The organism is Nostoc sp. NMS7, from assembly GCF_017115085.1.
Lineage (GTDB): Bacteria > Cyanobacteriota > Cyanobacteriia > Cyanobacteriales > Nostocaceae > Nostoc.
Genome location: NZ_JABXKJ010000246.1, coordinates 1 through 57,671 on the forward strand (window position 1 = coordinate 1; position 57,671 = coordinate 57,671).

The 57,671-nt window shown below is 42.5% G+C and carries 53 protein-coding genes and 2 pseudogenes (1 of these 55 running past the window's edge); 29 read left to right on the forward strand and 26 right to left on the reverse strand.

What is annotated here, in order from left to right; all coding sequences use genetic code 11:
- The 8 genes and pseudogenes from cas8a1 to HWQ38_RS33540 form a co-directional block, all read right to left on the reverse strand.
- Positions 1–486 (reverse strand): type I-MYXAN CRISPR-associated Cas8a1/Cmx1 (cas8a1, locus tag HWQ38_RS33505; RefSeq protein ID WP_292802554.1); only part of this gene is annotated, 486 nt, incomplete at its 3' end.
- A 2-nt stretch (positions 487–488) separates the two neighbouring features.
- Complete coding sequence (gene cas6 / locus HWQ38_RS33510; protein WP_292802557.1) at positions 489–1,160, reverse strand: type I-MYXAN CRISPR-associated protein Cas6/Cmx6; 672 nt, start codon at positions 1,158–1,160, stop codon at positions 489–491.
- A gap of 493 nt (positions 1,161–1,653) precedes the next feature.
- Positions 1,654–2,604 (reverse strand): D-2-hydroxyacid dehydrogenase, encoded by a 951-nt coding sequence (locus HWQ38_RS33515; RefSeq protein ID WP_292802812.1) that lies wholly within the window; start codon positions 2,602–2,604, stop codon positions 1,654–1,656.
- A 196-nt stretch (positions 2,605–2,800) separates the two neighbouring features.
- A pseudogene (bcsA, locus tag HWQ38_RS33520) lies at positions 2,801–5,456 on the reverse strand (UDP-forming cellulose synthase catalytic subunit).
- 57 nt (positions 5,457–5,513) lie between these two features.
- Positions 5,514–7,835 (reverse strand): cellulose biosynthesis cyclic di-GMP-binding regulatory protein BcsB, encoded by a 2,322-nt coding sequence (locus HWQ38_RS33525; protein WP_292802560.1) that lies wholly within the window; start codon positions 7,833–7,835, stop codon positions 5,514–5,516.
- Positions 7,836–8,281: 446 nt separating this feature from the next.
- Positions 8,282–9,547 carry a glycosyl hydrolase family 8 gene (locus tag HWQ38_RS33530; protein ID WP_292802563.1) on the reverse strand — a complete coding sequence of 422 codons (1,266 nt, stop codon included), beginning with the start codon at positions 9,545–9,547 and terminating at the stop codon, positions 8,282–8,284.
- A 117-nt stretch (positions 9,548–9,664) separates the two neighbouring features.
- Positions 9,665–12,022 carry a tetratricopeptide repeat protein gene (locus HWQ38_RS33535; RefSeq protein WP_292802565.1) on the reverse strand — a complete coding sequence of 786 codons (2,358 nt, stop codon included), beginning with the start codon at positions 12,020–12,022 and terminating at the stop codon, positions 9,665–9,667.
- Positions 12,019–13,674, reverse strand: coding sequence for a porin (locus HWQ38_RS33540; protein WP_292802568.1), 1,656 nt, complete (start codon positions 13,672–13,674; stop codon positions 12,019–12,021). Before HWQ38_RS33540 ends, HWQ38_RS33535 begins: the two co-directional genes overlap by 4 nt.
- 171 nt (positions 13,675–13,845) lie before the next feature.
- Between HWQ38_RS33540 and HWQ38_RS33545 the strand changes: the two genes are divergently transcribed.
- Positions 13,846–14,682, forward strand: coding sequence for a hypothetical protein (locus HWQ38_RS33545; protein ID WP_292802571.1), 837 nt, complete (start codon positions 13,846–13,848; stop codon positions 14,680–14,682).
- 441 nt (positions 14,683–15,123) lie between these two features.
- On the opposite strand, the gene HWQ38_RS33550 is transcribed toward HWQ38_RS33545, so the two are convergent.
- Positions 15,124–15,930, reverse strand: a complete 807-nt coding sequence (locus HWQ38_RS33550; RefSeq protein ID WP_292802574.1) for a hypothetical protein — start codon at positions 15,928–15,930, stop codon at positions 15,124–15,126.
- A gap of 577 nt (positions 15,931–16,507) precedes the next feature.
- On the opposite strand from HWQ38_RS33550, the gene HWQ38_RS33555 reads away from it, so the two are divergent.
- Both HWQ38_RS33555 and HWQ38_RS33560 read left to right on the forward strand, forming a co-directional pair.
- Positions 16,508–18,103, forward strand: a complete 1,596-nt coding sequence (locus tag HWQ38_RS33555) for a cellulase family glycosylhydrolase (RefSeq protein ID WP_292802577.1) — start codon at positions 16,508–16,510, stop codon at positions 18,101–18,103.
- Between the two features lie 58 nt (positions 18,104–18,161).
- The gene (locus HWQ38_RS33560; protein WP_292802580.1) at positions 18,162–19,943 is read left to right on the forward strand and encodes a M61 family metallopeptidase; all 1,782 of its coding nucleotides are present in this window, start codon (positions 18,162–18,164) and stop codon (positions 19,941–19,943) included.
- A 110-nt stretch (positions 19,944–20,053) separates the two neighbouring features.
- Here HWQ38_RS33560 and pyk read toward each other — a convergent pair whose 3' ends face one another.
- Positions 20,054–21,823 carry a pyruvate kinase gene (gene pyk / locus HWQ38_RS33565; protein ID WP_292802583.1) on the reverse strand — a complete coding sequence of 590 codons (1,770 nt, stop codon included), beginning with the start codon at positions 21,821–21,823 and terminating at the stop codon, positions 20,054–20,056.
- 377 nt (positions 21,824–22,200) lie between these two features.
- Between pyk and crtR the strand changes: the two genes are divergently transcribed.
- Complete coding sequence (gene crtR, locus HWQ38_RS33570) at positions 22,201–23,091, forward strand: beta-carotene hydroxylase (protein WP_292802815.1); 891 nt, start codon at positions 22,201–22,203, stop codon at positions 23,089–23,091.
- On the opposite strand, the gene HWQ38_RS33575 is transcribed toward crtR, so the two are convergent.
- Together HWQ38_RS33575 and HWQ38_RS33580 are read right to left on the reverse strand one after the other, a co-directional pair.
- Entirely contained in the window at positions 23,059–23,274 is a 216-nt protein-coding gene (locus tag HWQ38_RS33575) for a DUF433 domain-containing protein (protein ID WP_292802586.1), read from the reverse strand. The two genes, crtR and HWQ38_RS33575, sit on opposite strands and share 33 nt — an antisense overlap.
- 683 nt (positions 23,275–23,957) lie before the next feature.
- Positions 23,958–24,482, reverse strand: coding sequence for an opioid growth factor receptor-related protein (locus tag HWQ38_RS33580; protein WP_292802589.1), 525 nt, complete (start codon positions 24,480–24,482; stop codon positions 23,958–23,960).
- Between HWQ38_RS33580 and HWQ38_RS33585 the strand changes: the two genes are divergently transcribed.
- Positions 24,482–24,622 (forward strand): hypothetical protein, encoded by a 141-nt coding sequence (locus HWQ38_RS33585; protein WP_292802592.1) that lies wholly within the window; start codon positions 24,482–24,484, stop codon positions 24,620–24,622. The two genes, HWQ38_RS33580 and HWQ38_RS33585, sit on opposite strands and share 1 nt — an antisense overlap.
- A 64-nt stretch (positions 24,623–24,686) precedes the next feature.
- Here the strand turns inward: HWQ38_RS33585 and aroH are convergent, their stop codons facing one another.
- The 3 genes from aroH to HWQ38_RS33600 all read right to left on the reverse strand — a co-directional run bounded on the left by aroH (position 24,687) and on the right by HWQ38_RS33600 (position 26,855).
- Positions 24,687–25,100: a chorismate mutase gene (gene aroH / locus HWQ38_RS33590; protein ID WP_292802594.1), complete on the reverse strand. Its 414-nt coding sequence runs from the start codon at positions 25,098–25,100 to the stop codon at positions 24,687–24,689.
- 101 nt (positions 25,101–25,201) lie between these two features.
- Positions 25,202–26,023 carry a signal peptide peptidase SppA gene (gene sppA, locus HWQ38_RS33595; protein WP_292802596.1) on the reverse strand — a complete coding sequence of 274 codons (822 nt, stop codon included), beginning with the start codon at positions 26,021–26,023 and terminating at the stop codon, positions 25,202–25,204.
- A gap of 535 nt (positions 26,024–26,558) precedes the next feature.
- Positions 26,559–26,855 carry a hypothetical protein gene (locus HWQ38_RS33600; protein WP_292802599.1) on the reverse strand — a complete coding sequence of 99 codons (297 nt, stop codon included), beginning with the start codon at positions 26,853–26,855 and terminating at the stop codon, positions 26,559–26,561.
- A 448-nt stretch (positions 26,856–27,303) separates the two neighbouring features.
- On the opposite strand from HWQ38_RS33600, the gene HWQ38_RS33605 reads away from it, so the two are divergent.
- The 4 genes from HWQ38_RS33605 (at position 27,304) to plsY (ending at position 30,883) form a co-directional block, all read left to right on the forward strand.
- Entirely contained in the window at positions 27,304–28,101 is a 798-nt protein-coding gene (locus HWQ38_RS33605; RefSeq protein ID WP_292802602.1) for an MlaE family lipid ABC transporter permease subunit, read from the forward strand.
- A gap of 122 nt (positions 28,102–28,223) precedes the next feature.
- Positions 28,224–28,640, forward strand: coding sequence for a DUF3119 family protein (locus HWQ38_RS33610; RefSeq protein ID WP_292802818.1), 417 nt, complete (start codon positions 28,224–28,226; stop codon positions 28,638–28,640).
- A 130-nt stretch (positions 28,641–28,770) separates the two neighbouring features.
- A complete protein-coding gene (locus HWQ38_RS33615; RefSeq protein WP_292802605.1) occupies positions 28,771–30,045 on the forward strand; it encodes a DUF3086 domain-containing protein in 1,275 nt (424 codons plus the stop codon).
- A 157-nt stretch (positions 30,046–30,202) separates the two neighbouring features.
- On the forward strand, positions 30,203–30,883 hold the full coding sequence (gene plsY / locus HWQ38_RS33620) for a glycerol-3-phosphate 1-O-acyltransferase PlsY (protein ID WP_292802608.1): 681 nt from the start codon (positions 30,203–30,205) through the stop codon (positions 30,881–30,883).
- Between the two features lie 57 nt (positions 30,884–30,940).
- Here the strand turns inward: plsY and HWQ38_RS33625 are convergent.
- Positions 30,941–31,199 (reverse strand): annotated as a pseudogene (locus tag HWQ38_RS33625) (hypothetical protein).
- 159 nt (positions 31,200–31,358) lie between these two features.
- Between HWQ38_RS33625 and HWQ38_RS33630 the strand changes: the two are divergent.
- The gene (locus HWQ38_RS33630) at positions 31,359–31,535 is read left to right on the forward strand and encodes a type II toxin-antitoxin system RelE/ParE family toxin (RefSeq protein WP_292802821.1); all 177 of its coding nucleotides are present in this window, start codon (positions 31,359–31,361) and stop codon (positions 31,533–31,535) included.
- 160 nt (positions 31,536–31,695) lie between these two features.
- On the opposite strand, the gene HWQ38_RS33635 is transcribed toward HWQ38_RS33630, so the two are convergent.
- Positions 31,696–31,995: a type II toxin-antitoxin system RelE/ParE family toxin gene (locus HWQ38_RS33635; protein ID WP_292802611.1), complete on the reverse strand. Its 300-nt coding sequence runs from the start codon at positions 31,993–31,995 to the stop codon at positions 31,696–31,698.
- Entirely contained in the window at positions 31,992–32,246 is a 255-nt protein-coding gene (locus HWQ38_RS33640) for a type II toxin-antitoxin system ParD family antitoxin (protein WP_292802615.1), read from the reverse strand. Before HWQ38_RS33640 ends, HWQ38_RS33635 begins: the two co-directional genes overlap by 4 nt.
- Positions 32,247–32,596: 350 nt before the next feature.
- On the opposite strand from HWQ38_RS33640, the gene HWQ38_RS33645 reads away from it, so the two are divergent.
- Genes HWQ38_RS33645 through HWQ38_RS33655 form a run of 3 tightly spaced genes read left to right on the forward strand, consistent with a single transcriptional unit; the run spans position 32,597 to position 33,592 of the window.
- Positions 32,597–32,857: a hypothetical protein gene (locus HWQ38_RS33645; protein WP_292802618.1), complete on the forward strand. Its 261-nt coding sequence runs from the start codon at positions 32,597–32,599 to the stop codon at positions 32,855–32,857.
- 10 nt (positions 32,858–32,867) lie between these two features.
- Positions 32,868–33,146: a hypothetical protein gene (locus HWQ38_RS33650; RefSeq protein WP_292802620.1), complete on the forward strand. Its 279-nt coding sequence runs from the start codon at positions 32,868–32,870 to the stop codon at positions 33,144–33,146.
- Positions 33,143–33,592 (forward strand): PIN domain-containing protein, encoded by a 450-nt coding sequence (locus tag HWQ38_RS33655; RefSeq protein ID WP_292802623.1) that lies wholly within the window; start codon positions 33,143–33,145, stop codon positions 33,590–33,592. Before HWQ38_RS33650 ends, HWQ38_RS33655 begins: the two co-directional genes overlap by 4 nt.
- On the opposite strand, the gene HWQ38_RS33660 is transcribed toward HWQ38_RS33655, so the two are convergent.
- The gene (locus HWQ38_RS33660; protein WP_292802626.1) at positions 33,593–33,724 is read right to left on the reverse strand and encodes a hypothetical protein; all 132 of its coding nucleotides are present in this window, start codon (positions 33,722–33,724) and stop codon (positions 33,593–33,595) included.
- Entirely contained in the window at positions 33,705–34,544 is an 840-nt protein-coding gene (locus HWQ38_RS33665; RefSeq protein ID WP_292802629.1) for a hypothetical protein, read from the reverse strand. Before HWQ38_RS33665 ends, HWQ38_RS33660 begins: the two co-directional genes overlap by 20 nt.
- 339 nt (positions 34,545–34,883) lie before the next feature.
- Between HWQ38_RS33665 and HWQ38_RS33670 the strand changes: the two genes are divergently transcribed.
- Positions 34,884–35,516, forward strand: coding sequence for an alpha-ketoglutarate-dependent dioxygenase AlkB (locus HWQ38_RS33670; RefSeq protein WP_292802632.1), 633 nt, complete (start codon positions 34,884–34,886; stop codon positions 35,514–35,516).
- A gap of 140 nt (positions 35,517–35,656) precedes the next feature.
- On the opposite strand, the gene HWQ38_RS33675 is transcribed toward HWQ38_RS33670, so the two are convergent.
- Together HWQ38_RS33675 and HWQ38_RS33680 are read right to left on the reverse strand one after the other, a co-directional pair.
- The gene (locus HWQ38_RS33675; protein ID WP_292802635.1) at positions 35,657–37,063 is read right to left on the reverse strand and encodes an NAD(P)(+) transhydrogenase (Re/Si-specific) subunit beta; all 1,407 of its coding nucleotides are present in this window, start codon (positions 37,061–37,063) and stop codon (positions 35,657–35,659) included.
- A complete protein-coding gene (locus HWQ38_RS33680; protein ID WP_229547018.1) occupies positions 37,060–37,353 on the reverse strand; it encodes an NAD(P) transhydrogenase subunit alpha in 294 nt (97 codons plus the stop codon). The genes HWQ38_RS33675 and HWQ38_RS33680 overlap by 4 nt, the downstream gene beginning before the upstream one ends.
- Before the next feature lie 84 nt (positions 37,354–37,437).
- Between HWQ38_RS33680 and HWQ38_RS33685 the strand changes: the two genes are divergently transcribed.
- Positions 37,438–37,611: a hypothetical protein gene (locus HWQ38_RS33685; protein ID WP_292802638.1), complete on the forward strand. Its 174-nt coding sequence runs from the start codon at positions 37,438–37,440 to the stop codon at positions 37,609–37,611.
- Here the strand turns inward: HWQ38_RS33685 and HWQ38_RS33690 are convergent.
- On the reverse strand, positions 37,608–38,780 hold the full coding sequence (locus HWQ38_RS33690; protein ID WP_292802641.1) for a Re/Si-specific NAD(P)(+) transhydrogenase subunit alpha: 1,173 nt from the start codon (positions 38,778–38,780) through the stop codon (positions 37,608–37,610). The two genes, HWQ38_RS33685 and HWQ38_RS33690, sit on opposite strands and share 4 nt — an antisense overlap.
- 760 nt (positions 38,781–39,540) lie before the next feature.
- Between HWQ38_RS33690 and HWQ38_RS33695 the strand changes: the two genes are divergently transcribed.
- The 11 genes from HWQ38_RS33695 (at position 39,541) to HWQ38_RS33745 (ending at position 48,594) form a co-directional block, all read left to right on the forward strand.
- Positions 39,541–40,053: a DUF2808 domain-containing protein gene (locus HWQ38_RS33695; RefSeq protein WP_292802644.1), complete on the forward strand. Its 513-nt coding sequence runs from the start codon at positions 39,541–39,543 to the stop codon at positions 40,051–40,053.
- A gap of 360 nt (positions 40,054–40,413) precedes the next feature.
- Positions 40,414–40,548, forward strand: a complete 135-nt coding sequence (rpmH, locus tag HWQ38_RS33700) for a 50S ribosomal protein L34 (RefSeq protein WP_094327629.1) — start codon at positions 40,414–40,416, stop codon at positions 40,546–40,548.
- Between the two features lie 25 nt (positions 40,549–40,573).
- Positions 40,574–40,996, forward strand: coding sequence for a ribonuclease P protein component (rnpA, locus tag HWQ38_RS33705; protein ID WP_292802646.1), 423 nt, complete (start codon positions 40,574–40,576; stop codon positions 40,994–40,996).
- A complete protein-coding gene (locus HWQ38_RS33710; RefSeq protein WP_292802649.1) occupies positions 40,983–41,375 on the forward strand; it encodes a PH domain-containing protein in 393 nt (130 codons plus the stop codon). The genes rnpA and HWQ38_RS33710 overlap by 14 nt, the downstream gene beginning before the upstream one ends.
- Positions 41,376–41,444: 69 nt before the next feature.
- Positions 41,445–41,642 carry a hypothetical protein gene (locus tag HWQ38_RS33715; protein WP_292802651.1) on the forward strand — a complete coding sequence of 66 codons (198 nt, stop codon included), beginning with the start codon at positions 41,445–41,447 and terminating at the stop codon, positions 41,640–41,642.
- Positions 41,643–41,687: 45 nt separating this feature from the next.
- Positions 41,688–42,839 (forward strand): membrane protein insertase YidC, encoded by a 1,152-nt coding sequence (yidC, locus tag HWQ38_RS33720; protein WP_292802653.1) that lies wholly within the window; start codon positions 41,688–41,690, stop codon positions 42,837–42,839.
- Positions 42,836–43,363 (forward strand): R3H domain-containing nucleic acid-binding protein, encoded by a 528-nt coding sequence (locus HWQ38_RS33725; protein ID WP_292802656.1) that lies wholly within the window; start codon positions 42,836–42,838, stop codon positions 43,361–43,363. The genes yidC and HWQ38_RS33725 overlap by 4 nt, the downstream gene beginning before the upstream one ends.
- Positions 43,364–43,624: 261 nt before the next feature.
- A complete protein-coding gene (locus HWQ38_RS33730) occupies positions 43,625–44,143 on the forward strand; it encodes a DUF177 domain-containing protein (protein ID WP_292802659.1) in 519 nt (172 codons plus the stop codon).
- A gap of 188 nt (positions 44,144–44,331) precedes the next feature.
- Positions 44,332–46,290, forward strand: a complete 1,959-nt coding sequence (locus HWQ38_RS33735; RefSeq protein WP_292802662.1) for an AAA family ATPase — start codon at positions 44,332–44,334, stop codon at positions 46,288–46,290.
- Between the two features lie 184 nt (positions 46,291–46,474).
- Positions 46,475–47,986 carry an AAA family ATPase gene (locus HWQ38_RS33740; RefSeq protein ID WP_292802665.1) on the forward strand — a complete coding sequence of 504 codons (1,512 nt, stop codon included), beginning with the start codon at positions 46,475–46,477 and terminating at the stop codon, positions 47,984–47,986.
- 113 nt (positions 47,987–48,099) lie between these two features.
- Positions 48,100–48,594, forward strand: a complete 495-nt coding sequence (locus HWQ38_RS33745) for an SH3 domain-containing protein (RefSeq protein ID WP_292802824.1) — start codon at positions 48,100–48,102, stop codon at positions 48,592–48,594.
- 67 nt (positions 48,595–48,661) lie between these two features.
- Here HWQ38_RS33745 and HWQ38_RS33750 read toward each other — a convergent pair whose 3' ends face one another.
- Complete coding sequence (locus HWQ38_RS33750) at positions 48,662–50,428, reverse strand: MHYT domain-containing protein (RefSeq protein ID WP_292802668.1); 1,767 nt, start codon at positions 50,426–50,428, stop codon at positions 48,662–48,664.
- Positions 50,429–50,855: 427 nt separating this feature from the next.
- Here HWQ38_RS33750 and HWQ38_RS33755 point away from each other — a divergent pair, with 427 nt between their 5' ends.
- Positions 50,856–51,923 carry a peptidoglycan-binding protein gene (locus HWQ38_RS33755; protein WP_292802671.1) on the forward strand — a complete coding sequence of 356 codons (1,068 nt, stop codon included), beginning with the start codon at positions 50,856–50,858 and terminating at the stop codon, positions 51,921–51,923.
- Between the two features lie 18 nt (positions 51,924–51,941).
- On the opposite strand, the gene HWQ38_RS33760 is transcribed toward HWQ38_RS33755, so the two are convergent.
- Positions 51,942–54,968, reverse strand: coding sequence for an SMC family ATPase (locus tag HWQ38_RS33760; RefSeq protein ID WP_292802674.1), 3,027 nt, complete (start codon positions 54,966–54,968; stop codon positions 51,942–51,944).
- 548 nt (positions 54,969–55,516) lie between these two features.
- Complete coding sequence (locus HWQ38_RS33765) at positions 55,517–55,882, reverse strand: hypothetical protein (RefSeq protein WP_292802677.1); 366 nt, start codon at positions 55,880–55,882, stop codon at positions 55,517–55,519.
- A gap of 6 nt (positions 55,883–55,888) precedes the next feature.
- On the opposite strand from HWQ38_RS33765, the gene HWQ38_RS33770 reads away from it, so the two are divergent.
- Together HWQ38_RS33770 and HWQ38_RS33775 are read left to right on the forward strand one after the other, a co-directional pair.
- Complete coding sequence (locus HWQ38_RS33770; RefSeq protein WP_292802680.1) at positions 55,889–56,323, forward strand: hypothetical protein; 435 nt, start codon at positions 55,889–55,891, stop codon at positions 56,321–56,323.
- A gap of 38 nt (positions 56,324–56,361) precedes the next feature.
- Positions 56,362–57,671, forward strand: partial view of a tetratricopeptide repeat protein gene (locus HWQ38_RS33775; protein WP_292802683.1) — the beginning only. Its footprint extends 1,441 nt past the window's final position; the window shows 1,310 of its 2,751 coding nt (coding positions 1–1,310); it begins with the start codon at positions 56,362–56,364; its stop codon lies off the right edge, out of view.

Sequence of the window (57,671 nt, forward strand, 5' to 3'; positions counted from 1 at the left end):
TTCATTGGTTTGAGGAGATGATGTCATGTTGACTATTTTAGGCTTTTTAGAGTTACTGTAATTAAATATGTAAAGTTTTGTATTAGGATTCAACATTTCTGGTTCAGTGTTAATTATCTTTCCTGCTTGATAAAACTTATTCAGTCGCAGAAAAACAGCGCATATTCCCTCATGAATATGGATTTTCTGCCTTAAATCTATTCCATCATTGTCTAATCCTGTTAAATGAATTAAACCTGTATCATCTAATTGAAAAGATTCCTTAATTAACCAAGATAATGCGACGAAATCACTTCCTTGCCAGAATAATTCAATAGTATCAGCAGTCAAAGACCATGATATATGTCCTCCGCGTTGACGAGATGAGGGATATTGCTTTTCTAATCGCTTTAAAGTCATGTAAAGTCCCGTCATACCGACGCAGTGCATTATTGTCGTATCCGCAGCATCGAGAGATAGGGAAATTTTGGTTTGGGTAGCAACCATGTTCAGGTTTCCTCGGTTTCCTCTTCTTCCTTGCTGCGAGTCGCGGGGACAAATATTCCACACATCATCTTTCGTTTCCCACCAATGCCCTGTTCTTGCAAGGTTAGGGAATCTTCAGGATTGAGTTCACTGATTTTTACGCCAAATCCTCTAACTTTAAACTGTTTCCCTTCTTTATTGATGGTTAATTGTCTTCGTTGAGGTGTTCCATCTTGTCGAGTGAGAAGTTCAATTTTTCCTTGTATTCCTAAATTATCCAGTTGCCGTTGCACAGCTTCAATAAAATTATTAGAGTCTTGAAACCCTTTAATTATCACTAATCTGGAATAGACACTTTCTGAAGAAATTAACGGTTTGTAATCAGGAATATCTAGTTGATAAAAGTTTTGACCTATATGAAAGAATTGACCCGCTAAATAAGGATAAATTAAAGGAATTTGTTGATAATAAATCCGAATTTTTAGACGAGATTGAGCAGTGAGTTCAAGCAAATTGTTCCTGGTCGGTATTCCAGCAATCGGATGAATCCCAATAGACTTTAGTTCGTGAAGGCTAGGACAAATACTGGACAAAGCACTATAGATAACATAACCATTATCAAGAGGAATCGGTGCGCCTCTGAGCTTAAACGTTAAGTCTACATATTCCTCACTGTGAATTAATATGACTGCCATAGATGGAAATTTTGAGATGTCAGAGTTTGTTTAATACATCAACATCCTCTTATGCAAAATTGTCCTCATTGTCATCGCCGACTACTTTGGTTAGAGTGGCAATCCAGTTTAGGCTATTGTTCGCAATATTCTTACTGGTTAGGAGGATCTTCTAATACTCCAGTAGTTACTCAAAACAGATGGATAGCCAAAAGTTTCTATCCCATACCAGCATAAACCGCTTCTGCTCCATTCTAAAAAAATCCGGCGCTTTCCTGCTTTCTATGCTTGATTGGACTCACGGCAAGCTTATCCTTCCAATTCGGACTAGCGGCAAAGTTATGGTTCCAAACTGTCAATTTCATCCAAAATTAGCTGACGCAAGAATGAGGGTTATAGTGTTGTTGACGGCAAAGTTATGGTTCCATTCGCGGCAAAGTTATGGGTAAAGTCACAGAATCATTGAATAAGTTTCTTCCTTGTCTCTTCCTAATGCTCAATATTATTTAATTGCTCAGTATCCAGCTTGTTTGTCTACGACATTCCGCAAGGGCTGACCAGTTTGGTAGCGTTTGAGATTGTCGATAAATAGTTGTGCTATGCGCTCTCTCAACGGTGGCGAAAGGGCTGAACAATGGGGTGTGATAAAGGCGTTTGGCAACGACCATAAGGGACTTTCCTGTGGCAGAGGTTCTGTAGCCACTGTATCTAATCCAGCACCCGCAATCCATCCCTCACGTAGTGCGGTGAGCAATGCAACTTCATCTACTATTGCACCACGAGCAATATTAATTAGGTAAGCAGATTGACGCATAGAGCGCAATGCAGCTTCATCGATCAAGCCTTTAGTTTCTATAGTTAATGGTGTAGCAATAACTACATAGTCGGCTGTCGGGAGGAGCGATCGCCACTCATCGGCACCCACAACTTTGTCAAAATTCGGTAGGGGTTCAGGATGGCGGCGACTACCCCAAACTGTAACTCCAAAGGCTTTGGCACGAGATGCGATCGCTTGACCGATATTTCCTGTGCCAAGAATTAATAAAGTCGCGTCTGCCAACTCTTCGAGAAACACTCCTCTTACCCAAGTGTGTTCATCCTGCAAAGTTTGCAATTTCCGCAGATTCTTGGCGTGATAGAGCATGAATGCCAGTACAAATTCTGAAATCGGAATTGCGTGAACTCCTGCGGCATTAGTGAGGATAATGTCCTTTTGCAAAAAAGCTGGCGTGAGGATGTGATTCACGCCAGCACTCGGCGACTGTTGCCAACGCAGCGCGGGTGCTGCCGTCAATACTTTGTCAAGGGTAGAAGTTTTCAGGTAAAATCCGTTGAGATAAACTTCTGCATCACTAGCATCACCATCAAGATTACCTTCACTATCCACCCCCACAACATCTATATCAGATGGTAGGTGTGGCTCAATATTAGCAATCAGATGATCGGCTAAAATTAGTTTCACGATTTGCTACTCCCCCATTCGATTTTGGATTTTAAGGTGAAAAACATCTAATTTGCATAACCTAATTAAACATAATTCTTGTGGGGCGGGCAAGATGCCATTGGTTTCGCTAAACGCTCAGAAGATAGAACCCCGACTTCTGGTGAGAAGTCGGGGTTCTGGGTACTATATTTGAGCATTTCCAGGTTCTATCTGGAAACTAGATTTTCAAAGTGTTTTGGCTTAAATTGATAGCAATGTTGCTACAGAACTTGCAACAGTTGTTTAATTTTACTGTCTTGGCGTTCCTTGAATTTTTCTGGAAAAATTAACTCGATCGCAATCTTGCCATTTGCCTGTTCTTCGACTGCATAAATTTCGGCAACAAATCGGTTAGATGAGGAATTTTCGACATCCTGATTTAACAGTAAACCAACCAGTGGTTTCACAGTTCGCATCGTATGCAAATCCTGTTGTCCAATCATTTTGTGAGAAGACATGGCTTTTTTATCCTCTATTTCCAAGCGCAAACCCGTTGTTCCTAGTTCTGTGGCTACTCCAAAGAAGAAGTTACCATCCCAGTAGAGTTGACTATTCGTGTTTACCTGCTTGCGTACCTTTTTACGACTAGTTTGGTTGAGGTCATGCAAGGCCCTAGTCAAACTCGTGGCTAGAAATCCCAGGGAAGCTAGGGGCTTGTCTACGTACTGGGCTTTCTGAGAATACCACTCCCGGACATCAGAATATAAAACTAGAGTTAAAGCATCGCGTTGGGCACTGTTGAGCTTCACAAAATCAACACCCAAAAGCGTTTGTGTGTCATTTATAGGGGAGACTCGGACAATCTGCGCCGTTAAAGAGGCGCTAGCAGTATAATCTCCCATCACCTCAACTTCTACTTCATCCAGTAAATTGGGCCAGGTTTCCAAAGAAATTAAGGCGCCAGTTTCGGAAATATTCACCGTTTTGCCCATGATTGTCTGACCGTTACTGGTAATTAAAATGGGCAGACGACGCTGTAAACGGTGGGCAGTACGTATTTGCGGTTGTTCAAAGCCAACCAGCAAAGCAGCTGAGAGTAAAACCAGATTAAAAATAGACCACATGGTGTTGACTAAGACCGCCTGCCAATCTTCAGGACGTAGCAGCAGCCAATAGGGAACAGCCAGTAAGGAAGAGACTACAAATCCTGTCACCACCAAAAGACCACGCATTGATTCCCAATCAAAGATGCGTTTACTAATAGATGTTCCCTTGTCGGTAACGTTAAATGAACCCAGCTTGGGGTTAAACAATGCCAACATCGTCACCCATCCAGCCTGGAAAGCCATCGCAAATTCAAAAATTTCATTCCAGAAGGAGAACCGGACGTTTTTGTAAATGATGTAGTTAGTAAAAAGGGAGAGGAGAATATGGGGTAGGGCATAAGCTAGCGTTTCTAAACCCAAACCTTGAACAGAGTTAACGCCAAATAATAAAAATAGCGGCGGTGCGATCGCATATGTTAGTCGAGGATAGCCATACAGAAAGTGGGAAGTCGCGCTAAAATAACAAATCCTCTGGGCAAATGTCAGGTTCAGCTTCCGATTAAAAACGGGATTTTCCAATCGCAGAATCTGCGCCATCCCCCTTGCCCAACGCACTTGTTGCCCCACATAAGAAGAAAACGTTTCTGGTGCTAAACCAGCCACCATAATTTTGTCGTAGTAGACAGACTTGTAACCCAGCGAATGCAATCGCAAGGCAGTGTGACAATCTTCTGTCACTGTTTCTACCGCAATTCCCCCAACTTCTAAAGCGTGGGATTTACGGATCAATGCTGCCGAACCGCAGAAAAAGGCGGCATTCCAAAAATCGTTACCTTTTTGCAGTACCTTGTAAAACAGTTCATTGCCTGCGGGGATTCTACCTTTTGTGACTAAATTACGCTCGAAGGGATCGGGGTTATAGAACCAGTGGGGAGTTTGGACAAAGGATACTTTGGGATCGAAGAAAAAACCCATTGTATGCAGGAGAATTTGCCGCGATGGGATGTGGTCACAGTCCAAAATCAACACTAAATCGCCGTCGGTTTTTTCAAAGGCGGTATTGATATTACCAGCTTTAGCGTGGTCATTACTGTCCCGCGTCATGTGTATACAGCCGAGTTCTTCGCACATTTGCCGTAGCAGTTCCCGTCTGGCGCTAAACTGTTCTCGGCGTGGGTCGTTTTCTTTATACTTTTCTGGACGACCATCATCAAGAACATAAACGATTTTTTTATCGGCAGCATAATCACAAGCCAAGGCTGCGACGGCAGTCTTACGCACAATCTCCACGTCTTCGTTGTAAGTGGGGATGTAGATATCGACTTTGAACCATTCCTGTTCAGGAATGTTTGTGAGATTAACTGGTTGGCGTTCTTGAATTTTCAGAGTTTGAAAGTATGCCAATACTAAGGTGAGGATGGCATAGAGTTCGGCGAGAAACAACAACGTACAAGCGATGCTGTTGAGCCAACCATCAAAGTTGAGGGTATAACTGGTGCGGTAGAATAAGTAACGCAACGTTGTTACAATACTCAGCCAGACCAAAAACAAGTGGTAATACTGGCTGATTTCTGGAGAGTCCTCTTGAAACTCTGCGTGGATCACCAGTTGACCGAGTAGCACCATAAATACTGCGACCAATCCTTGCTGCCAAACTTCTATCGGAGTAATAATCAGTGGCACTGATAGCACTAATAGGAGCAGGATTAACCACTTAAACTGTTTCACACCTACCTTTTGGAGAGTGTGGTCAAAAAATCGGGGAGTAATATCAATCAGCCAATTGCTCAATTTTAAGCGCTGGCGATCGCGTGATTTCCGGGGCAATGTGTCGGGGGAAGAAGACATTTTGGATCTCAATTTGGAAATTTAAATTTAAGATTGGCGATACCTGACGGAAAGTGTCTACTTTTTGTCAGCAGTTAGCCGCTTCAGATACAACTGAACAATCCCGTAAAGAATTAGGGAAACACTCAAAATGCCTACAGGTACCAATAGCCAATTTTCTTGTAAAAAGCGTGATGCTTTACTGAGGGGAGTGGTATTTTCCCAGCGACGAGTGTTCGGGGCGCTTTCAAAAAACTGTAGTTGATAGGCATCAGCATCGTAAGTAAGTGAGTCTTTTTGATCACTACTAATTAGCACCGTATCCTTTTTAAGTTGAAAGAACCACGGATCTTGATTAAGGACTTGTCGCACTCGCTCTAAACCAGTTTCGGTTTGAGATGTTAAAGCTAAAAGGACGCGATCGCTATTCCAAGGAGAGATAATTTGTTTAATCATCCCTTGTGTATCCTGTGGAGTCTGAACCACAGCATAGGCAGAGGAGCGAGAAAATGCTTGATTCAAGTTAAAGCCACTGGAATTAAACACTTCCGGGAAAGGAAACTCTTCTCGCGTTCCAATTCCTACCAAATGGTCATTTTTGCGGACTTTTGTTGGCAAACCATCTGGTGTATAAACTTCTAGTTTGACGGTATCTGCTTGACTGAGCCTGCCTAAGCGTTCGCTAAAAGCTAACAAGGTCAAAATATCTGTCCTCGAGGGTATTTGGGGCAAGACAATCGCCGTCTGAGACAAATCCTGTGGTGCGGCAAAGGGAAAACCGAATTTCAGCAGGTTCAAGTCTGGTAGTTGTGTAGATATCTCCCGCTTCAGATCGAAGTTAGTATCAGAATGCACCGTACCTGTAAGTTGTTGATCTGGTGGCTGAAGACAGTTCTGTTTATCAAACGGTTCTCTGGGACTCATCCGAAAGAAAACTTGCAGTTTTGAGTTAGGTTTGATTAAGTTTTCCGGCAAATTGACTTTGAGGTTTTTGCGACTTTCTCCCGACTCAGAATCAAGACGTGCCCCACCAATGAAAACTCCATCCAGTAAAACTTCCAGCGCAGAAGTTCGGGGATTAACCTGAGGTCCATAGCTGTATATCAGATTCATCGAACTACCCCGGAGAAATCGATCATCCGGTAAAGCGCGAAAATCAACTTCAATTGGTGGTGCCCCCATCCCACGTACAGTGACATCATTAAACGGCTCACCATTTACCTGAGTTTTGATGTCGCTGAGTTTAAAAGAATTTTGCTCTGGCAAATAACGAGGCCACTGGCGCAGTCCTGGTGTCGAACCTTCCTTGAGGGTATTGACAAAAACTACCTGACCAGTTGCCATTTTGCGTAAGTCTGGCTGTGATAAAAATTCGGTGGCCTTTTCCACAGCTTTTGTGCTGTTGCCAGTGGCAATTAAAACCGGAACCCCAGTCTTTTCAGTTTTTGTGATCATCAATACCCCTGTTTCATCTGGTACGGGGTTGTTATCACGATCCAGAATTTGATTGCTGACGACTTTCAGGGGTAAATTTTTCCAAGTATTTAGGGCTGGTTGCTCGGTGGGAGTGCCAATGATCACCAAGCGATCGCTTGCTTTCACATTTGCCACATTAGACACCAAGCTCGTCTGAATCGGGCGAAAATCCGCGATTCTTCCCAATCCTGCTTGTAAGCGAGCTGCTGCTGTCAGCCAGGATTGATCAATTTGACTCGGTTGCAAGTAAGCAATTTGGTTAGTTTCTAAGCCGAGTTCGTCAAACAAAGGATAAGGATAGCGGCTGAAATTCAGGGGAATCGACTGCTGTTCATAGTTCAAGATTAATTTGGAATCTGGCAGAATCTCTGTCCACAAGTCGGGACTACTGGGGTCGCTACATTCGAGAGTGTTATTCTGCTGTGCCACCAATACGAGTTCGTTGTAGTCTTGAAGCAGCTTTGGTGGGATATTGAATAGTACTTGACCTACTTGGGACTCTTTGCGATTGAGTGGTACGCTACCAACACTGGTGCCATTGAGTAGCACGGTCAGGTTGGAGCGATTGGCATACAGTGATGGTGAGTGTTGAAAGCGGATTAAGGCTTGTACTTTACCCCGATCTAATTTCCACCCACGGGGACGGGTAAAAGCAAGACGACCTTCTGAATAAACCCCACGTAAGCGCATCCGGTTGCCCACAATCGGACTACGATTAAATTCTAGGATGTAAGTTGCCAATTTTTTGGCGTTAGCAGTTTCTAAGTCTGCTTTACTACTACTTTCTGATGTCGTTGCTTGAGCTAATGAAGTTACTTTGGTTTGAGCTTGAGCGCTCAATAATGAACTAGGGAACAAAAAAAAGCAGGAAGTAACAATAATTGCTTTTTTACTAATTTGGGAAAGATGAAACAACTGCTTCATGGTAGAGCGTGATTTTAGTGTTAATTTACTCAAGCTTTTTACGTAAAAACCAGAACGAATTCGGTGCTTTTAGAACTTAAAAATCAATCCAGTTTAGTTAAGGCTTAACTCTTTGTCAAAATCAATTTTTTTAACGTAGACGCGGAGTGGTGAAGCAGCGCGGGAACAGGGGAGGCAGTGCGTTGGGCGGGTTTCCCGACTTGAAGCAACTGCCGTCGGCTCCGCCGACTTGAAGCATCTGGCGTGGTTTCCCCCATGAACGAATCGCACTTAGCGCAGCGTTAGCGAGGCACGAGCGTCACCCGGAGGGCTTGCCGCAGGCTACCGCATACTCCTACGGAGAAGCAAGCTACGCGCCGCGTCTCGCAGAGAAGGACGCAAAGAAAGAATTGCTTAACTAATCAGGAGTTTGGGAATCCTGTACTTTAACTCAGCGTCAGAGGATGTCATTTGCCGATAAGCAGTCGTTGGGGTATTGTCTTTGGAGGTAGCAATCCTAACCAAGCCAAATTCTGGGTATAATAAGCCGATTCATCTCCCCAAACTCCCTGCTTATATTGAGGCAGTATTTTTTTCAGAAGCAGTTCTTGAGCTGTTGCTGGTTCTACCAATTGCATCGCGGCATACAACATAGCGTATTGGGATGTAGCTTCGTAATTCACTAATGCTTTCCCTTGGAGATCAATGCGGGCTGGTAAACTCGATTGTTTACTCCACAGTTTTCGCAGGTGCTGAGTAGATGTCACTAAATAGCGCTGCGCTTGGGATGAATTAAACCAAGCAGCATCTAACGACAAACGCCACCAGACTCGATAGGCATCAAAGCTATACAAACTCTTCAGAGTACTTGATGCTGGTAGGGTTTGGCATTGTCCTGTTTTGGTATTTAGAGCTACCCAGTCACTCGGTAAACCCACGCTAGAAAGTTTTGCGGAATTTTCTAGCACTTGATAGCTGCTATCTACCAAACTCAACCAATCATGTTGGGGGTCAACTTGTGCAAAGATCCGAAAAGCATAGGGAGCAAAATAAGAGGGATTGAGGTAATAAATAGATGCATTCGGGACAAATGCAGCCACTGGTCCTGGTAACAGGTAGCGCTTACCTTGGGGTTCTGAGATGGTGGAGAGGTTCCACAAATCTTGCAATTTAAGTTCTGCCAGTTCCAAGTATTCGGGTCGATTCCAGCGCCGTGATGCCAAAATCAAGGCAGTAATCGCATCTATATCTCCATCACTGGCAAAGTTGGTGTCGATGATACCCCAGTTACCATCTTCCTTTCGTCCCCATTTCCAAGCCCACAAACTATCTGTGCGTTTACCGTCTGCTCGGTGCTGGAGGTTATTTTCCGACCAGTGTAAAGTGAGGGCAAAAGTTGCCGGATCATTAATCAGCACTGCTCGTAGTAAAGCATAGGCTTGACCTTCACTAGTTGAGCGATCGCTTGCTTGGTAATCAATCACCCGCCCATCTGACTGAATAAATCTTTGGCGGTAGGTATCCCAGCTTTGGGCTAGTAATTCCCGGTTAGGGGTGGATTCAGGAAGATCCGCTAAAAATTTAGGGAGATTTTGACTACTACCTTCAGTGGGGAGGTTTGCCACCGGAGTTCGATTATCCGGTGTTTGGGGTTTTGCTGCCCAGTAACTAGAGTCACAGGCAGATAAAGCAATCAGGCTGGCAAGAGCTGCCACTTTTGGGAAGTGCCACATCCTAAAAACAGTTTGATTTGTAAAACATTAGTTGATGGCGAGAGTGCCATCTCCTTGCCCTTATTGTTCCCTTGTAGTTGTTGAAAATTAACTTTCATGAAGAAATTTAAGCGATCGCTAATTCCTGCTACGACGTTGATAATCTTCCCAAGGGGGTTGAAATCCTCGTCGGAGTAGAAAGTCTGTTTGGATTTGCTGTATTTGCCGCGATGCATCAGGATCAATTCCTCCTTGCTCGGCTGCTTCTAATTCCAATTGTTCTAGCTGCGCCAGCGCCGTCAAAGGCTGATCTAAAATCGCATTCAATCCAGCCAGGGCGTGGCGTGTGCCTTTGTCTTCTGGTTTTTGTGCCAACACTTGAGCATAAATCTCCTGTGCCGATTCAAAGCGGCGCTGTTCAAAGCGAATTCCGCCCAAAGCCGCTAAAGCATCGATGTTATCTGGTTGCTGCGCCAAAATATTCTCATAGCTACTGCTAGCCAAATTCAAGTCACCTACAGACCGAGCCAACTCTGCCTGCAACTGGTATGAGTCAGAAGTCTTGGGAATGCGAGCAATCAACTGCTTCATCCGCGCTCGTGCTTGGGCTGGATTACGTTTGGCGATCACCTGTAATAGGCGCAGTTGTAATGGTATAGAACTAGGGTCAACTTCTAGCAGGTAACTATATAAAGCTTCTCTTTGCGGATCTGTAGGCAGCGCTCCTAGCAAACTGTATAGTTCTGGAGGAGTATTGGTCGCAGGTTGTGTAGCTAACCAATTGTTTAAAACTGCCTCTGCTTCTGGTTGGGAGATCCGCTTGGCTTGATAGGCGATACTAGCACGCCCCAGTTGAATCGATAAATTTTGAGGATTGCGAGCTATTAGCTGGTCATAAATTGTTACAGCCTGATCAAAACGCTTTTGTTGCAGTCGCACTCCCGCGAGTCCGCCCAAAGCAGCATCAATAATATCGCTACTATTTGGCTTGCTAGCAAGCACAGCTTCGTAACGCTGGGCACTAGCTTCGATACTACCCTCACGACGCTCAATTTCTGCTGCTAGTAACTGGGGTGCGAGGTCTTTAGCACCTGCGGGGGTGGCTGTGTAAGCTGCCAACGCTTGCCTTGCACCATTCAAGTCTTGACGCTGCACATACATTTGCGCCACCCGGAAATTCAAAAACGGTACGTTGACCCCTGTTTGCAAAATATTTTGGTATACAGGTAAAAATTCTGGGTCGGGAGCATCAATGTTGACTAAGGCATTAGCTAGCTGTTGTAACTGCACGCGATCGCTCGGTAGTGATTGGATTACAGTCCCCAAACGCTGTTTCAAGTCATTTTTACCGAGTAAACCTAGCTGATTTTCCAAAGCTAATTGCTGTACCTGCAAACTTTGATCGTTGGGAAATTCTAATGCCACTCGTCGATATAGTTGCAGTGCTGTTTGTCGTCCTTCGGGGAACCCACTAAAGACATCAGCGACTTCGCGCAACAATTTCGGGGAAGGGTTAGGATCAGTTTGGAGGGCTTGACGATAGAGATTGAAAACTTGCTGGGTGAGGGTGGGGTTATTGGTGTACTTGCGAATTTCATTGAGCGATCGCGCTAAGGGCAAAATCGCATCTGGTCTTCCCTGTAATACATCTAAGACCGCCAATGCTTGGGCTGGTTGTTGATTTACAAGATATGCCACAGCCAGTTCTTTCCGAGTTTCAATCGCTATGTTGTCAAGGCTCTTGGAGCGCTGCAACTGCGCTTCTAACACCTCTACTGCCCCCGCCGGATTGCCTGTTTCTCGTAAGGTGCGACCGTAGGCTAGTGCTGTATATCCTGTAATCGCTTTGCCAGTGGTGCGGTAGCGGTTAAACAACTCCAGTGCTTTAGGAAAATCCCCACTGTAACTATAAGTTTGAGCTGCATCAAGGACTGCCTTTGGTGTCGGGTTGTTGCTCAACACGATTTGGTAATCTGCCAGGGACTCGCTTAATTGTCCTTGATAGGAGTAGAGTAGAGCACGATAACCGCGAGCTTCTGAGTCATTGGGATTCAACTCTAATAAAGTTGTCAGAGCCTCAATTCCTTTTAAGTTCCACTCAGGACGATAAGTTGCCAATAGACCAACCGTTTTTAAAGCTAGTTGGTTGTTGGAGTCTATCGCCAGCACTTGTTGATAAGCACTCCAAGCTTCGGGAATACGTCCGGCTTTGCGATAAGCGATCGCTAATCCTAACCTAACTGGCGAAGATTCCGGTTGACTTTTCAGGGCTTGCTGGAAGGCTGCGATCGCATCATTAATCAAGCCCTTTTTTAACAATGCAAAACCCTTTTGTGCCGACGGCGATAAGTTCTGTGCTTGGGCAGGGGCAATGCTATCCAAAGGTGGCACAGTTACCAAATAAGTAAAAACCAAAAATGAACAAGTAAAAAGAGAAGGATATTTAATTTTTTTAGCTTTTGCCTTTGGCCTTTTATCTATGTTGTTTTGACTCATTGACTAATTCTCCCTCTGGGAGTCAGATCAAATTCTGATTTCACCCTGATCCCGAAGACTGTATCGGAGAAATTATCACGTTCCTGAATCGAGAAGCCTAACCGCAGATTATCAAGAAATTTAAAATCATAATACATTTCCAATACATCGGGACGGTCTCCACGACGCAGGCTATCGTTAGAAAGAGGGCGTCCATAAGCTACGCCTAGTCGGTCATCTGGGGTAAACGTATCTAATAAACTCGCTCCCAAGACGTAAGTATTTGCACCCTCTCCTAAAGTGCGATTTTCGTAGCGACCATAGCGCCCAAACAAACCTAATTTTAGATTGGGAATAAAGACTTCGGCGTTCAGTCCATAAGCTTCTTCGCGATCGTTTTTCTGAGTGCCAAATTGATTGTCACCTCTGGGAATGCTGTAGCTTTCAAGGAAACTATCACCAACACCAGCGTCGCGATCGGTGGTATAAGTACCGCGAATAATTGCATTGCCGTAACGGATGCCGATTTCTCCAGCAAATCCATCTAAAGTAAAGTCACCGATTTTGTTGGCTGATGAAAAGACAGCTGCTTTGCCTTCAATATTGTCGGTGACACTCCAATCGACTAATAAACTAGTGCGTGAACTAATCCCCGTTGCTGCCAGTGCTGGGTTGGTTTGAAATACCGGATTAAAAAATTGACTAGCCCCATCTTTAGCAAAGCTGTTGCGATCGAAATAAGAGGTTAAATCTAATTGACCGATCACAAACCGTAGATTAGGCACTCCTGCTAGAGAAGTTGCCAAATAAAGCTCGTTAATGTTCAAACCTTCGTTTCGAGAGTCATCTAAGCTGCTGCCTTGGCTGGTTAAATCCAGGGTTGCCCCAACCACAGCTTGGGAAGAAAGTGGGTAGATTCCCGTGACTCTCGCTCGTGCTGTGGTATCACTGCCTTGGGTGATATAAACTCCTTGGAATTGTAAAGAGGGTTGCCTTAAACTACTGCTAGTAAGCTGACGGCGTTGTTGAGTAGTTACTGATTGCGTAACTGGTAGTACTGTGCTGGGAGTGGGAGTGGTACTAGGGACTGATGGTTTTGCCTCTGGATTGAATAATTGTTGATTAAAAGTTGGTGCTGCTGGTGAAGTGAATTCTTGCGTTCCAGGCAAGTTGGGAAGTGGCGGCAGGGGAGCTGCTTGAGAACTGAGTAGTTGATTAAAAGTTGGTGCTGCTGGTGCAGTTGATTCTGGCGTTGCAGACGAGTTGGGCAGTGGAGCTACTACTGAGCTAATTGGTGGCTCCAAGCCGTTCATCTGTCCCTGCAATCCTAAATTTAGGTCAGAAGTGTCCCCACCTGCTGCCACTCTTGGTAGAACAGAATTACGTGCTGCTGGGGCTTTTCCAGTCACCTGCTGCTGGATAAAGACACTTTCCAGTTGTTGGAGATTGTTGGCTGGTTTCTGCTGTACAAATTTGGGCACTGGTAGCGTTTTTACTAAACCCAATTGGTAGTCGCTAGCTTCTAGCTGAGATGGGTTGACTTGAGCTGAAGACTTTTCGCTCACTGCCAGTACCCAGCAAATCGAAACGGCGACAGTGCAAAGCAGTGCATAAACCTTGTGGTACTGACTTGGAAAAGTAAATTTGTAGCAATCGAGTACTGTTTGCCTCATCAGACTAGTTGGGTAACAACTACATATTTATGTTAGTTAACGTCGCAACTTTAGCAAATATAATGAGTATTAACCACTAGGTTGCATAAATTTGACAATTTTCAATTAATTTCATTAAAAGTCATAAAACTTGTTATTTATAAAAATAAATTGGGCATCATAGGTAAAAACGTGAGTTATTTGGAAGAAATCAAAAAAATACTGCCTTTTGTCATGAAAAACCTTGATTTAAAGACTATTATTCCCAAATCTAAAGCTTTATTTCCTGCTAATCTCCAGGTAGCCATTTGCCTAATGCTTTTAGCTGCTAGTTATGGCTGTGTTCAAAAAGCACAAGAAAAGGTGGAGATACAAATTCTAAATGTCCAACCTATATCAAGTAAAGGCGTATACAACGTAGTCGGTAGTAGCAATTTGCCTGAGTCTAGCAAGATTACAGTGGCCGCTGTGCGCTATTTGCGTCCAGTATCAGGACAAGCAGAAGCTTTGCTCAACTCAGACACGAATACTAACCGTTCAATTCTGGCTCGTCAAATTGTGGAAGTGAAACAGGGACAATGGGAGGCTGCGCTGAATCTGTGGCAAGTTTCACCCAATGGCAGTTTCCAGGAAGTCTGGCAAGTAAATCCAGCACAAATACGACTGTTTCCAGAAGGTGATGTTAAATTTGTAGCTATTTTCGATCCTGCGAGTCAGTGGGAACAGTCAGATAATCAAAACTCTCAAAAGTTAAAGTCAGAAAATCAACAGCTTGAAAAGCTTGAAAGCAAGTTGATTCGCTTTACTAATGAAGGTGAAAAATATTTACAAGTTAGCCAAATCTTAACAATACCCCTACCTACAGGGAAAACAATACCACCTCGTCCGCAACCGGAAGACTTGAATGGTGGATGGGGAAACCGATATCAAATTCCGCCACAATCCATAGTTTCTAAAACTACCTTACTTCCACCGGCTAAAAATAGGCAGACGAATGCCTCTGTGACTCCTCCAGAGTTTCTCAGGTGAGAATATTAGACTTCTTGCATAAATCAAAAAAAGAACCCCACCCCGCCTTTGACTTACGTCAAATTCTCCCCTCCCCGCACGCGGGGAGGGGCTGGGGGTGGGGTGTTAGGGACTTTTGCAAGAGGTTTATTGAGCATGGGGTTATGTAGCCCTCCATCCCTCTATGTTTGATAGATAAAAACTGGAATACCAGCCTCAATATGAGCGCTGGCATCGAGATAATTAATTACCCAACAACCGCCAATTCAGTGAGCATTGTCTTTAGAAAAAAGTTCTTGCTTCACGAAAGAAGCCCTGAGGAAATTCATACCTAAAGTCCTGCTATCTAAAATACTCAACTACTTCTTGTGGGGTGGGCGACACGAGGTCTCGTATACAAAGGCGGGCTTTTCAGCCCACGCCACAAGATTGGGTAATTTATTTGTTGTCAGTCCCTAGATTTCAAAGAACAGTATTATAGTATATCTGAAATTTAGGTGGAGATTCTACCTCAGCAGTTGTTGCTTGGGGCGTTACTTGCAAATTCTTCTGCATTGTCTGCATCTGTAACATCATCTCTTTAATTTGTTTTTGCAACTCTTCAAATTCTGATGGCATAATTGCTGTTTGATTCACTTCATCAGTAGCAGCAATTTCTTTGATGTTATTCGGATTTTCTTGAGCATAGCCAAGGAAAACTTGGGCGGATGCAAAGGCAGAAGTACTAGCAACATTTGTCATCATCGTAGTGGTATTTTTTTGAGTTGCAACCTTTGCTACAGGATTTACTGGCTGTGCGTACATCGGTGTCGGGGTTTGCGCTTCAATAGGTTGAGATGCAGTTATTGCAGAGCTTTTTGAACTGAAAGCTTGATCAAAAGGCACTTCGTCATCTAAAAAAGCGTTCAATCCAGAAATTTGCAGCCGAGGCTCAGAAACTTGCCATTCTTTTAGTAATGCTTCTTTTTGTTGTAGGTGTTGGTCTAGATTAGATAATTCCTGCTGAATTTTCGCTGATTTAGAGGAGGAATTTCGCCAACCACACAAAGCAAGTGCTAAAATTCCAGACCCTATACTAAGTGCAGTTGCAAAAATTACGTAAGGAATAGCAATATCTCTAAGTTTGCCGGAAAAAATAGGTTCTTCCTGGAATTTGATGGCAATTTGTTTATCGCCTAGTGTCGCAAGCGGGAATGACATTAAAGAAAATACACTTAGAGAAGCGATTGCAGGTGGTAGTAAAAATTTTTGCAGTGCAGAAAGTGTCATATTTAGAAGCTTTTGTTAAATAAAAGACAATGGGTATATCGCAGCAGATATAATTACCGCTTCTAACATCTAGCTTATATAGAGTTTTCACGGTCAGTCAGTATGTGTACTGCGTTAGTATCCAAATTATCCTCTATCCGAGATAGTTTCAATAGACAATTGATGAAGACCTCACTAAATACCGTAAATTTTATGTAAATTAACTAACTATCGTAGATTAGATCCAGGGGAGGGAAAAATATAGATATAAATTTCTATATACTACCACTCAAAGGTTTTAGCGCTTTTGACTTCAATGATCTAATTTTTGCGGATACAGAAACAATAGTAGCTAAATATTGATCTAAGATTAGTAGAATGGTTAAATGTACGGAATATTAATTTAGTAACTAAAAAGCTGTCGAATAAATGCATGGAATCAGAGTGCGAAAATTTATGCTCAATGAAATGGTCAGATACCTCAAAATAATTTTTAAGTAAAGATACTGAAAATGGCATAAATCTGCTGTTAGAACAATATATGTTCTTTTTAAGTAATTAAGCTGAGAAATTGATCTCCAAGAAAGGTAATAAAATTATGCGATCGATCTCAAAAAGTAAACCAAGAACATTCAGGTTACACAAGCAATTCCTGATATTTTCCTTAAGCTTAGTGGTATTTTTAGTCATAATTTTGACTAAAGCACCTGTTAATATCCAGCTAGATGCTTCTAGGGCTGCGACGCCAATAGAGCTACCACTTTCAACGATTGGTAGAACAATTGTGGATGCGAAAGGCAAGGCTGTATTGCCCAGAGGTGTTAACTGGTTTGGTATGGAAACTGATACACATGCCCCTCATGGTTTATGGAAACGAGATTATAAAGAAATGCTGGCGCAGATTAAAAGCTTGGGATATAATCTCATCCGATTGCCTTATTCTGTGGCAGGATTGCGATCGCCTAATGTAAGTGGCATTGACTTTGGAATTGGCAGCAACATAGAACTCCAAGGTAAAACCCCCTTAGAGGTAATGGACTTAGTTATTCAAGAAGCAGGACGCCAAGGATTACTAACCCTACTCGACAGCCATCGCCTCAACGACCAGCAAATTCCAGAATTATGGTATGGAGATGGGTTTACCGAAGCAGACTGGATTGATACCTGGAAAATGTTAGCCATCAGATACAAAAATCAAGTTAACGTCATCGGCGCAGACTTAAAAAACGAACCTCACGGGAAAGCTAGCTGGGGTGATAACAACATCAATACTGACTGGCGACTAGCAGCAGAACGCGCAGGCAATGCTATTCTCAGTGTCAACCCTAATTGGCTGATTGTCGTTGAAGGAGTAGAAAAGAATGTCCCCGGTCAAAAATTGCTAGAGCATTGGCATGGTGGGAATTTAGAAGGTGTAAAGCGTTACCCAGTACGTTTATCTCGTTCTCACAAACTAGTCTATTCTCCTCATGAGTACGGCGCTGGGGTGTACAATCAGCCCTACTTTTCTGCCTCTAACTTTCCTAAAAATCTGATTGAACGCTGGCAAATAGGATTTAACTATATCGCTAGTGAGAATATTGCTCCCATCTTAATTGGGGAGTTTGGGGGACGGAAAGTAGACTTAAATTCCAAAGAAGGAATTTGGCAAAATGAATTGGTGAAATACATTCAAAAAAATAACTTGAGTTTTACTTACTGGAGTTGGAATCCTGATAGTAGTGATACGGGCGGAATTTTACTAGATGATTGGCAAACTGTTGATCTACCCAAGCAGCAATTACTATCCCAACTGCTCTCACCTGTACAAGTTCAACCGCCAAACCAACCGAGTAATCCTCCTGTTTCCCCAACTCCGACTCCTTCTGTTTCCCCAACTCCGACTAGTACTGTCCAACTAAAAGTGACTACTGACATCAATTCCAACTGGGAAACTGGATTTTGTATCAGTTTCAAAATTACAAATCAGGGTAATACCATGGTTAGTAATTGGCAACTGGCATTTAATATGAACCAAGCTACGATTAATAATTCTTGGAACGCAGATTTTAAGCGGCAAGGAGCGATACAGTATGTAGTGACTCCTTTGGTCTGGGGAAAAACAATTGAACCAAATCAAGTACGGGATATCGGCTTTTGTGCCAATAAACTTGGTTCTGACTACCAGCCACAGCAAATAAAAGTCAAAAGTTAAAAGCCGAATTTGTCATGATGGGAAAAATCACCTATCGACTATTAACTCTGCACACAAGATGACTGAAGCAACAGCAACTCGTCCCAATATCTACGTCCACGAAACCGGGCCAACGATTCATTACCTAGTGGCAATGCCCCAACCAGAAACCCATCTGTTTGAGGTGACTTTACGCCTTGCTGATTATCCTTCGGCGATTCTCGATTTAAAATTGCCGGTGTGGACACCCGGTTCCTACTTAGTCCGGGAATATGCCAAGAATTTACAAAATTTTGCGGCTTTTGCCGAGGATAAGGCTTTACCTTGGCGGAAGATCAGCAAAAATCACTGGCAGGTAGACAAAATAGGTGTTTCAGAATTAACTCTACGTTATCGCGTTTTTGCGAATGAGCTTTCGGTACGGACAAATCACTTAGATCGAAGCCACGGTTATTTTAACGGTGCGGCACTATTTTTTAGAATACCAGGCTGGGAGAACCAACCGATTCGCGTCACTATCGTACCACCACACCCGGAATGGCAGGTAACTACTGCCCTACCACCCGTTGCTGAGGAAACGAATACTTTCTTGGCTAGCGATTTTGATACTCTGGTGGATACTCCCTTTGAGATTGGTAGCCACCAATTGTATAAATTTGAGGTTTTGGGAAAACCCCACGAACTAGCAATCTGGGGACAGGGAAATTTCCAAGCCCAGCAGATGATTGCTGATATCCAAAAAATTGTTCAGGTAGAAGCGCAGATGTTCGGGGGTTTGCCCTATGAACGATACGTGTTTTTACTACATTTATTTAGCCAGGCTTTTGGCGGTTTGGAGCATAAAAACTCTTGCTCTTTAATTTACCAGCGTTTTGGATTTCGCGCTCAGGATAAGTACGATCGCTTTATCCAATTGGTAGCACACGAGTTCTTTCACTTGTGGAATGTCAAGCGAATTCGCCCAAAAGCATTAGAGGTTTTTGATTACGACCAAGAAAATTACACACCATCATTGTGGTTTTGTGAGGGGACTACTAGTTATTACGACTTGTTAATTCCTTTGCGGGCAGGAATTTATAATGTTAAGTCGTATTTGAATAACTTGGGCAAAGAAATTACTAGATATCAAATGACACCGGGGCGGAAAGTACAATCGGTTTCTGAGTCGAGTTTTGATGCCTGGATAAAACTCTATCGCCCGGATGCCAATAGCGGTAATTCCCAAATTTCCTACTATTTAAAAGGAGAAATGGTATCGTTGTTGCTGGATTTACTGATTCGCTCTACTCACGACAATCAGCGATCGCTCGATGACGTAATGCAGAAAATGTGGCAGCAATTTGGGCAAGCTGAAATTGGCTATACTCCAGAACAGTTGCAGGAAGTTATAGAATCTGTTGCCGGAATCGATTTGACTGATTTCTTTAAACGCTATATTGATGGCATTGACGATTTGCCCTTAAATCAGTACTTAGAACCCTTTGGCTTACAGTTGGTAGCAGATCAGCAGGAAGAACCTTATCTGGGTGTGAGAATAAATACAGAAAATGGGCGGGAGATGATTAAGTTTGTAGAGACTGGTTCACCTGCACAACTAGGGGGAATTGATGCAGGTGATGAGTTGCTAGCAATTGATGGGATTAAGGTAACGGGGAATAGTTTAAGCGATCGCCTGAAAGATTACCAAACAAACGATACAATCGAAGTCACAGTTTTCCACCAAGACGAACTGCTTACCTATTCCATCACCCTCGCCTCACCACATCCCATTCAATATCAAGTAAAACCTGTTGAGCATCCTGACTCCACACAGGAGCAAAACTTTGCTGGATGGCTTGGGGTTGCGATCGTAACTGTTTGATAAAGGGCATTGGGCATTGGACATTGGGCATTGGGCATTGAGAATTAGTTATTTTCTCCTTGTCCCCCTTGTCCCCCTTGTCCCCCTTGTCTCCCTCATCTCCCTCACTCCTAAGACGTTCTCACCGCCCCAGAATAAATCAAACCCCGTTGCAGATCCAGCGTTATAATCGCTCCATCTCGAATCGCCTGCGTTGCCTGCTTTACGCCAACAATCACTGGCACACCGAGACGTAAACCAATGACTGCTGCGTGACTAGTGAGACTTTCCTCTTCCGTAATAATCCCGGCAGCTTTCCGAATTGCCTCCACAAAATCGGCACTAGTTCGAGGTGCAACCAATATGTCTCCATGATTAAAGTTACTAACATCCATACCAGTATTAGCCACTCGTGCGCGACCACTCACTGAACCTTGTCCCAGTCCAATTCCCTGACCTAATATTGCCGTCACCACCTCAACCTTAATCAAATCTGTGGAGCCGGAAATTCCCTGGAGTGTGCCAGCAGTCATTACTACTAAATCACCCTCAGACAGTAACTTCAGTTCCTGAGCCACATTGATCGCAGCTTGAAATGTCTGACCAGTGGAAGGTAATCCTAGTACTAACAGTGGTTTTACTCCCCACACCATTTGTAGTTGTCGCGCCACATTCACATGGGGTGTCACTGCCAAAATCGGTGTCTGGGGACGGAACTTAGAAACATTGCGAGCTGTTGCCCCAGTTTGCGTTAGGGTCATGATTGCCGCCGCGCCTAGTTGTTCGGCAATTTGACCTACAGCCTGACTAATCGCATTGGGAATAGAGCGTCGGGCATCTCTGGAAGAACGTAAGTTTAAGTGTTGGACTTCTTCCTGCTCCATGCGCTCGGCAATCCGTGCCATCGTCGCCACTGCTTCTACAGGGAAGCTACCCACTGCGGTTTCATTGGAGAGCATCACAGCATCCGTGCCATCTAAAATCGCATTTGCCACATCCGACACTTCAGCGCGAGTGGGACGGGGATTGCTCACCATGCTGTCTAACATCTGAGTAGCGGTGATGATCGGAATTCCCAAGCGATTTGCTGTGGCAATTAGCCGCTTTTGGAGTACGGGAACATCCTCTGCTGGCAATTCCACCCCTAAGTCGCCTCTGGCAACCATTACGCCATCACACAAAGCCAGAATCGCCTCCATTTGTTCGATGGCTTCGTGCTTTTCAATTTTGGCAATCACTGGTACTTGCTTGCCTGTACTGGAAATTAGCTCTTTAATTTCGATCATGTCCTGCGGATTGCGGACAAAGGAAAGCGCCACCCAATCTACACCCTGATCGAGACCAAACATCAGATCCTCTCGGTCTTTGTCGGTCATTGCCTTAACTGACAGGTAAACGCCAGGAAAGTTTACGCCTTTGTTGTTAGAAAGTTTACCAGGCACGGTAATGCGACAATGCAAATCACCTTTGTCGCGGTTAATCTCCTCCACCAGCATTTCGACTCGTCCATCATCGAGGAGGATTTTTGCGCCAACCGGGACTTCTTCGGCTAAATAATCGTAGGTAACGCAGCTAATTTCTTGCGTACCTACCACCGGACGATTTGTCAAGGTGAAGCGATCGCCTTTTGCCACAACTATAGACCCGTTGTCAAACTTCCCCAAGCGAATTTTTGGGCCTTGCAAGTCTTGGAGAATAGCCACTGGCTGATTTAGTTCAAAGGCGGTTTGCCGAATTAAGCGAATACTACGCTGATGGTCGGCATGAGTTCCGTGGGAAAAATTTAGCCGCAGCGTCGTGGCTCCCGCTTCAATAATCGCCTTCAGCATTTCAGGACTGCTAGTGGCGGGGCCAATAGTAGCGACAATTTTTGTCCGGCGCAGAGAATCTCTTAATTGCATAGGGGCTGAAATTAGGGAGCTATCTGGGAAGTCATCGTAACTTAAGTGGCATCTCCTTTTCAGTCACTGCTATATCAATAATAAGCAGTTAGAGAGGGTTTATCGGAGAGTAGGGGCTGTGGGTTAGACTAGATATAGTACATCAATCTTGTCTCCATCCTCCTGACGAAGGACTTTATCCGATCAACTTATTGCCGATTGTCATACCCCACTTATCAGTAAAGACTTGGCCTCGTCTGGAATCATAGCGTTATTCATCTAGTGATATGCAAAGCTGTAGATAAATATTGGTATACAAAACTTAGCAAAACTTTATTATTCGCTAATCTTTTATCGTATATTCGTAATGTTTGGTAAAGAAGGAGTCAATGTCAAAAATGATCACATCGGAGGCACAAAAGCCACTGATAATCCCACCCAAGGAATTTTTAGCGCCTCCTGGTGATTTCAATCGCACGCTACTCCTGTTTTTCGTAGCTGTGGCAATGCTGGTGTTATCTAGCTTTGGTTACTGGCTTTGGGAATGGCCGCACTGGCTGTGCTTTAGCGTTAATACTATTGCCTTGCATTGTGCTGGGACGGTAATTCACGATGCCTGTCACCAATCGGCCCATCGCAATCGGGTGATTAATGCAATGTTAGGGCATGGCAGTGCGTTGATGCTAGCTTTTGCTTTTCCAGTATTTACGCGGGTGCATTTACAGCATCATGCCCATGTTAATCATCCTAAAGACGACCCAGATCATTATGTCTCTACGGGTGGCCCTCTATGGCTGATTGCGGTGCGGTTTTTGTACCACGAGGTATTTTTCTTTCAACGGCAACTGTGGCGTAAATATGAGCTATTAGAATGGTTCATCAGCCGCTTAATTGTCGGTGTAATTGTTTATATATCAGTCCAGTACCACTTTTTGGGTTACATTCTCAATTTTTGGTTTATACCGGCTTTTGTGGTGGGGATAGCACTGGGGTTATTTTTTGACTATTTGCCCCATCGTCCTTTTGCGGAGCGCGATCGCTGGAAAAATGCTCGCGTTTATCCTAACCCAATTTTGAATATCCTGATTATGGGGCAGAATTACCATTTAGTTCATCATTTGTGGCCTTCGATTCCTTGGTATAATTACCAGCCTGCATATTATCTGATGAAGCCCCTGTTAGATGAAAAAGGATGTTATCAAACTTCAGGATTGTTGCAGAAAAAGGACTTTTTTGAGTTTGTTTATGACATCTTTTTAGGAATTCGGTTTGATCATCACAAAGAATAGAGTTGATAAAGCGATCGCTTGCTCACGGCTGACACTAGGAAAGTGATCTAAAAACTCATCTAGTGAGTCACCCGCTTCTAGATAATCGAGCAAGGTTTTTATCGGCACACGAGTACCAACAAAAACAGGGATTCCCCCCAATATATCGGGGTCGCTATGAATAATAGGCGATGTGGATGTCATATAGTTAGCATGTGTGCGATAGACTACCTTCCGATCCTAGCTTTCATGGTCTCGGAAATCTCAGCATCTATTCCATTGTCCTCTTGCGGAACGCGATCACTATTTTTCTTGCGATTTATCCCTCAAGGTACAACTTCAAAAGACTGATTGCCACGAAATCGATAGATGTGGAAATCTCGATCAAGAGTAAAAATTAGTCTCTAATTTAAGGTTTCAGCAGTAGCTACCAAAGAAGCATCTGCCAAATCCATTGGGATATCTCGATATTGCTCCATTAGCGAGAGATTCAATTTAACTTCCAATCAGACTTGGGAGCAGATTCTTCTATTTTTCTCCCAAGATGAACACACTGCCTTAGAGCAGTTTTTCAAACTGTTTGACGAATTCATCCAAACAGAAGATCCCAGTGAATTTCAACCGAATACAACGATTAACAATTCAAAATTGTTCGCGCAGCGTCTCGTAGAGAAGAGAGTTTCAGGCGAGGATGCTCTAGATATTCTTGGTTCGAGAGTGGTTGAACAAGAAGTATTGGATTTGATTGAAGAACCCGAAACCTGGTGAACTGTGGCTGATCAATTTAGGACTTGCAGCCCAGACGCGCCCTGTTATATAGCCTCAAAGTACATCAGGCTCTTAGTCTCAACCAAGCATCTCAATCCCGTCAGCATCCAACGAGATTGTTACATTGTCACATTGTGTTTGACTGCAATTGTCCAATACTGAAATGTTTCACCTCCAATTTTATCGCTATTCTCACGGTAAATTTGCCGCAAGCATTCATAAAATCCTTGGGCTTCATTCTCCAATCCAAATGTCATCAAGCACTTTAATATACGGGTGATGCGAAGATAATTGTGGTCAAAAATACAGACCCATTCGCGTTTACGATTCGGATACTCTTCTGACTGGCTGACAATTATTTTTCCATCATTACTCTGGTGGCGTTGCAACCCATAAAACTGAAGCATGACTGTGAAGGAACGCAGCAAATTTTGACGTAGGTGTGGGTTGCTTTGAAATGCTTTAATTACTTCCTCATCAACGATGGGTGCGTCAGGATTGAATGCACTTCGCTCAGGCAAAGGGAACAACCACTGAATGTAATCATGGACGCACTCCAATTCTTCAAAATCCCAAGTCCACATCTCTTGAATTGTCCGACCTTCTGAATCTCGTTGTTCCCCTAAGTAGAACGGAACAAGCATTGCAGTTAGTTGTTTTTGATGATTCATTGCAAACTACCTTCACAACTCAACATCTTTATTTTGGGCGCGATCGGCTTACCAATGACCTGAAATCACTACAACAAGCTACTAATATTCTCCCACCAATAGCAGCAGGTTGAGCAGCGCCCATAACACACAATTGTATTTTTATGCTGTTTGTTACATGTATTTTATTTAAATAATTTACACTTTTGACTTAACTGCTGGCTGTGATGCTTGTAATGATTGGGGCAAACTCCAGTCGGGACGCAAACTAGCGGCGTTGCGTAAATAGGTATGATGAATTGAGGCGGAGGCTGGCAGATAGGCGTGGATTAAGAACCGAATGCAGCGCTGTAAGCTACCTTCGACGTGCATTTGCTGCACATCCAACATGGCTACATTATCCCAACCAGGACGCGCTCTGGCGATCGCAGCTGGAAAAATCGCATCCAAATCGCGTGTCACTGAGAAAGTCACACTAATCATGTCCCTCGGCTGGAATTGATTCCGGTTTTCCAGTTCATCTAGTAGTTCTGTCACCACCTCTCGCATTGCCTCAACGGTATTTTCTGAAACGGTTGTTGCTCCGCGAATCGCCCGCATTTGCCACTCCACGTCAAATCCTCCTTAAAACAGAAAAGTCAGGAGCAAGGACTTAAGAACGAGAAGTTAAGATTTTTAACTCATAACTCCTCACTCATAACTCCTAACTCATATTAGGGTCGATATAACCACAACGGTAAACCACTCGTAGACATTTCAAATTCGAGCCAATCAATACCAGCCCCAATTCCTGATGAAAACTGACGACTCCCTGGAAGAAAGCGACTCAATAAGGGTTTACGTTCTTCTAGGGTATAGCAGAGAGTTTTTTCCGGATCAAGTCCGACTAGTTCTGCTGTCCAGCGACGGGCATCTTCTTCTGTGCCCAGGCGGTCTACAACACCCAACTCTAGGGCTTGCTGTCCAGTAAAAATCCGACCATCGGCGAAAGTTTTCACAGTTTCTACTGCTAAAGAACGTCCATCAGCTACCGTTTGGACAAACTGCTGATAACTTGTGTCAATCAACTCTTGCAGGATGTTTGCTTCTGGTTGAGTCAGTTCCCGGTCGAAAGCCAAAATGTCTTTGTAAGGGCCAGACTTAATTACCATGAAGGAAACACCGATTTTTTCTAGCAAGCCTTCCAAGTTATTCCCGCGCAGAATCACACCGATACTACCCGTAATTGTACCTGGGTTGGCTACGATGTGTTCGGCTCCCATGCCGATGTAGACTCCTCCAGAAGCCGAAATATTGCCAAAGCTAGCGACGATTTTAATTTTTTCGCGCAAACGCTTCAGGGCGCTGTAGATTTCTTGGGAATCTCCAACTGTACCGCCAGGGCTATCGATACGTAGCAATAATGCTGGAAACTTTTTTTCTTCTACAGTTTTCAGGGCTTCTAGGACGCGTTTGCGAGTAGCACCGGCGATCGCACCGGTAATTTCAATCCGCGCAATTTGTTTTCTAAACTTGGGCTTAAGCGGCCAAACCATGAGCTGTCAACATACCTCGTAATAAATTCAATATAAGATGCCCAACGGTCAGACGCCCTGCTTTACTCTGTTAAGAAACATGAGCAGTCATTCTGCTGATCAGGATTTTAAGGAAAATTTTATATTTTACAGGGAGTTTTATTTGATATTCTCAATGAATACTAATTAAGTCCTAAAAGCTTGCAGCTAACACAAAATGCCAAACTCTAGTCTAGCGTTCAACGTGATGATTTAGCAGGGATTATTTTAACTGTTTTGCAGAACTTAAAATTATAAAACCCTTGGTATTCTGACTTTTTGAGGATTGGTTTACTACGATCGCACACCTGCACTAGTTGTCAGTAATTAATAACTAATAACTAATGAATAATAAGTATTTAATCAATCACCTCGGCACTGAATTTAATTAATAAAAATTCATTCAGCAACACTAATCCCTATCTAAGTTAAGGCCAGTAGTAGTTTCACCTTTGGAAATATGACTTTTTCCTCGCTTCTACAGGCCATGAGCAGCTGACGAAGGTATTTCAATTATTTATGAACCTACTCGTAAAATTTGACACCGATAATAAACGTACATATCAAACAGTACGCCGACGAAAGTACAGGTCAGGCTAATCACAAATAATCCGCGTAGGGGAGTTCCACTGCCAAAGGTGGCGAGAAAATGCCTAATCTGAATAGCGATCGCCTCAGTTAACTCTTGTAAACCAGGGAAGTGACTGCTCAGTGATAGAAGGAGCAATCCGCCGCCAACTAGGAGCATGGGAGCGACAAAACTAAAAATGATTGTAAGTAGTAAAGAGCGGAGAAAGTTTGTGAAAATAGTCATTTAGGACAAACTCCGTGAGTAGAGATGACAATAGCCCGATAGCGGTTTCTCATTTTCTAGAATACGAGCGATCGCTTCCGAACAGACAATCTGTCAAAAATCTTAAGTTTTCATTAAAAGAAACGGCTATCAGTTACAGCAGATGGGGGAGTTATCAAAAATGACTTCAATCTCCCAAACCCTTGCAAAATCAATGTTAGAGCCAAGGCTAGCAGCTATTTATTGGTTTGCAGCACCTTTAATAGCAGCTTCACTTTCTGAGAAGGTCTTTAATCTAAGTTAATGTTTAGTCTTCTTAAGGGAGTGGAGAGTAGGCTTGCCGTGAGCGTAGCCGAATGGGAGTAGGGGAAGAAGAAGCAGAGGGGAGAGGTAATTTCTCATTCTCCCCATTCCCCATTCCCATGACTTCCGCTATTCTTAAAGCAGTTACCGAGTTAGCTACAGAACATTGAACCAGACTACATCCGAATCCAGTTTAGGAAAATGGAGTCAGCGGCTACTGTCAGCGATTTTTCTGGGTGGGCAAGTACTAGTTCACCTATTAAAGGGCAAAATCCATCGGCGCAACACCTTACAACAAATGGCAGCAGTTGGGCCAGATTCCCTATTTATTGCCCTCGTGACGGCTATTTTCGTTGGCGCGGTGTTTACCATTCAGGTGGCGCGAGAATTTATCAACTTTGGGGCAGGAAACGTTATCGGCGGAGTGCTTTCTATAGCCTTGACACGAGAACTCGCTCCCGTGTTAACAGCAGTGGTTTTAGCCGGACGAGTCGGTTCTGCCTTTGCAGCAGAAATCGGTACCATGCGAGTCTCAGAACAAATTGATGCCATGTTGATGTTAAGAACAGATCCAATCGATTACCTAGTTATCCCCCGCGTCCTTGCTTGCTGTTTAATGCTACCAATTTTAACTCTCCTGTCTTTGATAACAGGGATGTTTGGGGGATTAATAATTGCGACAAATATCTACAACCTCTCTGATACGGTATTTCTAGACTCAGCCCGTAACTTTCTTGGTATCTGGGATATTTTTAGCGCCATGATTAAGGCGTGTTGCTTTGGCATTTTAATCGCCGTAATTGGTTGCAGTTGGGGGTTAACGACAACAGGAGGAGCCAAAGGTGTAGGACAATCAACCACAACTGCTGTTGTGACTGCCTTGCTAGTTATATTTGTGAGCAACTTTTTTCTTTCTTGGTTAATGTTTCAGGGGACTGGCAGTGCATTTACACAAAGTCCATAAAAATTAAGAGTTAGAAGTGAGGAGTTTTAAATCATAACTCATAACTCTTAACTCCTAACTCCTGTACAGACGCGATTAATCGCGTCTCTAACTCCTAACTCCTGACTCCTAAAATAGGAGATATCCCTACTAATAAAGCAGGATTTAAGATTGTGACCAGTTCATTTGCTCCTAACTCCACATCAACTGTGGAACTCAAGCCTAGTTACAATATACCTATAGTGTTGGTGATTGCCGCTATTCCACTACTGTTGGTACAACCGTGGGTAGGCTCCGTTTTCACACTGTTTGGTTTGTTTCTCATGTTTCAGGCGTTAACGCTGCGTTTGCAATTTACCGCCACCGACTTAGATATTTACAGAGGCGAAAAATTGATTCGGCGCTTTCCCTACCAGGAATGGCAAAACTGGCGGATATTCTGGAATGGAATCCCCATCCTGTTTTACTTTAAAGAAATTAAAAGTATTCACTTTTTGCCGATTTTATTTGACCCCAACACCTTGAAAACTTGCTTGGAACAACGTTGTCCACGTATTTAGTGTTGAGTGCTATCTGTGCTGAGTTGTTTTGCTTTAAACTCATAACTCAGCACTCAGGACTTTTATGGCAGGTCAATTGTAATATTTCTGAAAGCTATTTATTCGCGTCATCGGAATTACACTATTGTTTATGAACTCAGAGGCATCTCAAACCCCAGAACCAATTGATGAGCGGTTGGCAGAAAAAGCAGAACAGAACAATGCATTTTTTCATCCAGTAAATCCATCTGTTGAGTCAGTGGTAAAAACAGAAGCCATTAGCTCATCAGAAGGCTACTCAACTTCTGAGCCACTCATCTCCAATGCAGAAGTGGTAGATTCTCCAGTAGAGCTAACAGAAAATTCAAATGGCGAGTTTGTAGGGCAGTTAGAAGCCGAAAATATCACACTGGGGTCAGAAATAGGATCAGAAAATAATTCATTATATGCAGAAGCAGAGCAGCGAGTGGCAGAGTTGCAGAGTGCTGAGGCAGTTCTCAAGTCAGAAATAGCCAAGCTGCAAGCTTCTTATAAAAACCTTCAGTCCCAAGTGAGTGAAACTCAAACCTCGCTGGGACGACTTGTGCAAGAGTCGCTGGTGCAGTTAGAACAACGTAAACAAACCCTGCAAATTTCTGTAGAACAGCTAGAACGCCGTCAAGAACGTATCCGCAACGAGATGCGAACCACTTTTGCGGGTACATCCCAAGACTTGGCAATTCGAGTGCAGGGTTTTAAAGACTATCTCACAGGTAGCTTACAGGATTTGGCCTCTGCTGCTGAACAGTTACAACTGACGCCAAGTGTGGTGGAACGAGAAAAACCATCTATAAAAGAGGCTAAACCAGTTGAATCCCAACCTGGAATACCCCAATTTGCCCAACAGCAGTTTCAAGATACTACAAAGCAAATTCGCCGCCTAATTGATCAATACCGCAATAAACCAGATTACTATGGGCCAGCGTGGCAACTACGCCGCACCTTTGAACCAATCCATGCAGAACGAGTCTCTAACTGGTTTTTTACCCAAGGGGGACGGGGTGGTTTGCGGACAATGGGTAGCCGCTTACAGAATATTCTGATTGCCTCAGCCACAATTTCGATATTACATAAGCTATATGGCGATCGCGTCCGTACTTTAGTCTTAGCTAATACACCGGAGCGGTTAGGTGAATGGCGGCGCGGCTTGCAAGACTGTCTGGGAATCGGTCGCCCAGATTTCGGCCCAGACCGAGGTGTGGTATTATTTGAGGCATCTGATGCTGTGGCTCAGAAAGCCGACCGATTGACGAAAGCCAATCAACTGCCCTTAATTATCATTGACGATTCAGAAGAGCAAATCAGTTTGTCACTGCTGCAATTTCCCCTCTGGTTAGCCTTTGCCCCTGACCCCAAAGCAGTGAGAAACTATGATGATGACTTTTAAATTAGTCATTAGTCACTTGTACTGAGCGTTCGCGTAGCGTCTCTACGAGAAGCCGTTGGCGCAGCCTCTCGTAGAGAAGTATTAGTCATTGGTCATTGGTCAAGAGTAATACCTCTTGACTTTTTTGAATTTTGAATTTTGAATTTTGAATTGTATTATGGCTATTTGGTTAACTCTGTGCGCGGCAATTGTGGTCATAGCTTACCTGCTGGGTTCTTTTCCCACTGGCTACATCGCTGTGAAGCAGCTAAAAGGTATTGATATTCGAGAAGTTGGTTCAGGTTCTACTGGGGCAACTAATGTATTAAGAACCTTGGGGAAAGGGCCAGGAGCATTGGTTTTAGTACTTGATTCCTTAAAGGGAGTATTAGCGATCGCTCTAGTTTACTGGTTGTTCAATTTTAAGCCAATTCAAAATTATATCCCCCCAACGGTAGATGTACAACTGTGGCAACCCTGGATAGTAACAATATCTGGGTTAGCTGCCATCCTGGGACATAGTAAATCGATTTTTTTGGGCTTTACTGGTGGTAAATCTGTTGCTATTAGCTTGGGGATTTTGTTGGCAATGAGTTGGCAGATAGGTTTAGCAACAGCAGGTGTGTTTGCCGTGGTTGTGGCGATATCGCGGATTGTCTCTTTGAGTTCAATTGCAGGTGCGATCGCAGGTTGCATTTTCATGGTACTTTTGCATCAACCGTTACCCTATGTTCTGTTTGGGATTGCCGGGGGATTATATGTAATTTTGCGCCACCGCACTAACATTCAACGACTGCTTGCGGGAACGGAGCCAAAAATTGGACAAAATGTAGCAACAGAACCAGAACAAACTACATAATTGACCAACCGACAAATAGATATATTTTTTGCCTCCATGCTTCAGCCACGGCTAGGCTTACGAACGAACGTTTCCTTTAATCAAACGATGGAAAAGGCGGCAAGGCCACAAAAAAGCTCCACAGATATCTTACTGAGGCGATGGCGGCCACAACTCGCCAACTCGAACTAGGCCCAGTCGCAGACTCTGAAGAATGAGCTTGTGTACTTTTAGGTAGTTCTGGCACTAAATGAGATAGCTGACTGGCTGTACTAACCCCTTCAATCGCTGCTCCAATTAAATAAGCTACCAGGGCAATTACTAGCCAGTGATTCATAATATTCAATTGTTTGAACTCTGAGCGTATACTTGGCAATGAGCAATCATTTGATTTCTCGCGCCTATCTAAAAAAGCTAAAACCGAAGAATCACTTAACAAAGCTGACTCAAAAGTACACCTTACTATGAGGCGATTAAAATACTTGCTTTTGAAGAAATACCACAAATAGCTAACTTTGAAGAAATTACTAATATCAAAAAGCTGCAAGGATATGATGATATTTATCGTATTCGTATAGGAGATTATCGGATCGGGATTATATTTGACGGTGAAACATTAATATTTCAGCGTGTGCTACATTGTAAAGATATTTATCGATATTTTCCGAAGTAAGTCAAATTAGTTGTTTTGTGGAATTGTGCGATCGCACACTGGAGATTTTGCAGGCGATCCGCGATCGCCTTTTTTAACGAACTACTCCAGGCGCAGAGAACACAGAGTCAGAAGAGAGCGATCGCGTTTGTTGTGAAAGTACAATTAGACTATGGCTATTTCACTCTAATTCTAAAAACAGTGACTCCAAATCTCTATATCCACTGATGACACGGGCAATATCAATTCCATCTTCTCTGGGATAGTATAAGATGATATATTCTTCAATGTTAAATCCCCGTAAATTGAGAGATAATTGCTCATAACTCTTCCCCATGTTGGGAAATCCAGCAACTAATTTGCATTTCTGGCGAATTGCATCAAAAAGTTTACTAGCAGCACTGGGACTATTCTGGGCAATATATTCACAAATAGTATTTAAATCTTTGACTGCTTCATCAGAAAAAGAGTAGTTACTCATTTTTGAGACTCAGCAATTTTATTGATTTTTTCTTGTAATTGAGCAAATACTATCTCACCATCTATAACCTCTCCTCTTGCAATTTGTTCCTTTCCAATCACTATTTTTCCCCGAAGTTCTTCCAAACGTTGTTCTCGTGTTTGTAGCAATTTGAATGCTTCGTTCATCACTTCTTCTGCATTAGCATATCTCCCAGCTTGAATTTGGGATTGAATAAACTGCTCATGCTCAGGTTTAAGGGAAATATTCATGACAAATAACTCTACTAAATTTAGTATATTCAAATTTTATCGCTAATTGAGTTGATGAACGAATACGGCTCAGTTTTCAACTGAAAGATTAATGCGATGCCTACGGCGGGCTTTCCTGCGGAACGCTACGCGAACGCCTACGCACAGTGGAAATTTTGCAGGCGATGCCTTCTCTACGAGAGGCTATGCGTAGCAAGATCCCGAAGGGTAGGGCGGGCTTCGCCTACGCTTTTTTAACGAACCGCAGAGGACACAAGAAGAGGTGGATACCTGCGATAAGCTACACTAACGCACATTGTAAACGCCATATTTTGATTAAGATTAATAATAGATCGACTCTATAAACTGATATGCAAATCAAAGAAATTCTCCAAGCACTTCCAAGTTTGAGCATAAGCGATCGCCTAAAGATAGCTGAATCAGCCCTGCAATTGGTTATTCAAGAAAAACACTCACTTACCAAAGATCAGCAAAAACGCCAATTAACACTAGCCGCAATGACAGCGATTGCAGATTATGCACCTAGTAGTGAATTAAATATATTCTCAGAGTTAGAGGGAGAAGACTTTTGCAATGATCCAGATGAAGACTTCTATAACTCAGGGAATTAGGAGACAACAAATGACCATACAGCTACAATTGAAACTAGAAATAGAGGCTCGTCTCATTGCTGAAGCTGCTGCACAAGGTTTATCGGTAGAAGCTTATCTTACATCTCTGATTGAAAACAGTTTAACCACCCATGAAGAAAGTTTTTTTTATCAAGTATCAAGTCAGGCAGAATGGGAAGCTATATTAACAGATTTAATAAATAGTCCTGCTTTTTCATTAGTACCAGCACTTTCAAATGAAGCAATTAGTCGAGAGAGTATTTACACCACAGAAGATGAAATGTTATGAGCTATTTGGTGGATACTAATATTTTGCTGCGTTTGGTGCAGAAGAATAACCCAATGCACTTTGATACTCAAAGAGCGATATTGATGCTCAAGAGACAAGGTGAATTATTATATATAATTCCACAAAATCTGATTGAGTTTTGGGCTGTTGCTACAAGACCGATTAATAGTAATGGTTTAGGTTTATCCACGGCTCAAGCAGTACAAGAAACTGAGAAACTGAAGAAGATATTTATACTACACCTTGGTACACCTGCAATTTTTAGTGAGTGGGAATCTCTAATTGTTAAATACCAAGTCATGGGAAAACAGGTGCATGATGCACGTTTAGTCGCGGCGATGATAACACACCAGATTACACATATACTTACATTCAACATTGATGATTTTAAACGTTTTTCTGCAATTGTAGTTGTTGATCCGCGCAGTTTTATACCGCAGTCTTAATTATATTGTCAGAGCGATCGCACCGTAGAGATTTTGCAGGCGATCGCTTTTTTTAACGAACCACAGAGGCGCAGATAAATTAGTGAGGTTAAGTAATTGTCGCTTTAGTTTACTACTCTTTACGTCCAACACGATACGCAACATCAGCAGTTATTTTTGGATTACCAATAGCTTGAAACTTTTCAAAATATATTTCTAAGTCATTTTTATCTTCATGATTAGGTAAATACATTCTCCCAGTTTTGTTGTTGATAATATTAATACTATTGTCTTTAGCCAGTTTATCAAACCAACCGTAAAAACTGGGGTTATTATTATCAACAAACAAGAATAATGATCCCGGTTTAGCTTGACTAAATAAGTTGGCAAAATATTCATTTGCTACATCTTTCAATGTATATACCTCAGACATGAAATAAATCATTGTAAAAAGGTCTGATTGAAAATACTTATTATATGCCTGCCAATCATCTGGCTTAGTTACATCTAATGGTAAATAAGAAGTTGATATGCGAAAAATAGGATCAATTTTATCATCTACATCATACCAAGACTCTGCCCATGTTTTCTCTTTATCACAAAGTTGGAATTTAACTGTAGGTGACTTTTTATTAGTCATCAGATACTTCAATATTCCTAAAAAGTCACTTCCTGGTCCTCCTCCGATACAAGCTACGTTGACTTTTGAATTGTTAAATAAATTGCCTAAATTATCATCTTGTTCGATAAGAGTACAGACTAAGTTAGCATGAGATGTTACATAGGTATAAATATAGGCAAATCTAGTAATAGGGTCACTATAAGTAATATTGTTTCCAGTTAATAAACTCGTATATTCTTTCCGCAAATATTTTATTGCTTCTTTAATATCATTATCTTTGTTTACATCATCTCCAGGTATTTGACTGTACGCTTCATCTAGAACAGACTTAATAATTTGAAAACAGTTCATAAGAATACTCAAGGTTATGAAGTGATCAAGACTACTATATAATGCTTTTTTGGAAAATCTAATACTCAGTAATAATTTTAAGATTGTTTTAATTTTTATAGCAATCCTAATTTAATTTCAGAACTATAGTATTTTTGTACTATAATTTGAATAGTAGGTTATGTGGTTGAAAAATTTGATTTTTCTAACTTTCATCAAAATGTGTCTTGTCCATTACTCATTTAGAATTGCTATTTAATGTGATAAACTTCATATATTAGCAATATTAGAAGTAATTTCCTTTGAGATAATTGACCATACACTGCAAGAAAAATTATAGATATTAATTGAAATTATTTCATGTTTAATCAACTATCGATCTGGGAAGAGGGAAATGATAAGAGTAGGTATCAGGGTGAAAAGTTACCTATGCAAAATGCTGAAGTAATCTATTACCAAAATTTCTTTGATGGGAACGAGAGTAACCAATTATTTGTTGAATTATATGAAACTACTTCTTGGAATCAAGAATCTACAATACTTTTTGGTAAACAAGTTAAGTTACCAAGGCTTACAGCTTGGTATGGAGATCCAGGTAAATCCTATTCTTACTCCAAAATCACAATGCAACCTTTTTTATGGACTCCTGTATTAATCAATATTAAATCTAAAATTGAATCTTTATCTAAAATTAAATTCAATAGTGTGTTACTTAATCTATATCGTGATGGTAAAGACAGCGTAGCTTGGCATAGTGATGATGAACCAGAACTTGGAGAAAACCCTGTAATTGCTTCTGTGAGTTTCGGAGCTAATCGTCGTTTTATGTTTAGACATAAAATACAAAAAGAATTAAACTACGAAATTCAACTTACTCATGGAAGTTTACTAATCATGAAGGGAACTACACAGCACTTTTGGCAACATCAGATACCTAAAAAAAATAAACTTACACAATCAAGAATAAATCTTACTTTCAGACAAATTAAATAACCGTTTTTTAGATAAAAATAGGATAAATTAATCGGGATAAAATACACAAAAAAACTTGCCTCAGAAGCATCAAACCCCCAAGGCAAGCCAACTCTCTACATTCTTTCTTTACTCCGCGCTCTCTGCGCCTCTGCGGTTCGTTAAAGTTGCTTCACTTCCGAAACTAACTTCGACACCATATCTTTAGCACCACCAAAAAGCATCGTCGTCTTATCCTTGTAGAACAACTCATTATCTACACCGGCAAAACCCGTACTCATCCCGCGCTTAATTACAATCGTCTGCTTCGCACGATCTACTTCCAAAATCGGCATACCATAAATCGGGCTATTGACATCACTCCGCGCCGCCGGATTTACCACATCATTTGCCCCAATTACTAAAGCCACATCTGCTTGCTCAAACTGGGGATTAATATCATCCATGTCGTACAACTGCGTATAAGGCACATTTGCCTCCGCCAGCAACACATTCATGTGCCCCGGCATTCTCCCAGCAACGGGGTGAATCGCATACTTGACATCAACGCCCATCCGTTCTAGCTGATCTGACAATTCCCGGACGCTATGTTGCGCTTGGGCAACTGCCATACCATAACCAGGTACAATTACCACAGAACGGGCATAACCCAACATCATCGCCCCTTCTTCGGCATCGATGCTGCGGACGCTTTGCTCAGTTGCACCACCACTAGCAGCAGCACCACCAGAAGTAGAACCTGTACCAAAAGCGCTGAACAGCACACTAAATAAGGAGCGGTTCATCGCCTTACACATAATCTCGGTGAGGATTAATCCAGATGCTCCCACCAAAGCCCCAGCGATAATTAACATATTGTTCATCACCACGAACCCAGCCGCCGCCGCCGCCACACCTGACAACGAGTTCAACAGCGAGATTACCACTGGCATATCGCCGCCACCAATGGGGATGACGAACATCACGCCCAGCACCAATGAAACGCCAACCACTCCCAAGAATATGGGTAAGCTATCTGGCGTGATGATTAAGTAGGCACTACCCACTAGATAAGCACCCAGAAGCAAGAGGTTAAATGGTTGCTGGAAAGGAAATGTAATCGGGGAACCACTGATTAAACCTTGCAATTTGGCAAAGGCTAGAAAACTACCTGTGAAGGTAATACCACCGATTAACACGTCCAATAGTATGGAAATGTTGACATCTAGGGGTATCGACTGAGAACTATCTAATAACCGCCAGAATTCGGCAACGGCTACTAAAGCCGAAGCCGCACCGCCCAAACCGTTGAGTAAACCCACCATTTGGGGCATTTCCGTCATTTGGACTTTGTAGGCAACGATCGCACCAATCGCCGATCCTATAGCCAAGCCCAACAATATCATCTCGTAGTTCAACACATGTTGATCCAGTATTGTCGCGGCGATCGCTAGCAGCATCCCCACAGCCGCGACGAGATTACCGTTCCTCGCTGTAGCAGGCGATCCCAGCTTTTTCAACCCCAGAATAAATAACGATGCAGCGACTAAGTACGTCAGCTGAATGCCAGTTGGTAAAAAGTCGCTCACGCCTTAATCTCCTTCTTCTTGAACATTTGCAACATTCTGTCTGTGACTAAAAAACCACCCACAACGTTGACTGTTGCCAATACCACAGCAATCAAACCGAGAATTACTGATACATTCGTCTCTCTCGCACCAGCAGCAACTATTGCTCCAAGTACCGCAATCCCAGAAATCGCGTTTGAGCCTGACATCAAGGGCGTGTGTAAAGTCGGTGGTATTTTGTTGATGACTTCAAAGCCGATAAAAGATGCCAAAACAAATACAAACAAAGCAGCAAGTAATGCCTCTGTCATGAAATCAAAACTCCTTAATGTAAATGGGCATTGGGCATTGAGCATTGAGCATGGGGCATTGGGCATTAAGAACGAGTCTTTGAAGTGGATGAACGAGTCTTTGATATGGACGAACGGAGTTCCGAAGTGGATGAACGAGTCTTTGATATGGATGAACGGAGTTCCGAGGTGGATGAACGAGTCTTTGATTTTCCTTGTCCCCCTTGTCCTCCTTGTCCCCCTCGTCTCCCTCATCCCCCTCATCTCCCAATTCCCTAACTAACCGCCGGTTCTTGAGTATTCAATGCTTCTAGCGCATCCCGCACTCGTTGATTGCGAATTTCACCTGCGTGGGTAACGCAAGCTGCATCAACGATGTCGTCGCCAAAGTCTACTTGCAAAGCTTTGTCTTTAATTAACAGTTGAATCAACGATGTTATGTTCTTGGCATACAATTGGCTGGCATGAATTGGTATCGATGATGGGAGATTTATGGGGCCGATAATTGTTACACCGTTCCAGACAATATCTTTACCGGGCTCGGTGCAGGCGCAGTTACCACCCTGTTCGGCAGCCAAATCTACAATTACTGAACCGGGTTTCATCTGTGCCACCATTTCTTCTGTAACGAGCCGTGGTGCTTGTCTCCCAGGCACTTGGGCGGTGGTAATTACCACATCAGAATTTTTGACGTGTTCGGCGACAACTTCTTGGGTACGTTGTTTGCTAGCCTCAGAAATTTCCTTGGCGTAACCACCTGCGGCGACAGTTTCTTCGTCTAATTTGACTTCAACGAATTTTGCCCCTAAACTTTGCACTTCTTCTTTGACGGCGGGACGAATATCAAAGGCTTCTACCACTGCTCCCAAACGTCTAGCGGTGGCGATCGCTTGCAATCCGGCTACACCAGCGCCCATAATAAATACTTTCGCTGGTGCGATCGTGCCTGCGGCTGTGGTTAACATCGGGAAATATTTTGGTAATGCAGCTGCGGCAATTAACACCGCTTTGTAACCTGCTAATGAAGCTTGCGAGGACAAAGCATCCATACTTTGCGCCCTGGTAGTACGGGGAATCATCTCCATACTCAAAGCTGTGATTTGACGATTTGCTAGTTGCTCTGCTATTTCGGGATTTCCCAAAGGATTCAGGAAGCTGACTAATACAGCCCCTTCGCGGAGTAATTCAATTTCGGAGCGTCCATCTTCTCGTTCTTGCGGTGGGCTGACTTTTAGCAGAATATCAGCTTCACCCCATAATTTCGCAGTATCGCTAATTATTGTGGCTCCTGCTGCTTCATAGTCAGAATCACTAAAAAAAGCTCCCTCTCCTGCACCTGTTTCTACCCAAACTTCCAAACCTTGTTTTACCAATCGGCCAACGGCATCCGGAATTAATGCCACACGACGTTCACAAACTTCAATTTCTTTAGCAACTGCTATTCTCATAAAATCTCCTGAAGATAAATACCTAATCTCTGCTAAGTAAGCGATTGTCCATATAAGGGGTGTGCCGCACTCATAGTACTTAGGCAGGAACATCAGCCATGACTTTTATTTGTAGATTGAACCTGGAATCTTTCCTCTCTCACTCTTAGTTCTCCAGGCAAAGCCTCACTTTGCCGCTAGCAGAGGTCATATTTTCAGATAGTTGCAAACAGGGTTACGTATTGCACATCCTAAATTGATTCCCAAATTTTGCATTTTTATCTTCAGCTGATTTTTGGGATTGAAAAATTTTGGTATTCCTTTCTTATAGAGTAATATTGACCCAATTTTCAAAGCTTGATAATTTCCCAATCAAATTTTAAGGATTACGATTTTGATTCAAACTTCTTTTAATCAATTTAGCCCAAGTTAACTGGCGATCGCTGATAGCGCGGCTCAATTTTTATAACAAAATTCTCAAATTTAGATACACTTGTACATATTTTGAAATACAATCTAATCCTAACTGTGTTTCTATCTAGTTCAAATTTGACTAACTTAGTAATCTAAATCATGACTCTACAAGGATAATGAACTAAGTATTATATGTTTAATTTGCTGCTAAGTAATTTTACTGTCGCCCAAAGCTCAGGGAAGATGGCACTTTTTATTGTTATGAAACGTCCATTGTTAGGAAGTGAGTAGTAAAGTTTAGTAAAGAATACTAACACACAGTTATTTTTAGATAACAGATTTACATTTTGGTAGAGGAAGCCCAATTATGCGACGTTTACTTTCTGCTTTAGCCGTGACTAGTTTTTTGGTTACTGGATTACCAGCCTTGACTTTGGCGCAAAGCTTACCTGGATTGACGCTGTTTAGCGGTATCAAAAGCGAAAATCAGCTGCCCTTTAGGTTAGATTTTGGTGGACAAGCTAATTCTCCTGATCGATACATATTAAGGATTCCAGCCAAAAGAATGAAATTGGCTGTTGGTCAATTTGCCATTACCTACCCTGATTATTACAAAGGAACTTTTGACCAGAAAGAAATCGAAGTTCGAGTCAAAGGCAAAGCAGTTCCGCTTTCTGAGGTGAAGTGGGACAAAGAAGGTAAGCTGATTAATATTTATCCCCAAGAGCCGGTGCCAGCAGGTAGCGCAGTTGAGTTAGTCTTATCTAACGTCCAAAACCCAGCCTTCGGCGGAGTTTACTATTTTAACTGTCAAGTACTCTCTCCTGGCGATGTGCCACTACTGCGTTACGCGGGAACATGGATTATCAGCATCAATTAGGAGTGGGGAGTAAGAATTTTAGATTTTAGACTTTGCTGCGGAACGCTACGCGTAGCTTGCTTCTTTGAAGGAGTACGGCGTGAGCGCTACTTCTCTTCTTAGGCTGCGCCAACGACAACGCTCAGTACAAGTCAGTCGAACGCTTTTGGATTAAAGAATTGAAATTTAATCCAAAAGACGGTCGATAGCATTCGCGTAGCGTCTTGTAGAGAAACGTTAGCGAGTCTGCAAACGTCTGACTCGCTCTCCGTGTCCCTATTGTCAATCCAAAATTGAATTGTCCAATTCCCAATTTCCTAATAATAGTGATAAAATATGAGATTGTGAGTTTTTATAAAAATCACCTAAGCGGAGAACTCTATGAAAAGAACACTGGGCGGCACTAGCCGTAAGAGAAAAAGAACCTCTGGTTTTCGCGCCAGAATGCGGACACCAGACGGCAGAAACGTAATTAGCGCTAGGAGAAGAAAGGGACGTCACCGTCTGAGCGTTTAGGGTATATCAAGCTAAAAGAGCATCTGTGGCTTTGCCCAAAGCAAATCGGCTAAAATCCCGCAAGGATTTCCAGGCAGTTTTCCGGGAAGGAATTCGGCGTCATGGCTCTTATTTAACATTGAGAGCCTTAAAGCCATTATGTTCAACAAAACCTTCTTTGGATATAGCCACTCAGACTACACCAGCAACTAACTCAGCACATCTTGCCAGCACGCGGATTGGCATTTCCATAAGTACAAAAGTCAGCAAAAGGGCAGTGGTTCGCAACCGAATCAAACGGCAAATTGCTGCTGCTTTACACAACTTGCTGCCTAAATTATCACCAGGATGGCGGCTAGTGGTAATTGTCAAACCCACAGCAGGAGAATCTAAGTGCGTAAGCCCAGAATTTCTGCAAGAATTAGAGCAGTTGTTGGCACAAGCTGAGGTGTTCGATGGGAATTCGTGAAGATGTTTATTATGAAGGTGGGCCCCATCTTGGGGATTTAATTATCAACCTACTGATTGGGCTAACGATTGTCGGGATACCCTTAACAGTTGGGGCAATTGTCAGAGCATTGTGGCTGCGTTTCCGCATCACCGATCGCCGAATTACTGTGATCGGAGGTTGGCAGGGGCGCGATCGCACTGACATAATTTACTCAGAAATTGTCAAAGTCGTCACAGTTCCCCGTGGCATTGGCTTTTGGGGAGATATGGTGTTAACCCTAAGAAACGGCAGTCGTCTCGAATTGCGTGCAATTCCCAAGTTTCGGGAAGTCTATGACTACATCAATGAAAGAATTGCAGCGAAAAATCCCGAATATACTGTCGCTGCCAACAAGTGATGGGAGCAAGGGGGGATGAGGGAGATGAGGGAGATGAGGGAGATGAGGGAGATGAGGGAGATGAGGGAGATGAGGGGGACAAGAGGGACAAAGGGAATGCCCAATGCCCAATGCCCAATACCCAATACTTCTCTACCAGAGGCTGCGCCAACGACTTCTCTACGAGACGCTACGCGAACGCTCAGTACAAGTGCCCAATGCCCAATGCCCCATTTAAATGTGCGGCTATCCGTAGCGAAAGATAGTCGCCGACAAATTATGATTTAGATAAATTAGATTCAGTTTACAGTAGCTCAGGTTGAATTCAGAATAATGGATTTTGGTATCGGCTTTCTCTCGAACAACGTGATGCTGCCAATCATAGATTTTTTCTATGGTATTGTGCCTAGCTACGGATTAGCGATCGTTGCTTTGACACTGATAGTCCGCTTTGCGCTCTATCCCCTGAGTGCTGGCTCAATTCGCAATATGCGGAAAATGCGAATTGTACAACCTCTAATGCAAAAGCGGATGGCAGCAATCAAAGAGCGCTATAAGGATGATCCGCAAAAGCAGCAGGAGGAAATGGTCAATGTTCAAAAAGAATTTGGCAATCCTTTAGCAGGTTGTTTTCCATTAGTAGTGCAAATGCCAGTCTTGTTAGCGCTATTTGCCACTTTGCGGGGTTCGCCTTTTGCAAGTGCGAACTACAGCGTTAACCTGCAAATCTTTCCCGCAGAACAAATCGAACAAATTCAACCGCAAGCTTTTGCCACTGCTGCTCAAAATATTTACGTTGCGGATGGGGAACACGTTAAAGTCGCTGCAATCCTTCCCAGTGGTAATAAATTAGCGGTGGGAGAACAAACAAAGATACAATATCAGACTATTGAGGGCAAACCATTTCAGGTGCTCTTAGCAGAACACCCAGAAAATAAGCTGATTCCTGATTGGAAAGTCACCAAAGGGGAAGATAGGATAAAAATCGATGATCAAGGCAATGTAGAAGCCTTGCAACCGGGAGAAGTGAGCATTCAAGGAACAATTCCTGGACTAGCTGCAGAAAAAGGCTTTCTATTTATTGATGCCTTAGGTAGGGTTGGCGCAACCGATCCAGATGGCACAATTCACTGGGATATTGTCGCCATGATCGTCTTCTTTGGAATCAGCCTTTATGTTAGCCAGTTGCTTTCTGGGCAAAATTCCAGTGGTGGCAATCCGCAGCAGGATACAGTTAACAAAATCACCCCAGTCATCTTTTCTGGAATGTTTTTGTTCTTCCCCTTACCAGCTGGGGTGCTAATGTATATGGTGATTGGTAATATTTTCCAAACTGCACAAACTTATCTTCTCTCCCGCGAACCTCTATCAGAAGAACTGCAAAAAATTGTAGAAATTCAGGAGAAAGAATCAGCAGTCACAGACCAAAAGGCATTGCCCTTTGAACCAAAAAGTGGTAAGAAAAAGGCGGCAGGGGGATCATGAGCAACATTCCGATGCAGCGAGGTCAGCAATGGTTAAAAACACTGCTGGAACTCACCGGGATACCTGCTGAGATTCAAGGTCATTTAGAAACTGCCCAATCTCAAGACGGGGATGCCCCAGAACCAGATAACTACTGGTTGACAATTGACCAAACCAACTTTACGTCAGAACAAATCCAGATATTAATTGGTGCTGATGGTTCTGTGCTAGATGCGATTCAGTATCTAGCGAATTCAGTTTTAAACCTGAGCCAACCGCCGGAGGAACAAGCCTCTTACACCATTGAGTTGAATGGCTATCGGGTCAAAAGAGAAGCCGAAATTCGCGCATTAGCAGAAGCAGCAGCCGATGAAGTGCGATTTTCTGGTAGAGAAGTGGAAATAAAATCCCTCAGTTCTGCTGAACGGCGTCAAGTCCATACCTTCTTGAAGGAATTTGGAGATTTGGAAACCTTTAGTCGCGGTAAAGAGCCGCATCGTCATCTGGTTGTGCGTCCAGCTTCGTTGGAAGAAGTTAGGAGTTAAGAGTCGTTCAATTTTGGATTTTGGACTTTCCTGCGGAACGCTACGCGAACGGCTACGCTCAGTCGAACGATTTTGGATTTTGGATTTGAGATTTTTCCTTCAATTCAAAATCTCAAATTGGCAGAGTTTGGAGTTAATTAAAAACTCATAACGATATAGTTTCAAAATTTCTCTTGTTCTTAAGAGAGAAAGTAAAAATGTAATATCAGTAGAATTGCTGGTAATCAAGATAAATTTTAGTGAGGATGTCTCACAAATCCTATGGACGCAATTTATATTCCGCAGCTAACTCAAGCCCCGGAGCGGACAGAGGAAATTCAGGTTGAGGAATTTCTGCCTGGACTGGAAACGTTGACACCAGTTCGCGGTCATGTGCGCGTGCAGCATCATGGCAATTACTTGGAAGTGTCTAGTCAGGCAGAAACAATTATTACCTGTACTTGTAACCGATGTTTGCAGCAATACAATCGACGTTTAGGGCTTGATACGAAGGAAATCATTTGGTTAGACGAAACTGCAAATCAGCTAAATGACTTGCCCTTAGAAAGGGAAGTGGTTCTGGAAGAATTGCTTGAAACTCTACCGCCGGATGGTTATTTTTATCCTAACGAATGGCTGTATGAGCAGATGTCCTTAGCAGTTCCCCAGCGTCAGCTGTGCGATCGCAATTGTCCAGGTATTCCTGTAAGTAGTACTGTTGATAGTTCTGATAATTCTGAGACTCCAGTTGATAACCGTTGGGCTTCTCTGGAAGCACTGAAAAAGCAACTTCCAGGATAGTAAGACGCGTTACAGTGCATCACTTTTTCACTTTTAGTCTTACAACTTATGCAGTAGTTTACTAGGCTAATCTATGACATTTCCATAGAAACCCGGCTTCTCTAAGAGACCGGGTTTTTTCCGTTTTACTTGGCAAAATAAGTTAAATTGCCAATAATAGAATTAACTTAGTCAATAAATAATACAAAATGTTTATCAAGAAGCTACAAGTATTTAACTATAAGTCATATCTCGACTCTGGCCTAATGGAATTTTCACCAGGTGTTAATATTATTGTTGGGCGAAATAATGCAGGAAAAACATCTTTACTTGAGGTACTAAAGCTAGATTTTGAAAATCATCCTCACAGAAGTTTAAAGACTTTACCAAATAAGCTTTCGAGTATACAAGAAGAATCGAAAATACAAATTACTTTGCATATTGAAAAGGAAGAATTGCGAAATTTGATAAAAAATTTATCTATTATTGGAATTCCTAGAGCAGCAACTGAAAAGTATTATTTTTTTGCTGATAAATATGAATATGAGCCAAATGATTATCATGACCAATATATGAGCGCTATCGACGAATCTATGAGATACGCTGTTAGACAATTTAAATATTTTTTAGAAAATCCTGATTTTATACAGACAAGTTTATCTTTGCAGCCTAATATAAAAATGGAGAATAAAAGTTTAATAAAATTACTTAATTTTGAAACATATAAACAAGCTTTTAAGAAAGTATTTTATAAAATTAAATATGATGATAGTGACAATATAGTTCTTGAAGAGATTACTTATTCGGATGATGACGGTATTGTAGAAGAACCTTTTGTTAATTATAGTGGAAAAATTCAAGAAAGCATAGGTTATAAATTATTTGATAAATTTCAAAATCGCATTTATAGATTTCAGGCTGAACGTCTAAATATTGGGATTTGCAAATGTGAGAGCAAAGCTGATATAAACCTAAAATCAAACGCTTATAATCTTGCCGAGGTACTCTTTATATTGCAGGGTAAAATTCCAGGAATGTTTGCTCAGTTCAATAAATTAGTTTCAGATATTTTGCCGGAAATAAAATGGATATCTGTTGTAATGAGAGATGATACAAATGTTGAAATCCTGGTTTGGAATACAGATAATCTTCACAGAAATGATTTATCACTTCCTCTTTCATCCTGTGGAAGTGGAGTTAGTCAAGTACTAGCTATTTTGTATATTCTAGTTTCTTCTGAAGAACATAGAACGTTAATTATTGATGAACCACAATCTTTTTTACATCCAGGTGCAGCTAAAAAACTTATAGAAACTATTAAACAATTTCCGCAGCACCAATATTTTATTGCTACTCATTCGCCAGAAATTATCGCATCTGCGAATCCATCTACTATTGTCAAGCTTCAATATCAAGATTGTGAAACAACTGCATTAGTAATAAATCCAAAAGAGATAAAGTCACAAAACGAAATTTTAGCTGAACTTGGAGTTAGGTTATCCGACGTTTTCGGTGCTGATAGTATTCTCTGGGTGGAAGGACAAACTGAGGAGATATGTTTTCCACTGATATTGGAGAAAGTTGCAATAACAACATTAATGGGTATTAAAATTTTATCTGTCAATAGCACTGATGCTCTTTTGGATGGAAAACGGTCTGACCTGGTTTTTGATATTTATAAAAAACTCACAACGGGAGCAACTCTGTTTCCGCCAGCCATTGGATTTATATTCGATAGAGAAAGTAAGACAGAAACAAAGATTAAAGAACTAGAGAAGAGAGGTGTGACTTTCTTACGCCTACCCATGTATGAAAATTATCTACTTGATCCTGAAGCTATATCACTGACAATTAATCAAGAAGTTACATGGTTAGAAATACATATTAGCATTACTCAGGTTCAGGAATATCTTGACAAAATAAAACAGGAAAAATCCTATCTGCTTCAAAGTGTAAAAAGAGAAGAAGTGTCAGAGAATAATTGGTTATCTAAGATTCACGGTGCAAATATACTTTCAAGTTTATTTCAAGACTTATGTGAGAATAAATTGGAATTTAGAAAGACTAAACACTCTAAAAAGCTTACAGAATGGCTAGTTGAAAATAAACCTGATTTCTTGTCTGAACTGGCTGAAGAATTAAGAAATTTTTTACATAAAAATCAGTAGTTATTTTTATACTGATTATCTAATCCCAATCACCACAACCGAGCGATCGCTCACCTTTAAAAACTATCTCACATATAGCGATCGCACTGGCAACCCCTATGAACTCGTAGATGTTGGTTTTTTAGTTGTTAGAGGCGATACAAAGAAAGAACAATGAGAGAATAACTAATAACCACAGCTATATATGAACTTTCGTGAAGAGTTTAAACTGCTGCTACGCGCCCGCTACCCTTTAATTTATATTCCCACCTATGAGGAGGAGCGGGTAGAAGCAGCTATCCGGGAAGAAGCAACCAACCAGGGTAATCGCCCAGTGTATACTTGGGATTTTGTCGATGGCTACCAGGGAAACCCCAATGATGCTGGGTTTGGGCGGCGTAATCCGTTGCAAGCTTTAGAATTTATCGAAAAATTACCAGCTTCGGCACCTGCGGTATTGATTCTACGAGATTATCATCGCTTTTTAGATGATGTTGCGATCGCCCGCAAACTCCGCAATCTCGCCCGACTCCTGAAGTCGCAACCAAAAAATGTTGTCCTACTGTCGCCACGCATCGCCATTCCTGACGACTTAACCGAAGTGCTGACAGTTGTCGAGTTCCCGTTACCCGCCGCCGCAGAAATTAAAACTGAGGTAGAACGCTTACTACAAAGCACTGGTAACTCCCTTTCTGGGAAAGTTTTAGATGACTTAGTGCTATCTTGTCAAGGACTTTCGATGGAACGGATTCGCCGGGTTTTGGCAAAAGCGATCGCTACCCACGGAGAATTGCAACCAGAAGACGTGGATCTGGTTTTGGAAGAAAAGCGCCAAACTATCCGCCAAACTCAAATCCTGGACTTCTACCCCGCTACTGAGCAAATTTCTGATATAGGCGGACTGGATAACCTCAAAGACTGGCTGATTCGGCGGGGAGGCTCCTTTACTGAGAAGGCGCGACAGTACGGATTACCGCACCCCCGTGGTTTAATGTTGGTGGGTATTCAGGGAACTGGTAAATCGTTAACGGCAAAAGCGATCGCTCATCACTGGCATTTACCCTTGCTACGTCTGGATGTGGGAAGGTTATTTGGTGGTTTGGTAGGTGAATCAGAATCTCGGACTCGCCAAATGATCCAAGTAGCTGAAGCCCTTGCTCCCTGTATTTTGTGGATTGATGAAATAGATAAAGCCTTTGCCGGAGTTGGTAGCAAAGGTGATGCCGGAACAGCCAGCCGTGTGTTTGGCACATTTATTAACTGGCTAGCCGAAAAAAGCTCACCCGTGTTTGTCGTCGCCACCGCCAACGACATCCAAGCCTTACCGCCGGAAATGCTCCGTAAGGGGCGATTTGATGAAATTTTCTTTGTGGGTTTGCCTACCCAAGAAGAGAGAAAAGCAATTTATGATGTTCATTTATCCCGATTGCGTCCCCATAACTTGAAAAGTTATGACATCGACAGGCTAGCTTATGAAACGCCCGATTTTTCTGGGGCAGAGATTGAGCAAACTTTAATTGAAGCGATGCATATTGGATTTAGCCAAAACCGCGACTTTGCTACCGACGACATTTTAGAAGCCGCCAGTCAGATCATCCCCTTGGCGCGAACTGCTGTAGAGCAAATTCAGCAACTCCAAGAATGGGCGGCGGCTGGGAGAGCGCGTTTAGCATCGAAACACAGTCCTTTAAGCGATCGCCTCCGGCGCACTCCGTAAACAGACTCAGTTGGCAGCTACAATAATCAGTTAGTCAATAATTACTAGTTAATAGTCAACAGTTAATCATGAATTAATATTGACTATTGACCACTGATGATCAAATTTTAACTATGTTGTCTGGCTTAACAAAATTTATCCTTGGGTTTTTATTAGCGATCGCTGTGTTAATCGGTGGCGGTGTTGCAGTTGCACTCTATTTCATGAATCGCACTGGCATACCCCCAGCCAAACCCGTTTTTTCCAATGATACCCCCTCGGTAAAAGCCCAAGCTCCAAAAGCAACCGAGACTGGAGCAGGTAAACCTACCCTTACATCTGGGACGAATACTAAATCTTCTCCCAGATCAACTTCTACTCCCACTCCCACTGAATCACCAAAAGCATTGCCATCGGGAGCTTACCGAGGGCGTGTTAGTTGGCGTGAAGGCTTGAGTTTGCGATCGCAACCAAATCAAGAAGCTGAAAAAATTGGTGGGGTTGGTTTTAATCAAAAAATTATTGTTTTGTCAGAAAGCGAGGACAAATCCTGGCAAAAGATCCGTTTGGAAGGTAGCGAACAAGAAGGTTGGGTGAAAGCAGGTAATACTGAAAAAGTTGATCAATAATAGCTTAAAAAATCAGAGCAAATAGCAGAACCACAAACGGGAAGACTAGACCAAAAATCAGATGTGTCTATTGAATAACTTCATCTGGAGCTACTTGAGATTTATTTCCCACCAAACCGGAAGTATGTATCAATACATCAATTGGAAGGTCAATTTGAAAATTAGTTCCTTGTTCCTTGACCGAAATACAGTTGAGCTTACCACCATGTGTTTTAACGACAATCTGATAGCTAATTGATAACCCCAATCCAGTTCCTTGTCCAACTGGTTTAGTTGTGAAAAATGGATCATATATTTTATTTTGCACATCTTCACTAATGCCAGAACCATTATCAAAAATCTGAATGTTGATCCAACCGACTTGATGAACAGTTGTTGTAATCCGAATTAAAGGTGTAAAACTGGACTGCAATGTGATGTTAGTCAGCTTTTCTTGTAACACATCAATGGCATTTGTCAGGATGTTGAAAAATACTTGATTCAACTGTCCTGGATAACAATTGATTAGGGGTAAATTACCATATTCTTTAATTACAACAATTTCTGGTCGATTGTTTGGCGCATAACTAAGACGGTTCTGAAGAATCAGTAGTGCCGAATTCAGCCCTTCGTGGATGTCCACAGCCTTCAATTGTGCCTCGTCTAAACGAGAAAAGTTACGCAGGGATTCCACAATATATTTAATTCGTATGGCTCCAGCTTGCATTGAGTTGAGTAGTTTAGGTAAATCTTCTCGCAAAAATGGTAGATCAATAGACTCTAGTTGAGCTTGAACCGCAAGTACTGGAGTTGGATAATGTTGCTCATAGGTATTGATTAATTCTAAAAGTTGTCGCAGATAAATTTCCATATGAAACAGGTTTCCATAAATGAAGTTAGCAGGATTGTTAATCTCATGAGCAACTCCCGCTACCATTTGTCCTAAAGACGACATTTTTTCTGTTTGAATAAATTGCATTTGAGCTTTCTGAAGTGCCAATATCGCTATCTCTAATTCTTTAGACCGAGATTCAGCTAAAGCAGCTAGCGCTTCTTGGTTTTGTAAGGCTTGTTTGAGACATTCTTCCTTTTCTTTAAGATCAGCTGTTTTGACTAGTTGAACACTCAATTGTTCGTTGAAAAAAGATGTGAGCAGCGTCCATCCTAGAAGGAGTAATGTAAATAAGCCAATAATTGCAGCTATCCAATAGGTTGTAGCGGTATCAACTGCCGAAAACTCCACTGATTCGATGACTGAAAAATGGGTAGCCATCATCCCCATGTAGTGCATTGAGGGAATGGCTGCACCCATGAGAATTGCAGCGCAAATTCTCAAAAAGCTTCCTGTTAGTGTACTATTAGCTCTGAGGTTAAACCCCACCCAGAGGGCAACCAGTGAGATGAGAATGGCGATCGCAATAGACAGTGCAACCACACTCAAGTCATAGGAGATTTTGGCTGGTAAACGAATAGCAGCCATACCCATGTAGTGCATTGCACTAATCCCTATGCCCATGATCAGGCTACCACTTAACAACCGCAAAATCCCAAATTCTGGCTGGCTAACTAGGTACAGGGCTAATCCAGAGGCGAAAATTGCAGGTAGTACCGAAATCAAAACTGTTAACCAGTCATAGTCAATTGGAATCGGCAGACTGAACGCCAGCATCGCAATAAAATGCATTGCCCAAATGCCGATTCCCATAGCGATCGCTCCCCCTAGCAGCCACCGCCACCGTGACTGCGATTTAGCGTCTGTGACTCTTCTTGCTAGATCGAGTGTGGTGTAAGCCGTAAGCATGGCGATCGCAATGGAAAATAAGACTAAGTGAATATCGTAGATACCGTGGAGCATGAGCTTGAATATTATCCGCGATTCAATGGAAGACTAAACCTACTATTTATCTGCGTTGCTCATGCTATGAAACCCAGATGGGTGTAGCAAAAATTTTTTCAGGCAAATAGAAAACAAGCTTCCAAAGCTTTACATTGCTTATTATTCCCCCGACAAAAGCTTGTATTTCATATCAGCTTGGAAAATTTCTTGTAAAGAATCATACAAAAATAAATATAATACAGAGCAAATGGTATAGTCTCCTATAGCCATAACTTGAAAAAAGCAAGTGAAAACAGGGGTAGATAGCTATTTAACTAAGCTCGCCTCAGTCTCCGAGGCATCCGAAAGTGTCAGGGTTGTTCCTAGCCTAGCTAATTTAAAATTTTTGAATAGGAAAAAGTTATCTAGCCGTGCGGCCATACGTCTTTTGTGTGTGGCACTGACTATGGGGCTTTTAAGTATAACTGGGAAGGCTTTAGGACTTCAGAAAATAGGAAGTAGTGGGGCTGAAGTTGCCAGTAGCCAGAGATGTTTAAAAAAGTTAGGCTACTTTAACGGCCCGGTGAGTGGTAAGTTTGCTAGCTTGACTCAAAATGCTGTGAGCAAATTCCAGCAAGCCAATAGAATATCTGCTGATGGAGTTGTGGGTATAAGTACTCAACGAGCCTTGCAACGAGCCTGTCAAGGTAGAACTTCGAGTACAAATACCAGGGGCGCATCGGTTAGGCGCAGCCCCACCCAGGCATCGACTCCAGGCAGAACAAGTCTGTCTACTCAACAAGTGAAAGAACTACAAGTGCGTTTGCGGCAGCTAGGTTATTTTAAGACTAATCTGACTGGGAAAATTGGCCCAAAGACTAGAGAAGCTGTAATTGCATTCCAGCGAAATTATCGCTTACCTGTTGATGGCATCGCCAATGCTCAAGTTTTGCAGTCAGTGCGTAGTGCCTCCACGGTTGGATATACTACTCAACAACCAGGCAGAAATTATCTGACTGTAGGCGATCGCGGAGAAAATGTCAGATTAGTTCAAGAGCGTTTATCGCAGTTCGGCTTCTCTAATACCAATCCTGATGGCTTTTTCAACGATTATACCAGACAATCTGTGATTGCATTCCAGCAATCTTCTCGACTTAATTCTACTGGAAATGTAGATTGGCAAACTTGGCAAGCTTTAGGGTTGAATAGCACGACGGTAAGCAATTATACTGAGGCTAATGATTATGTATTATCTCAGACTCGCCGCGATGTATTACCTCCTACTAATGACTATGTAGTACCTGTTACCAATGGCAACACATTAGTTGCTAATAATCCCTACAGAGTAATAGTACCAATTTCCAGTAATGATACTCTGATTAAAGTGCAACAGTATCTACCCAATGCTGTCACAGAGCAATCGGGTCTAGGGGATTATGTGAATGCTGGGGCATTTAGCGATCGCACCCAAGCCGAAATGCTAACGAAAAAGCTCCGCTCATTAGGTCTTGATGCACGGGTAAAATACAATTAACTAATTCGTAATTCGTAATTAAATTGACAAACTCAACTGCGAACCTTCCTGAGTTTTATTTACTTCAATCCTGGCTTGAAAAGCTTCTTTGAGGTGGGGCATGTGGGTTACAGTGAGGATGCAGGCGAAATCGGAAGCGATCGCATTAATCGCGGCAATCAAGCGATCGCATCCTTCAGCATCCTGTGTACCAAAACCTTCATCCACAATCAATAATTGCAACGCCGCCCCCGCCCGTTGTGCTAATAATTTCGCCAAAGCTAAACGGATGGCAAAGTTAATTCTAAAGGCTTCCCCACCTGAGTAAGTTTCATAAGATCGCGTTCCTCTAGAATCGGCGATTAAAATATCTAAGGTGTCTATCAGCTTGGCATTTTTCTTTGTTGATTTCGCACTGCGCCCAGCTTTTTGAGTAATAAATTGTACATGAAACTGATTCCCACTCAGCCGCGAAAGTAGTTGATTGGTCTCGGCTTCCAGTTGCGGTAACACATTCTCAATCATCAGTGCTTGGATACCATTTTTACCAAAAGCTTGCGCTAATTCCTGATAAACACGATATTCCTGCTTGCAAGATTGGAGTTGCTGCTGCTGTTGTTCATACTGAATTTGCAGCGTTTCCAGTTGATGCGCCAGTTGTTCTAAACGCCCCAACTTAGCTATCTGCTCATCAAGTTGCCGTCTACGTATTCCTAACTGCTGCTCTAGAGCTTGAATTTGGGCAGATGGGTTAGATGTAGCTTGTAGTTGCTGGATAATGCTTTCGATTTGTCCGCCGAGTTTTTGCCGCTCCGTTAATCTGGCGTTTCTAGACTCCTCTAACTCTTGCAATCTCGTCTGGAGTTGGGGATATTGCTGCTGGGCTGACAGTAGTTGTTGATACCGCAAATGCCAAGATTGAGCTTTCTTTACAGCTATACGGAGGTTGTTATGCTGCTCAGAACTGTAGCCAATTTCGGTAATGTGACGCTCAAGAGCCGCGATTTGTTTAGCACATTCCGAATCAGTCTGATCCTGCTGGATTCTGGTTTGTAATTGAGCAATAGCGGCTTGAAGTTCTGGTTTTCGGGCTAATAGTTGCGCTTGTCGCTTAGTCGCATCCTTAATTTGCCCTTGTTTAATTTCTGCCCATCGCCACCGCTCAACTTCGCTCCGCGCGAGGGCGTGGTCTTGTTCATTATAATTAGCTTGTTGCAGATATTGGTCTAGTTGCCGGAGTTCGGCTTGTTTATCGGGAGCATAATCACCAGCTTGGAGCGATCGCTCTAAATGCTGTTTTTCGGCAGCAATTTGTTGTAACTGTTGTTGCACATCAGTTGTAGCTTCTAACTGCGCTGCCAACTGTCCCCGTTGTTCGCGTAAACCATCGTAGCCCGCCAACTGTTGGGATATATCCCGATATTCCTGCCTAAGTACCTGAATTTCTCTGTCAGATACAGCCATTTGTTCCCGCACTACCCAAAACTGTCCTTGAGTATCTTCTAACTCAGCCTGGGTTTTTTCCACCACCCGACTCCAGTGATGTTCATCCAATGGACGCTCACATAATGGACAAAGAGCTTCAGGATTTTGGAGCATTTGCAATTTTTGCTCTAATTCTGCCAGCAGTTTTTCATAATCCCGTTGGTGAGCTTGCAGACGTTCGATAAAGTGCCGCCTTTCTTGCCCTTTTTCTTGGACTCGTTGCAGATAAACCCGCTTTTTCTCCAGTTCCTCAATTTGGATTCCCACATCCATCACCGCTTGTTGCAGTTGCGGTTGGCGTCGCTGCTGGCGTTGCAATTGGTTCTCAGTACTTTGGAGTTGTTCGAGTCGCGCTACTAAACCAGCATGAGTGCGATCGAGTTGGCTTTGTAAAGTTGCTCGTTGTTGCAACAAGGGAGTAACTTGCATTTGCAATTGATCTAAACGAGCAACATGATGACGTGCTGCACCTAGTTGTGCCAAAGCCGCTTCGACTTCACCTGATTTAGTCAGAGTTTGCTGGATGTCTCGCTCTTGTTGCTGTAAAGCTTCGATTTGGGCTTGGGCTTGTTGCAGTTGCCGTTCGATTTCGTGAATTTGTTTGGTAAGCTGTTGTTGTTTTTGTTGGCGATTCTGCCTGGCGCGGGTGTATTCTTCAAATTTGACAGCAAAAGCTTCTTCTTGAGATTGTAGACTTTGATATTGGGCGTATCCAGCTTTAATCTCAGCTTCTTGATGTAATATTTTTTCTAAATCCGATCGCTGAGAGCTAATAGCTGATTGTTCTTGTTGGAGGCGATCGCAATCTTGGGTAAGATTTTGGTATTGCTGCTTGACAAAGTTGAGTTGTTGTTCCCAATTTTGGCGTTGGTGCTGGACAACTTGCAAACTTTGTAATTGAATATTATCAAAAGCTTGTACCTGTTGCAGTTGGTTGAGTTCGGCTTCTAACTCCACTCTTTGCGCTTCGGTTGTCTGGCGTTGTTGCAGCTGAATTTTTATCGACTCCAAAGAACGCTCTAACTCTACTGCTTGTGCTTTGAACTGACGAGAAGATTCCTTTGCTCGTTCTTCCAAATCATCGTACTGATTCAGTTTCAACAACTCCGCTAAAATTTCTTTGCGTTCGGCGGGGCGCTTGAGCATGAATTCATCTGCACGACCTTGACGTAAGTAGGCAGAATTAATAAATGTATCATAATCTAGCTTAATGTGTTCTAAAATCAAATCCTGTGTCGCTCTTACCCCTTTGCCAGTGAGTGAGCGAAACCCAGATGGTATTTCTATTTGAAATTCCAGCACGCTAGTACCTGCTCGAATTCGGGTACGAATCACCCGATATTTTTGCTGATTACTTTGGAAAGTAAAATCAACCCGAACTTCTTTCGCCCCAGAATAGATCACATCATCTTCAGCAGTGGCGCGACTTTCACCCCAAATCGCCCAAGTGATTGCTTCCAGAAGGGAAGATTTACCCGCACCATTGGAACCACAAATACAAGCCGTATGCAAACCGCGAAAATCTAAAGTTGCATCACGGTAACTAAGAAAGTTTTTCAGAACAAGTTGTACTGGGATCATTAAGACTATAGCGCTACATCTACTTTTAATAATTAAGAGTACAGATGCACTGTTTGCTAGTTTAGCTATCTAAATATCAGGTTTATACTTTTGAAGACATCAACTTTACAAAATTTAACAATATAATAAGGAAATTTCTCTTGTTGCATGAATAATTTTTGCTGTCTTCGCAGAAAAATCAAACTTCCGTGGAGGTTTATTGTTATTTCTCCCTGTTGTCTGAGAGAAAAACATTCATAGAAGAGTGGCAAAAGAATTTTTTGGTTAAGGCAGGCAGGGGGGGCAGGGGGAGAAAAAAGCTTCACTGAACTGACAAGCAGGGGAAGCTGGCGTTGCAGGGGGAGCAATAAAAATGATTTGTATCAATAATTTCGTGAAATGGTATTACCAAGGGGCGACTACAAAGGGGTTAAAACGATCTCAAATTCTCACGAATGATTTAAGACTGCTATAGCAATCCTATCTGATTTGTAAAAATTTGCAGTGTCCAGATCCCCAACTTCTTTAAGAAGTCGGGGATCTAACTTTTCACGAATGATTTAGGATTGCTATATATAAGCAACAGATACCTCGAAGTCGTGTTGAGGTACTCCGAAGTCGTGTTGAGGTACTCCGAAGTCGTGTTGAAGTACTCCAAAATCGTGTTGAAGTACTCCAAAATCGTGTTGAAGTACTCCAAAATCGTGTTGAAGTACTCCAAAATCGTGTTGAAGTACTCCAAAATCGTGTTGAAGTACTTGAAAATCGTGTTGAGGTACTTGAAAATCGTGTTGAAGTACTCCAAAATCGTGTTGGAGTACTTCAAACTTTGTCGCACCCTGATTAAGTACACAGGTGCGTAGGTGTAGCCCACCGTAGGGGGAAAAAGCGTTAATATACTCAGTAGAAATGTACATTTCTGATGTAGACATCATAAACCAATGGATATAGCTCTACTCGTTAAATTTCTCGCTCCCTGTCTGCCATTTTTGTTAAATGTGGGTAACAAAGCTGTAGAAGGGGCATCTAAAAAAGTAGGTGAGGATGTTTGGAATAAAGCCAAAGCTATTTGGGATAAGTTACATCCCAAGGTAGAGGCTAAGGAAGCAGCGAAAGAAGCAGCAACGGATGTAGCTCAAAAGCCAGACGATGAAGATTTACAAGCAAGTTTGCGAGTGCAACTCAAGAAGATTTTAGAAGCGGATAGAGCACTTGCAGAGGAAATAGCTAAGATTTGGGAAGAAACAACTACAAGTTCAAATAATAGCGCTTCTAATGTCAATGCTCAGTCTTACGATGACAGTACACAAATAAATACAGCAGGTAACGTTAATAACCCAACCTATGACTTTAGGAAGTACGATAACCCAAAGTAACCAATATTGCTGTTTTTGGTGCTGTACAGCAAGAAATATTGGAGTGGCTAGAACGCAGTACCAAAGTAGAATCGCCAGGGGTTCTCAAAGCAGGGAACCCTAACAAAAGTTTGGCTTACTGGCAGGGACGTAAAACAGAAATCGCCCAAATACAGCAATGGTTAACTAATAAAAATACCTTTTTAATTGGTATAGAAGGCATCGGTGGCACAGGTAAATCGATGCTGGCTACGAAAATTTATGATGAAATTGAGGGTTTCCCTAAGCGATTTTGGGCTGATGTCAGTAATGGGGCAGGTTTTAGCGATTTAGCCCGCCAAGTCCTCAGTGAATTTGGCTTTCCGGTTCCAGAACAAGAAGCGCAGTTAGTAGAGGCGCTAGTTGGGTGTTTACGTTCTGGGCAATTTTTACTGATCATTGACAACCTGGAGAGTTTATTACAACCTGATAGACAGTGGGGAAGTCTATTTTACGGCGACTTTTTCCAAGCATGGGTGGAACATGGCGGTAATAGTAAGATAATAGTCACCAGCAGGGAAAGACCAGAATTAAAAGGCTTTGAGTGGCTAACCTTGAAAGGTTTGCAAGTAAATGAAGGGGTAGCACTGTTAACTGTATTAGGCATTCGGGGAGATTTAACGCAGTTTGTGGAATTAGTAGATGGGCATCCTCTATTGTTGAGATTGGTAGCAGACTTATTAAAGGCAGAATATTCACAAGACCCGGACTTAAGTAGATTAGCAGATTTAGGTTTAGGAAATTTACGGCAGTTCTTGACAGATTCCCAAGTGGTAGGTGTGCATCGCCGGGAAAATGTGGGGATGGTGTTAGTGTTGGATGCCAGTTTTAATCGGTTGAATGAGTTACAAAAGGCGTTATTGCTGAATATTAGTGTTTATCGTGGTGCGGTTGACAGTGCAGCAGCAGTGGCTATGTTGCCGGGAAGTTCAGCACCAGAGATTGAGAAAGAATTGAGGAATCTGGTTAAGCGTTCTTTGTTGGTAGACAAATTCAATGGTAAGCAGCGATTTGATTTTCAGCCCGTGATTTTGGAGTATGTGCGGTATCAGGCTGGCGATCAGAGTGAGGCGCATCAAAAAGCCATAGATTATTATCGCTCAATTGCTAAACAACCGCCTTGGAAAACAAAAGATGATGTTAAAGAATACTTGGAAATCTTTGATCACTTTTATCAGTTGCAAGATTATAACTCTGCCTTTGATACTATTTGGATTTGCGATGATTTTTTAACCTTGCGGGGTTATTATGCAGACAAAGTAGAATTATATGGGCAATTGGTAAGTAAATGGGAAGAAATTGGCGCTAGAGAAAACTGGAATTATCAGGC

Excerpts from the sequence above, each read along its gene's own strand:
- cas6 (WP_292802557.1), bottom strand. The coding sequence starts at position 1,160 with ATGGCAGTCATATTAATTCACAGTGAGGAATATGTAGACTTAACGTTT.
- HWQ38_RS33525 (WP_292802560.1), bottom strand. The coding sequence starts at position 7,835 with ATGAAGCAGTTGTTTCATCTTTCCCAAATTAGTAAAAAAGCAATTATT.
- HWQ38_RS33530 (WP_292802563.1), bottom strand. The coding sequence starts at position 9,547 with ATGTGGCACTTCCCAAAAGTGGCAGCTCTTGCCAGCCTGATTGCTTTA.
- HWQ38_RS33535 (WP_292802565.1), bottom strand. The coding sequence starts at position 12,022 with ATGAGTCAAAACAACATAGATAAAAGGCCAAAGGCAAAAGCTAAAAAA.
- HWQ38_RS33540 (WP_292802568.1), bottom strand. The coding sequence starts at position 13,674 with ATGAGGCAAACAGTACTCGATTGCTACAAATTTACTTTTCCAAGTCAG.
- HWQ38_RS33550 (WP_292802574.1), bottom strand. The coding sequence starts at position 15,930 with ATGACACTTTCTGCACTGCAAAAATTTTTACTACCACCTGCAATCGCT.
- HWQ38_RS33555 (WP_292802577.1), top strand. The coding sequence starts at position 16,508 with ATGCGATCGATCTCAAAAAGTAAACCAAGAACATTCAGGTTACACAAG.
- HWQ38_RS33560 (WP_292802580.1), top strand. The coding sequence starts at position 18,162 with ATGACTGAAGCAACAGCAACTCGTCCCAATATCTACGTCCACGAAACC.
- pyk (WP_292802583.1), bottom strand. The coding sequence starts at position 21,823 with ATGCAATTAAGAGATTCTCTGCGCCGGACAAAAATTGTCGCTACTATT.
- crtR (WP_292802815.1), top strand. The coding sequence starts at position 22,201 with ATGATCACATCGGAGGCACAAAAGCCACTGATAATCCCACCCAAGGAA.
- HWQ38_RS33575 (WP_292802586.1), bottom strand. The coding sequence starts at position 23,274 with ATGACATCCACATCGCCTATTATTCATAGCGACCCCGATATATTGGGG.
- HWQ38_RS33580 (WP_292802589.1), bottom strand. The coding sequence starts at position 24,482 with ATGCTTGTTCCGTTCTACTTAGGGGAACAACGAGATTCAGAAGGTCGG.
- sppA (WP_292802596.1), bottom strand. The coding sequence starts at position 26,023 with ATGGTTTGGCCGCTTAAGCCCAAGTTTAGAAAACAAATTGCGCGGATT.
- HWQ38_RS33600 (WP_292802599.1), bottom strand. The coding sequence starts at position 26,855 with ATGACTATTTTCACAAACTTTCTCCGCTCTTTACTACTTACAATCATT.
- HWQ38_RS33615 (WP_292802605.1), top strand. The coding sequence starts at position 28,771 with ATGAACTCAGAGGCATCTCAAACCCCAGAACCAATTGATGAGCGGTTG.
- plsY (WP_292802608.1), top strand. The coding sequence starts at position 30,203 with ATGGCTATTTGGTTAACTCTGTGCGCGGCAATTGTGGTCATAGCTTAC.
- HWQ38_RS33635 (WP_292802611.1), bottom strand. The coding sequence starts at position 31,995 with ATGAGTAACTACTCTTTTTCTGATGAAGCAGTCAAAGATTTAAATACT.
- HWQ38_RS33640 (WP_292802615.1), bottom strand. The coding sequence starts at position 32,246 with ATGAATATTTCCCTTAAACCTGAGCATGAGCAGTTTATTCAATCCCAA.
- HWQ38_RS33645 (WP_292802618.1), top strand. The coding sequence starts at position 32,597 with ATGCAAATCAAAGAAATTCTCCAAGCACTTCCAAGTTTGAGCATAAGC.
- HWQ38_RS33650 (WP_292802620.1), top strand. The coding sequence starts at position 32,868 with ATGACCATACAGCTACAATTGAAACTAGAAATAGAGGCTCGTCTCATT.
- HWQ38_RS33655 (WP_292802623.1), top strand. The coding sequence starts at position 33,143 with ATGAGCTATTTGGTGGATACTAATATTTTGCTGCGTTTGGTGCAGAAG.
- HWQ38_RS33665 (WP_292802629.1), bottom strand. The coding sequence starts at position 34,544 with ATGAACTGTTTTCAAATTATTAAGTCTGTTCTAGATGAAGCGTACAGT.
- HWQ38_RS33670 (WP_292802632.1), top strand. The coding sequence starts at position 34,884 with ATGTTTAATCAACTATCGATCTGGGAAGAGGGAAATGATAAGAGTAGG.
- HWQ38_RS33680 (WP_229547018.1), bottom strand. The coding sequence starts at position 37,353 with ATGACAGAGGCATTACTTGCTGCTTTGTTTGTATTTGTTTTGGCATCT.
- HWQ38_RS33690 (WP_292802641.1), bottom strand. The coding sequence starts at position 38,780 with ATGAGAATAGCAGTTGCTAAAGAAATTGAAGTTTGTGAACGTCGTGTG.
- HWQ38_RS33695 (WP_292802644.1), top strand. The coding sequence starts at position 39,541 with ATGCGACGTTTACTTTCTGCTTTAGCCGTGACTAGTTTTTTGGTTACT.
- rpmH (WP_094327629.1), top strand. The coding sequence starts at position 40,414 with ATGAAAAGAACACTGGGCGGCACTAGCCGTAAGAGAAAAAGAACCTCT.
- HWQ38_RS33710 (WP_292802649.1), top strand. The coding sequence starts at position 40,983 with ATGGGAATTCGTGAAGATGTTTATTATGAAGGTGGGCCCCATCTTGGG.
- HWQ38_RS33715 (WP_292802651.1), top strand. The coding sequence starts at position 41,445 with ATGAGGGGGACAAGAGGGACAAAGGGAATGCCCAATGCCCAATGCCCA.
- yidC (WP_292802653.1), top strand. The coding sequence starts at position 41,688 with ATGGATTTTGGTATCGGCTTTCTCTCGAACAACGTGATGCTGCCAATC.
- HWQ38_RS33725 (WP_292802656.1), top strand. The coding sequence starts at position 42,836 with ATGAGCAACATTCCGATGCAGCGAGGTCAGCAATGGTTAAAAACACTG.
- HWQ38_RS33730 (WP_292802659.1), top strand. The coding sequence starts at position 43,625 with ATGGACGCAATTTATATTCCGCAGCTAACTCAAGCCCCGGAGCGGACA.
- HWQ38_RS33735 (WP_292802662.1), top strand. The coding sequence starts at position 44,332 with ATGTTTATCAAGAAGCTACAAGTATTTAACTATAAGTCATATCTCGAC.
- HWQ38_RS33740 (WP_292802665.1), top strand. The coding sequence starts at position 46,475 with ATGAACTTTCGTGAAGAGTTTAAACTGCTGCTACGCGCCCGCTACCCT.
- HWQ38_RS33745 (WP_292802824.1), top strand. The coding sequence starts at position 48,100 with ATGTTGTCTGGCTTAACAAAATTTATCCTTGGGTTTTTATTAGCGATC.
- HWQ38_RS33750 (WP_292802668.1), bottom strand. The coding sequence starts at position 50,428 with ATGCTCCACGGTATCTACGATATTCACTTAGTCTTATTTTCCATTGCG.
- HWQ38_RS33755 (WP_292802671.1), top strand. The coding sequence starts at position 50,856 with ATGGGGCTTTTAAGTATAACTGGGAAGGCTTTAGGACTTCAGAAAATA.
- HWQ38_RS33760 (WP_292802674.1), bottom strand. The coding sequence starts at position 54,968 with ATGATCCCAGTACAACTTGTTCTGAAAAACTTTCTTAGTTACCGTGAT.
- HWQ38_RS33765 (WP_292802677.1), bottom strand. The coding sequence starts at position 55,882 with ATGATGTCTACATCAGAAATGTACATTTCTACTGAGTATATTAACGCT.
- HWQ38_RS33770 (WP_292802680.1), top strand. The coding sequence starts at position 55,889 with ATGGATATAGCTCTACTCGTTAAATTTCTCGCTCCCTGTCTGCCATTT.